This is a genomic window from Methanosarcina sp. 2.H.A.1B.4 (assembly GCF_000979385.1).
Lineage (GTDB): Archaea > Halobacteriota > Methanosarcinia > Methanosarcinales > Methanosarcinaceae > Methanosarcina.
This window is the reverse complement of record NZ_JJOV01000006.1, coordinates 1-57,671: the sequence shown is the minus strand read 5'-3', so window position 1 is coordinate 57,671 and position 57,671 is coordinate 1. Positions and strand designations below refer to the sequence as shown.

Here is a 57,671-nt window from a genome sequence, read left to right as displayed (position 1 = left end):
AGGTGCGAGAGACTTTTCATTATAGTCAAGGATGGCGTTCAAAGAAGACTGAGAGGTGTTCATAGCTCCTTCTTCTGTGCAGTTGAGCTCCTCAAAAAGCACTGCATACACTGTCATTCCTTCTTCATGAGCCATTTTTACAAAACGCTCATACTGCCAGACATCTTCACCGTTCATGCTCAGGAAGATGGTATCGATTCTAGAGGAATCAAAATCTTTTGCAAGTGCAGGGAAATCAAGCTCGTATGGAGAAGAGAGCTTAACTCCTGAAACATCGACACTGTACCTGGGGAACAGGGTTTCCGGGACTTTGGTCTCATTTCCACTCTGGTTTTCCTGTATCTGTACTGGTGTTTCAGAGGTTTCTTCAGTAACTGAAACCTCAGGAACAGGAGCTTCAGTCTCAGGGGTGGTTTCGGATTCGGAAATAGAATCAGGTTCGGAAATAATATTTTCTGTGGAGGTTTCAGCTTCGATCTGATCCGAAGCGAACTTGACAGATGGCTCGGATTCTACAAATTTGCGGACGAAAGCATAGTCTACAGCCATATAGCCCGTATTCTTCGAGGCATCGGAATAAGAAGCTGCATAAAGATAAACATGCATTGGGAGGTTTGTAATATAATCATTTGAAGCGTAATCCATTCTTGAATCCCGGACTCCGTTCTTAAACCAGGCTATCTTGCGGTTGTCGTTTTCTTCGTACCAGGCGATTCCCGACGTATACCATTCTCCTTCAGGAACACGGACATCGGTCCGGTCAAAAGTGTTAAACCTCTCCTTCCTGTAAGATGTCTCCCAGCGCACACGGCTCTCATTGGCAAATTCAGTCTCGTGCTTGATCTCGTTTTTCCTGTTGCTTATCTGATCTATGAAACCCTGTCTCAGCAGAGGCCCTCTCTCATCAGTTCCTGTGGTAACCTTCATTCTTTTGACCACGAACATGGAATTAATTCCAAAACTGTCTTTGCTGTAGATCAGAGAGGAATCATAAGCATGAACCTTGGGAGCTGACACATTACACATGCCATTTTTGACTTCAACCAGGCCTCCGCCTGCACTTTCAGCGTTCCATTCAAGCCCCTGGAGTTTATCCCCCTCAAAGCCGTCGAAAAATTCGAAGGTTTTTTCTCCGTTACTCACTGCCTCAGCCACCGGATTTCCGCACTTCAGAAGAAGCGTGGTGCTCCTGTTCGCAGGTAGGAAGGGGATCTTGACCCAGATAAGAGCTTTTTCAGCTTCCGGGTCCCAGGTTTCAATCCAGTAACTGAGTGTTCGTCCTCCGGAAAAGAAACGAAGGTCAGAACCGTCTGTTTTTGCCTGTGAGAAATTAAAGTTAAAAGAATTCAGGTTGATAGGAACCTGATAACCTGTTAGATTTTTTCCTGAATGTTCAGTAATTACGATCTCCTGAGAATATTCTTTCATATCATTTATTGTAGATGAAGCCAGATCATTCGCTGTAGCCAATGCAAAACCTGTCATCAAAACCAGGAGAAAAATAGAAATAATCCCACACGTGATCAGTTTCTTTTTCATTTTTAGCAGCCTCTTTTAAGCCATTTTATTAAACATCATAAAAAATACTATCCAGACATTATCAAGACCATAACAGATATTATTTATTTTACATACTTATTAACCCAAAAACAATAAACCTTTTCATAAGTACTTGCACAGAATAATAACTAAAATAATAATAGTTAAAATAATAATAGTACTTCGTATAAAAATAGAGTGAGGAGAGAAGATAGAGAGTCCGAAACGATAATAAAGAATCTTTACAATTACAGTTTCCAATGACGCTTCTATCCAGCAATGAACTGAAAAAACTTATACAGGCAAATCCCCCTTTACTTGAAAACGCAGTTGATATCGAAACCCAGATCCAGCCAAACGGGCTTGAGCTGACCCTGAAAGAGATAAAAACAATAGAAGGTGCGGGAGCTGTCGACTTTGACAACTCTGAAAGAAAAGTTCCCGACGCAAAACCCCTGGAATTCGGGAGCGATGGGTGGATTCACCTTCCGAAGGGGATATATAAAGTACTCTTTAACGAGATCGTAAATATTCCCATGAACCTGGCTGCAATTGCAAAGCCAAGGTCAAGTCTTATTCGCTGCGGAGCAACCCTTGAAACCGCGGTATGGGATGCGGGTTACAGGGGACGCAGCGAATCTATGCTTGTAGTTTATAACTCAGCAGGCTTCAGGCTTAAGAAAAACGCCAGGATTATGCAGCTCCTTTTCTATACCCTTAACAGCGAAGTAGAAGAAGGATATTCCGGAGTCTACCAGAACGAAAATACAAAATGAGCTTTCTGAGAAGAGCAACAGTGCTTTGAAGCCCTGAGAAGCATCTTTTGAAAATATATAGATAAAGTATATATTATTAGATCGGTATATCACAACCTATGAGTACTATAGGGAAATCCGTAAGGATGGAGCGTATTTTCAACCGAACTACAGGTAATGCCATTATCATTCCCATGGACCATGGAGTTGGTGCTGGCCCCATTTCAGGGCTTACAAACCTTCAGGACGCTGTAAATAAGGTTGCCGAAGGGGGAGCTAATGCCGTACTCGGGCACATGGGACTTGCCAAACACGGGCACAGAGGATACGGGCACGATGTGGGTTTGATAATCCACCTCTCAGCCTCAACCTCCCTTGCTCTTGATCCGAACCATAAAGTTCTTGTAACGACTGTAGAAGAAGCCATAAAAGTCGGAGCTGACTCAGTATCTGTTCATATTAACATAGGGGCTGAAGACGAATATGAAATGCTGCAGGGGCTCGGCTATGTTGCAGGAAAATGTGATGAATGGGGAATCCCTCTTCTTGCAATGATGTATCCTCGCGGGAAAAAGGTCAGATCCGAATACGACGTGGATGTAGTAAAACATGCGGCCAGAATCGGGGCTGAGCTCGGGGCAGACATTGTCAAAACAAACTACACCGGAAGCCCTGAAACTTTCAAAGAGGTTGTCGAGGGATGCCCCGTACCTGTGATTATTGCAGGTGGTCCCAAGATGGGGTCAGAAAAGGAACTGCTGGAAATGATCGAGGGTTCCCTTGAAGCAGGTGGACGTGGTGTTGCAATAGGAAGAAACGTCTTCCAGGCAGAAGACCCCACAGGTCTTGTGCGGAGAATTGCAAAAATCGTCCATGGAGATATGACTGCAGAAGAAGTGATAAAACTGGGCAGCAATGTCTGAAACCCAGACGCTTAAAGGAAGTAAGTAAATTAATAAATAATCAAAGTAAGGAACTTAATTAAGATTTTGATTTTATAGATACAGGAGCGGGAAATTTACCTTTCAGGAAATTTCTCGTTATTTCTTTCAGAAAAAAAATAAGAATGAGCTATTTTTCAGGAAAAAATTATCCTTCAGATACATAACAAACAAAAATGAAGAACTTACATCAGGACTTCAACTCAGCTACAGAAAAAACAAATAATACTTAACCAGGATTTTAAGTTCAAGCTCAAGACCCACTCAGGTGTTCTGAACTGAAGAAGTAGTTTCCAGTGCTTTTTCGCTGTTTTGTTCTGTAAAATTACTGTTTTTGAGTGAATACATCCTGGACTATGTTGGAGACATACCCGGAACCATATTAGAGACATACTCGGGACCATATTGACCTTGTTAGAAATCTCAATCAAAATCGGTAGATGCGAGACTCCCAACAAAGGGAACTTTTTTTTAAAATGGACTTTCCATTCATTGAAAGATTGTCAGATAAGAGCCCTGTTCCTGTATAGACCAGGAAAAGAACATTCTGTTCACCCATAGATTCCAGTGGAAATAAGGGGCTTTGCAGAATTCTGCCGGAAAGAACAAAAACATGAGATTGATGGGATTGATATCTCTCGAGAGAGTTAGAGAGAATAGCATCGGGATGAATTAAAGAAACAAGCAGAGGATAATGATGTTCATATAGAAAGAAGGATGCCCGGAGAAAATAAATCGATAAAAAGGAGAGACATATACCCCTATCAGGCAACAATAATGGCATAAAACGGGGAAGTAGCTCAGGGTAAAGGTACAAAAACAAAGCAACCCCATAGAAAGGAAAAAGAAGCTTCCTCCCCTGAAAACAAAATCCGAAAAATAATTGAAAAATATATCGAAAACGATAAAAATAAATAGATCCGGAAGAAATACAAATCGTAAAAAAAGTTAATCTGTAGAAGGTTCCAGTGGAAACTGGGGGATCCCTATTTGGAGAAGAGTAAGAGAGTGAAAAATTCTTAAAAAATTTGGAAATCATAAGGAGTTAAAGAATCCTCAAACAGCAAAAAATTAAAAACCCGGGTCCGGACCTCAGAGAGGATTGTTGCTCCGGACCAAAAATGCCTTCTGTGAAATTATGCCTGAATCAGAAATTATGCCTGAATCAGAAGTCTACGAAGGGCACAAGGTCACAACCTGTGCATTTCAGGCACATTGTCGTTGCTAGCCCGGGATCGAGCCCATACATCTTCAGGACTTCAGCCTCCATTTGCGCAAGCTTTAAAAGGCGCTCAGGAGACGGACGTTCGGTAAAACAGTCTCCGGACCTGAGGGGATGAGGGTTTACCGGACGAAGGATGGGAATTACTCCTATCTTTGCAAGGGTCTCGACTCCTTCCCGGACAGAAGCGTCGCTCTCACCAAGCCCGATTATAAAGTTGCTAAATACCCTGTTTTTTCCGAAAATTTCTACAGCTTCTTTAAGCCTGTCAAGAATGTAGTCAATGGAAAGGTCTCCACAAACTTTTTGGAAAATCTCTCTGTCCATGGTTTCAACATTGTATTTTACTTCGGCAACTCCGGCATCATAGAATTTGCGGGAACAGCCCTCTGTCGGATACACCGAAACTCCTATGGGAACATTATATTTTTTGAGGGCAGGGAGCAGTTTGAGCACCCGCTCAACTTCCCCTTCGACTGAGGTTTCGACTCCTGAAGTCAGAGAGATGGCCTTAAGGGTTCCTGCCCTCATGACCTCATCCACTATGCTCAGGACTTCCTCTTCGCTCTTGACGTGCCCCTGAAGTTTGGGCACAGGACAGTATTTGCAGTCAAAGATGCACATCTCGCAGAGCGTAATGAAAGCCTGCTCAGGACAGTGGGCAGGGGCAGGCTCAAGTTTTCCCCTGAGAAGTTCATTTCCTTCATGTAAAAGCGCTACTGTTCCGTCATCTCCTGCTGCTTCAATGGAAAGCGGAGAGTTCTGATTTACGCTGAGCCTGACTCGCTTTTTCCCTGACCTGAAAAAGACGGAGCTGGTGCCTGCCCCTGGACCTGCAGTAGAACCTCGCGCTCTGGGAATAAGCGAAGGGTCCACAGAAACGGAACCTATTGAAATAAGAAAAGCTTTAATTTCCGGCGTAATTTGTGTGCCTTGCATTTAGATGTTCCTCAAAATAACTATTTCTTCCTGTAGTTCCGGCTTTTTTCATCTTTACCAGATAGTATATAAATTCTTCTGAAAATATAATTTAAACAGTCTGGGGCCAGCTTCGAAATAAGGAAAATTCTTTTCTTTGGACATTAATTTATATATTCTGGATTGAAAAAAAGCCGCTTATTCCAGAGAAAATCGAAATCAGCATATATAAATAAAATAAATGCGATTTAAAATTTGAAATTAATCGAGGAGGAATTGGAGTTTTGTTGAAGAAGTGGTTTGCAGTACTTGTAATACTCATATGTGCCATTTTTGCTGCGTCCTCAGGGTGCAGTGAAAACAACGCAGAGGACACGAATGTTCCTGAAGAGTCGGTTGAACTCAGCAACGAAGAGAATTCTGCTGAGGATGCAGGAGAAGAGGAAGTTGAAGTGGAAATGGTATCCACCGGAGATTCCAGCTGGTGTTCTGTAGGTTCTTCCTGGAAGTCAACAAACCCCCAGACAGGCGAAGAAGTTACAATGAAAATCACCGGGATCGAGACCGTTGATGGAGTCCCGATGTGCAAAGCCGTTTATGAGACAAACCTTGAAGATGAGGACTTCTCCAAAGTTGAATACTTATGGTCCGAAGATGAAGAAACCTTTTTCTGGACTGCTTATGACAAGTCAGGAGAAATAGTTTCCGAAATGAGTATGAAAGACGGCAAAATGAAAATTGTTGATGAAGAAGGCAATGTAATAGAATCTTCTCAGGGACAATAAAATAAGAGACCGTCAATTCTGCTGGATTTTCCAGCATATTCTTTTTTTCATGAAATTTCGGACCTTATTAACTTATTCTGTACCTGCCAGGTTTCAGAGTATCTGTGAACTACCACTCAGCTAAAGACTGAGTGGCTTCTTGGTTCATTCCTCCCTCTATTGAGGGCAAGTCCCCAAGCTCTTCCCCGCGTTCCGCAGGTGAAAATATGTACTTGAGCTTCCTTTCGGATTCCAGTTTTCGCTGGCGCAGTCTCTAGCCCTTAGAGAGTGTGATCGTGAAGTTTGCCCTGTTATCCAACTTGCTTTCGCATTGTGGTGACAGCAAAATACCTCAGTCCTTGCTTGGTTTTCGCTTCGGAAATCAGCATGGAATGAGAGACTTCAAAATAGAAAGAAGTTTGCAGAATCAATAACAGCAGAACGTGAGGAAGTTGACGCTTATATCCCACGAAGCTGAAGACTTCGGGGTTTTACGTTCCTTCCCATAAAAGATTTTCGACCTCCTTACACTTAACAGGTAATTTGCATCCTTACCTGCTGAGGATCTGCATTTTAAACCGAATTTTATAATACATTTTCAACGCCTATTTCGCAGGACGAAAAAAACTGCGTTCATGTCCGAACATCCTTAAACTCAGGTACAAATATGGAATAAACTCAGATGCAAATATGAGAAAAAGAGAGCGTAAGATTCTGATTTATCCAGGGGCTTTAGCGAGATAATAATGGTTCTATAATATTAGGCCTGTGGGTTAAAGATATAATGAAGCAATAAGGATACAAAGATAAAATAACATTATGTGTTACATAAAGATACAAAGGTGTTATATACATGAAGTGCATAGTATAATTTGCGTTCTCGTCCCTTCAACAACCCACAACAGTAAAAGGTCTACTCCACAAGTAGAGGGATAAAGAAACCTAAACTAAAAAACTCACAACCCGTGAGTCCAGTACCTCAATATCTCTTCCCAGACAAAAATAAAAGCATCTCTTAAAGCCGTTCAGAACTTCCAGGTTTTAGGATGGGAACGCAAACCTCATTTTAGAAGAATGTTACAACAGAAAGTAGTTTTTTGTGCTCTCTGTAATTATTCATATTGTTACCAAATTATGGTAAACATTATTTTCGTGATTTTGTTACCAAATTACGGTAAACATTATTTTCGTGATTTCTTTCCACGCCCTGCGCGACACCTGGGCCTGCCTGCGTACAGTGAAATAAAAAATGAAAGTTTATCAATCTGCATATCGGGCCCGATTATTCACTGGTTTTCATCTGCTGCAAAAAACATCTCTTTTAAGGGTTTCCTTTTCGGTATTGGAAGAAATGGCATATTTCCATGATACACGAACCCTGGTAAACCTATCAAACGAAAGCCTATCGAACCACCGCTCCTGAGAGGGAAAAATTCATTCAGGAAAGATCCATGAAACAAATCCCGGATAAAAGGCTTTGCCAATTTTATATATAGGAGTAAATATATTATATTTGTCAGCCCGACACAGAATCTTTTTTCAGGATAATAAGGACAGGAAAAACATGAAAGTCATGATCATAGGGGGTTTTCTCGGAAGCGGGAAAACAACCGCAATTCAGAAAATCAGCAGGCAGCTTAGCGATGCCGGGAAACGGACTGCGATTATCGTAAATGAAATCGGAGAAATAGGGCTTGACGGAGAGACACTCAACCGCCCAGGAATTATAACTGAAGAATTGACAAGCGGCTGCATCTGCTGCACACTCAGAATCAGTATGCAATACACGCTTCAGACTCTTGAAGAAGAGTTCAGGCCCGATATTGTGATAATCGAACCAACAGGAATTGCTTTTCCCGGACAGATCAGGGAAGAAATCGAAATGATGGGACTCTCAGAACTGTCCTTTGCTCCGGTTGTGACCATAGTAGACCCCGGGCGTTTCGGCACTGAGGCAAAAGAAATTCCAAGGTTTATCGAGACCCAGGTAAAGGAAGCTGAAATCCTCGGGATAAACAAGGTAGACGTAGCGCCTGCAGAAATCGTCATGGCAACAGAACAGATGCTTACCGAATTGAACCCTGAAGCCAGGATCCTGAAATTTTCGGCAAAATTAGGAGATGAACAGTTTGAAAACCTGCTCATCCATCTTGCAGTCCCCGGGATTGGGAAGCCTTCTCAGGAAAAGAAAAATTCAATTGAACTTTCGGAAGTCTCGGCTCACTCGGTTCTCTATACCCTTGGGTCCTGCAATCTTAACCCTGAAAAAGGCAAGCTCCTTATCGAAGAGAGCCTTCAAACCATAAGGGACAGAGTGAAGGAAATTAACTCTGATTTTGTAGGGCATGTTAAACTTTCCCTGAAACTCCCGGACTTCATGGTCAAGGGCAGTGTGACTTCCTCAGAAGAATCTCCGCAGGTGGAATTTATACCCCGCAAAAATGAAAAGCTCGAACTCAGGCTGCTTTCTGCAATTACAAAGGTCCCGAAGGATAAGCTCACAGGAATAGTAGAGAGCACACTTGAAGAGAAGCTGAGGGAGTCAAACACCTCTTTTGAGAAAAAGGAACAGCATCGCGGTACGCTTACGAACATAAACGGGGTCAGAAAAAAGACGTGAGCATGAGGACAAATATTGGCAAAAGCGTGAAAGAAAGTGAATACCAATAAAGATCAAAGTTTAACTGCATTTACACTCAATCAATAGAAAAAACCCCAAAAACCTATTTCGTTATTATTTCGGATATTTTTAAAAATCCGGTTTCAATCAGTAAAGAAAAATCAAATATTAGAAAAACTGAGATATTAAAGGATAAGAAGTGGAGTTTCAATATGCATGATGAAATCGACGAACTTGATGCTTATTTCTCCTCTAAGGGAGAAACTACAGAAGGCGAAGCTGTCAAGCTGGAACATATGATGATGGAAAAGGTTTCCGTAAACCCTGCAAGAAGGAAACTTCTCCGAACAGTTGGTATCTTTGGGAAACCTGAAAACCAGCTGAAGGAAGAATCAGGGTTAAACGATTTCTTCTTTAAGTTTCATATGGATTTCCTGCTCAAAGAAGGATTCCTCAAGTTTGAAGAAGGGATGTACCGCCTTACGGATTCAGGAATTGCAATGCATGATTCTGTATGTTAAAAAGCATATTTTCCCATATTCCTTCTTCTTTTATTCCCTCTTCTTTTAGTCCTTTTTCTTTTATTAACTTTTCTTTTAGTCATTCTTTAGTTATTCCACATTCATTTATTCCTTCTTTAGTTATTCAACCTTCATTTATTCCTTCTTTAGTTATTCAACCTTCATTTATTCCTTCTTCGTATATTCTTTCTTTATTTATTCCCCCGTCATTTATTCCTTCTTCGTTTATTCCGCCTTCGTATATTCCGTCTTCATTTATTCCGTCTTCTTTTTACGGACTTTCAAAAACAGAAATTTTGGGAGCTTGAGCCTTAGCTCATTCCGATTCCTAGAAATTGCTTTTTGCTAAAAAGCGATAAGTTTTTATGTTTATCTGAGTAATGGCGTTATGACCAAATTTTTCGATATTCTATGGAAGTTTCAAAAACGTACCTATCTAATTTCCAGGTACATATCGAGCAAATCAATAGGAGTGTGAAAAAATATGCCAGCATTAGTTAATGCAGATGAATGTTCAGGATGCGGAACCTGTATCGATGAATGCCCCTCTGAAGCAATTACCCTCGATGAAGAAAAGGGACTTGCAGTAGTCGACCAGGACGAATGTGTAGAGTGCGGTGCATGTGAAGAAGCATGCCCAAACCAGGCAATCAAAGTACAAGAGTAAAAACAGACAGCATGGAATAAATTATTTATTCCATTTTTCTTTTTCCTTTTTATCAGATTATTTTTTATCTCTACGGAGGTAGCTTTTTAAATGGTAGCAGTTAAAGCGGGTATTTTGGGCGCCACAGGCGCTGTCGGGCAGAGATTTGTAGAAGCACTTGCAAACCATCCCTGGTTTGAGATTACAGCCCTTGCAGCGTCCGAAAGAAGCGCTGGCAAAACGTATAGAGAAGCGGCAGGCTGGAGGCTGGATACAGCCATGCCAGAAAGTGTCGAAAACATAGAGGTTGTTCCTGTAGACCCAAAAGCCATTGATGCGGATGTGGTCTTTTCGGCTCTTCCAGCAGACCTCGCCCTTAAAGTGGAGCCCGAGTTTGCAAAAGCCGGGTTTGCAGTTGCGAGCAATGCATCATCCTACAGGATGGAAAAGGATATCCCTCTGGTAATTCCGGAAGTAAACCCCGAACACCTGGGACTCATCGAGGTCCAGCAGGACACAAGGGGCTGGGACGGATACATTATTACAAACCCTAACTGCTCCACAATTGTCATGACAGTTACCTTAAAGCCCCTGATGAAGTTCGGGCTAGAAACCGTACAGGTAGCAACAATGCAGGCGATTTCCGGAGCAGGTTTTTCCGGAGTTTCAGCCATGGCAATCTATGACAATGTTATCCCCTATATAGGAAGCGAAGAGACGAAAATGGAGACTGAAACCTTAAAGCTCCTCGGGGAATTTAATGGATCCGAAATCGTGCCTGCAGATATGAAGGTCAGTGCTTCCTGTCACAGGGTCCCTGTAATCGATGGGCACACGGAAGCTATCTGGGCAGGTATGAGGGATGAACCCACCCCTGAAGAAGTAAGGGAAGCTTTCCTCAAATTCGACCCGAAACTTGGAGAACTCCCATCAGAGCCGCGTAAAGCCCTTATAGTTCGAGACGAAGCCGACAGACCTCAGCCGCGCCTTGACCGCAATATGGGAAAAGGCATGAGTGTTTCTGTGGGCAGAATCAGAGAAGGAATCCGCTATATCGCGATGGGGCACAATACAATCCGCGGAGCTGCAGGTGCAAGTGTCCTTAATGCAGAACTCCTGCACTCGATAGGCAAACTCTGAGTTAAAACAAACACTTCAGCAACGATAAACAGCAGGATTAGAAGCGTAAAACCACGATTGGAATCGTGAAATACAGTAAAAAAATAGTAAAGAATGAGAATGAGAAGTAAAATGCCTGAATGTCCGGACTTTTACTTTTCTTCAAAATTTCTTATTTTACTTCTTATTCTAAATCGGTCTCAATTCTATCTGTCTTCTTTTGCCAAACCTTTCTTCTCTTCCTGAAGCTTTCGTCGTAATTCAGCAGTATTCAGGAAAAGAGTATTCTTGCAACCTCTTCTGCCCTGCGCATGACCTCTCGAACAGGAATTCCGCTGGCTTTAGCAATCTTTTTGCAATCTTCAAATTCCGCAGAGATATTGAGCAAGACACCTTCCGAGTCCCTGGCAATCTTGACTGCGGTTTCAAACTCCTGCCCTTCGAGCTCTATTTTTATCCTTTCGATGTTTCGGGCAGCCATGAGCCTGTGCCGTGCAGGCATAACCCTGACTCCAAGAGACCCTGTTTCAATAATGATCTTCCGGGCGAGTTTTGCGCTGTCTTCAGGCTTTGAAATGACCTTGATAATATGGGCAGGCCTTCCTTTTTTCATGGTTGCGGGCATAATCGCAACATCCCTGGCTCCCATCGAGAGCAGTTCCTCAAAAAGGTTGCCCAGGACTTCCCCGCTTACATCGTCGGCATTGGTCTCAAGAACCTCAATTATATCCTGAATCAGGTGGGCGTCAGGTTCAAGAAGCACCCCCTGGAGCACATTGGGTCCCGGAAGCTCGGCGTCTCCTGCCCCATATCCGATGGCAATCGCCCTGCCCTGAGGAAAAGACTCAACGGGCTTTGCAAAATGTGAGAGAATAGCAGCCCCCGTAGGGGTCAGCAGTTCCCGATTCACATTTCCCCCTCTGAAATAGAGTTTCCCCTTTCTGAGAATCTCAAGGGTTGCAGGAGCTGGCACAGGAAGAGTCCCGTGGGCACATTCTATTGTTCCGCTGCCCACGTTGATAGGGGTGCAGTAAACCGAGTTACAGTTAAGGGAATGGATGGCTGCAGAAGAGCCTATGACATCGGCAAGGGCATCGCTCTGCCCCACTTCATGAAAATGGAGTTTTTCAAGATCAGACTGCCCATGGACTGCGGCTTCGGCTTCGGCCATTTTCAAAAAGATGTTAAGAGCACTTGCTTCCACCTTATGAGGCAGTTTTGCAGCCTTTACGAGATCCACGATTTCCGGGTATGTCCGGACAGGCTCTTTTTCAGGCACGTTTATGCGAACATCCAGGGCTCTAATTCCCTTTTTCATCACTTCCCTTATATCCATGGATACGGGCGCTGAAGCTTCAACCAGTTCCTTTACCGCTTTTCTGTCAGCTCCGAGGTCAAGAGTACATGCCAGAATCATATCCCCGGCTGCCCCTGAAAAAGGATTAAAGACCAGTGTTTTCATAAAGTTCCTCCCTGAATTTTACTTTGGACTTATCTACAGTTATTTTTCTCCCTGTTCTTCATCCTGCTCCGCAGGGTCAGGTTTTCCTCTTGTTCCGGCCGCTGCAGCAATCATATTTGCGATCCTGGCTGCATAAGCCCCTGCAACAAATCCCGCATCAATATTTACCACTGCAAGGACCGAGCATGACTGGAGCATTGACAATAAGGCTGCTTTTCCTCCGCCGCCTGCCCCGTAACCGGTGGATACGGGAAGCCCTATTACCGGCACATCGACAAGCCCGGAAACTATGGTTGGAAGCGTCCCCTCTCTTCCGGCTGCAACAACGATTGCTCCGGGGTTCCTGAGTTGGAGTTTATGGAGTTCAGGGATCAGCCGGTGTATACCTGCAACCCCAACATCGTACACAGCAACGGTTTCACAGCCCATTTCGGAAGCAATAACCCTGGCTTCTTCTGCAGCAGGGATATCTGCCGTGCCTGCCGATATGACACCTACGACCCCTCCGGTACTTGGGGCAGGAGTGCCGTCGTGAATAACCACCGTGCGCGCCCTGCTGTTCCATTCGAGTTTATCCGGGCCAAAAGCCTTCATTAAGGCTTCCAGATGGGGAGCAGAAACACGGGTAATCAGAGCCCTGTTACTTTCTCCTGCCATTATCCTGGCAATCTCCACAACATCTTCAGGTTCCTTGCAATCGGCAAGAATAGCTTCGATTACTCCGGTCCTGCTTTTCCTGTGGGAATCAAGTTTTGCAATGTTAGAATAGGAAACAAAACCCAGACTGCAAACCTGCTGTTCTGCAGTTTCAAGGTCGATTGCCCCTTCTTTTACAGCCTTCAATATATTAGTGAGATCCATGCGCCACCCAAGTTATACCTGACATTTTATATATCCAGGAATAAGCATCTTTAATAGTAAGTGCCCTATCAGTAGTTTATTGGTCTGGGAGGTCTTTAGGATTTCTCGTTATTTGGGGTTTTTGGTAACCTACGATGAAAATATCAGCGATACATTTAAAAATCCGAATTGTTAATGTGAAGAGATCATCATGCTCATAGTACTCTCATTAGGCGGTTCAATTCTCGCAAAAGATCTTGATTCGGATCGTTTTTTAAAATACGCAACAGTCCTGCGGGACATCTCAAAAAAGCATACGCTACTTGTAATAACTGGCGGCGGAGAAGCTGCAAGGAACTACATAGGTGCTGCGCGGGCTATGGGGGCAGATGAAGTAACCTGCGACTACATAGGCATTGAGATCACCCGTCTGAACGCAAGACTGCTTATTGCAGCTCTCGGACCCGATGGATACCCTGAAGTTCCTTTAAACTATCTTGAGGCCTCAAAGGCTATGAACTCGGGAAAAGTCGTGGTAATGGGAGGGGTTACGCCCGGCCAGACCACTGATGCTGTGGCTGCAATCCTTGCAGAATATCTGCGGGCAGACCTGCTGACAATTGCAACCTCAATTGACGGAGTTTATTCCTCAGACCCCAACTGTGACCCGAGTGCAGTAAAATATGAAACAATCTCACCTGAAAAACTCATAAGCATAATTATGGCAATCGAGATGAAGGCAGGCTCCAAATCCCCTGTGGACCCTGTAGCCGCAAAGATCATCGAACGCTGCAAGCTCGATGCCCTTGTTATGGATGCCCGAGACCCTGCCCTGCTTGGAGAAATTCTGGGTGGAGAGGCAGCCAAAAAATCTCCGGTATCCTGCGGGACCTGGATTACAGTGAGAAAATAAAAAGCTTGAGTCCCAGGGCTTTTGAGCCCTTCTCCGGTGTATCAAACAAAATACAAAGTATACATCAAAAACACAAAGTATACATCAAAACTTAAACATAGAGGTTCCTGCATATATTCATATTGCAGAGAGCCAGATAGGTTACCTAATCTGGTTCCCGGCAGCTTTTGAAAAGAAGGAGGAACCTGGCTTGAGTCTGCCGGAAAAAAAGAACTGTTTAAACCTGAGAGAGTTTACTTTTCGTTTATTTTTCTTAATTGTATTCCTGACTTTCTTCTGTGTTCAGGCGGGTCCTGTTTCAGGGGCAATGACCGGGACAATTGCCGGAGAAGAAAGTCCCTTTATTATTGATTTTTTCTCAGACCATGACCTGAGCGATGCAACGGTCAGATTTGAACAGCCTCTTGAAAACGTTTCTCTTGTTTTTACCCTGAGCTCGGGAAAAGAAATTCTGAAATCAGAGACCTTCCACCTGGGCTCCGTAAATGAGGAGCAGGAAATTACAAAAGTCCTTTTCTGGGGGCTTGAAGAGGACTTTGGAAAAGACAGGGACTCCTATACAGCACAGCTTTCTGTAAAGGACGGAAGCAAAACTCTTGACTCCCGGAAGCTTTCTTTTTCTTACAAAAACCAGTATCTTTCAACCCTCAAAATTGTGGATTTCTCTGCAGACTCGGAAAAAGCTTCCGTTCTGATAACCCTTACGAGCTCCGCAAATCTTGGATTAATTCAGATGCCTGAACCCGGCATTGCAGATCTGGACCTTAAACTCCTTTCCGGCACGGACATCATATACTCCGAAAGCCTGGAAAACGTCCCTGTAACGGACGCATACTATAAAGCAATGAATTGGCCTTTCCTTCTCGAAAAAGACCGAAATTACACGGCTATCCTGAAGGTTCATTCCCATTCCCCTGCCCTTACTACAGCCTATACATCGGAATTCAAGGCAGAAGAAAAAGTAGAAATCCTTGATACGGATATCGATGTGGATGAATACGGAGCAAGCGTTACGGTCGTCGGAAAATCCCAGGTGCCCTTTGATGGAATTATCAGGGTTGTACTGACTCCTGAAGAAGGGGATGTACAGGTCTTTGAAGAAACCGCAGATATCCTGACCGCAGGAAAAGAAGATACCGTAGGAATTATCTGGCAGGGGGTTTCCAGGGGCGATTATAACGTAAAGATCTATGTACTGAGTCTGGAAGGCGAAGTCATGGACAGCCATGAAACAGTCCTGCGGGTTTTTGAGCCCGTAGCCGAAATAACACCCTCTGAGGAATCTCCTGCTTTCAGCGTTCAGGCAGCGCTTGGGATTTTCCTGTGCTTTGCGGTTTTTCAGGGAAGAAAAAGGAAAGGGAAAAAAGAAGGGCGCTAAGTATCCATCCATATGCGGGACCATTATGTTTGACCTGATCATCCGAAACATAACGAACAGGAAAGTCCGGAGCGCACTGACAATCTGCGGGATAGCCCTCGGGATTTTTGCAGTTATAGTTATGGGCGCCATGTCTGAAAATTTCCACCAGACTTTTGAGCGTTCCATGAGTGTAACCAGCGACAAGATCCGGGTTTTTGCGGAAAGCGGGGTCTTTGGCGGAGGGCTCACGGACGATAAGGTAAGCGATGTGCTTCGCGTAGCCGGGGTAAAAGACGCCTATGGGCTTTTGATGACCACCTTTGATGAAGACAAGATGGGAATGACAGGAAAACAAATCCTTGGCGTCCCTCCCGAAAAGTCCAGCGTTGCCCTTTACCCTGTGGAGCTGAAAGCAGGCCGCTTCCTCAATCCGGGGGATTCCTACAGTGTGGTCGTCGGAAACAACATCAAAAGAGAATACGGACTTCAGACAGGCAGCAAATTTGAAATCCATGACAAATATTTCACCGTTGTCGGAATCCTTGATTATACCGGCTCGATCTTTGATAATGCCGTAATCATTCCCCTTGAGACTGCCCAGGACCTGTATAACGTGGGAGATTCGGTGTCCTATATCTTTGCCGTGCCTGACGAGAGGGTGGATGCTGAGATGCTCTCAAAACGCATCGAATTAAGCGTAAAAGGCACAAGCACCCTTTCTCCGGGAGAACTTGAAGTGCAGGCAAAGCAGTCCTTCATGATTTTCAGCGTAATCACGATCAGCTCAGGGCTCCTTGCAGCAATCATAGGCGGGCTGTGCGTGATGAATACGATGCTCATGTCCGTTGCAGAAAGGACACGGGAATTCGGAATTTTGAAAGCCATAGGCGCAGAAACGCGGGACATCCTGCTCCTGACGCTCGGAGAGGCTTCATTCATGGGCTTCTTAGGCGGAATTCTTGGAATCCTGGTTGGTGTTGGGGCTGTCTATGTCATGAACGCCTGGCTTGCAACGACAAGGATCGTCCTTTTCCTGATAACTCCGAGACTTCTTATAATTGCCATGCTTTTTGCTCTGCTGATTGGCGCTCTTTCCGGGCTTTATCCAGCTTACCGGGCATCAAAAATGAGCCCTATGGAGGCTTTGAAGCATGCCTGAAGAAAAAACGGAGAGCCTGATGTCGGAAGAAAAATCTGGAAAAAAAGAGGTACGGAACGAAGAATCTGTGAGAGAAAAATCCGGTAACGACAAACAGAAAGTTATCATGCAGGTTGAAAACCTCTCCAAGACCTATATCCAGGGTAAAATTCCTGTCCATGCCCTTCGCTGCGCCTGTATAACCGTACGAAAAGGAGAACTCCTTGCCATAATGGGACCCTCGGGTTCAGGAAAATCAACTCTTCTGGCTCTCATAGGCACGCTTGAAAAAGCCACTTACGGAAAGATCATCCTTGACGGGACAGACCTTACTTCAGTTCCGGAAAAACTGCTTCCCGGCGTAAGAAGAGAGAAAATAGGTTTTATTTTCCAGCACTACAACCTGATTCCGACCCTTTCAGCCCTTGAAAACGTGGAACTTGCCATGCGCTTTTCCAGAGTGCCAAAAAAAGAGAGGGAGGAAAGAGCAAAAGCCCTGCTTGAGGACCTGGGCCTGGGAGACCGCCTCAATCATAGACCCTCGGAGCTGTCCGGAGGAGAGCAGCAGCGGGTGTCTATTGCCAGGGCACTTGCGAACAGGCCTGCCCTGATTCTTGCAGATGAGCCAACCGGGGAGGTGGACAGTAAAACCCGTGATTCCATTGTCCGTACATTCAAGGAGTTGAGCAAAAAGGGGCAGACAATTCTTGTGGTTACCCACGACCCCGAGGTTGCAAAAGAGTGTTCAAGGGTGCTCAGGATCACGGACGGGACGATTAAAGATAATTAAAGGCGATAAGGAAGAGAAAAGAAGAGAAGAGAGAAAAAGGAAAGGAAAGGAAAGGAAAGAATTTAATCCTTCAAATTTCTCCAGGTTCCCAGCCCAGGTGCTCTTTTATGACAGTATATGCCATGGAGGGAGGGATAATTCCAATATCAGTTACGATCATATCAATGTATTCTGCGGGTGTAAAGTCAAAAGCCGGGTTTTTGACCTGCACGTGGGGGAGGTCTGCAATAATTGCAGGATCGACGACTTCGTCTGCAGCCCTTTCTTCGATTTCTATGGGGTTTCCTGCAATGGTGCTCGGGCTGAACTTGAAGGTCTCGGCAGCTACCATAAAACTCTTTCTGGCTTCATGGGCAGCAAGAGCAAGCTGAGAAGTCCCGATCTTGTTTACAAGAGCTCCGTTGGCTGCAATCGCGTCCGCCCCAACGATAACTTTGTCAACATCTTTCATGTAGTAACGCACGGCAGAGTCCACGATAAGAGATGTTGGGATGCCAAAACCATTCAGGTGCCGGATTGTCAATAAGCCCTGACGCCTTGGACGGCTTTCAGTAGCGATTACCGAGATGTCCTTTCCGTCTTCAAATGCCGTGGTGATGATGGAAAGAGCAGCATGGGAGTTGCAGTGGGTCATAATAACATCTCCATCCTGAATTCTTCTTGACCCGATTTTCCCTATTTTTCCAAGCGCGCGGTCTGCTCTTTCAATAAAAAGGTTTGCATTTGTGATGATTTCCTGTCTTGCTTCTTCTACACTCCTCGAAGAATATCTCGAAGCAAGTTTTACAGCATTCGGAAGGGAAACAGCTGTGGGGCGGGTACTGATAAGAAAACTCGAAACTTCCTGAATGCTGGCACTAAACTCCTCCATTGAAGCTGCTTCCAGCCCTGCAGCATAATCCCTGATGGCTTCAGCCGCAGCTTTTGCAATCCTGCCTGCGCCCCGGATTTCCATTGTCCGGATCTTTTCTGCGGTTTCCTTAACTTTATCCATAATATAAAGGATAGTCAGAGCCCGATTTATAGCTATCTTCCGATTGCTCCCGGCCTCGGGGGATAAAGCCCTGAATTCATTTAAATTCAGATCTCAGTTAAATTCAGATCTCAGTTATTTTTTCTGATCTGTCCCTGTAGTAAGCAAAAAGGTCTTCTCCCCACTGAAGAGCAATGGGCTCGAAACACATGACATCCTTTGTATGGTCAAAAATACCGTCCGAAAAAGGAAGACTTAGAGAGAGAAACCTATCAGTAACAACATGAGAAAATTCTATTTTTTCGTCACATACATAGAAACATGCATTCTCAAAATTCAGAAATTCTCGAATTTCAGTTAGATATTCCTCTATTATTCGCTCGTAAACCGGACGGGTTACAAGAAGAGAGATATCCGCTCCTTTTTTTGCGAAAGTAAGAAAAAAAGAAGGGTAAAGGGGGTGGAAAATGGAGGCAATACCATTTATCCGTCTTGATATTGCAAGGTTTCCCACAAATTCCCTGTGAGGTTCAAAGAGGTGGGTCCTGTCAGGAGGTTCGGAGAATGTAAAGTTTTCCAGATCTCCAATTCTGTTCCTTAAAGAGAGGGGTATGCACTCAATTGCATGGTTTGCCCAGTACTCATAGCCATTACCAAAAACGTTTAATAAACTCACCATTGCCTGCATTCTCCCAGCTACCGCTATGCCAAGAGGAGACAGGATGTAAACATCTTCTATCTTGAATACCAGAGAGTCTTCCCTTAGTTTTTTTAGCTGGGGAAGTACAGCTACAGCACTGGCATTCAGACATTTATTTATTTCTCCGATCGTTTTTGGCCCCTCCTGCAAAAATAAAAGAATATCTTTCCTTTTTTCAGAGAGAAAAATTAATTCGAGAAGCTGGCTGTTCATGTTTTTGATATATACGCAAATACTTGTTAAATATCTTACGCATTTTTTAGCAGTTTTTATTCAAAAAGCATTATCAATTAGCATGGGGACAGGGATGTATCTGTAGAATAAAATTTTAATTAACTGTATGAACAGAAAAGTATAAATCCAAATAAATATTACAGAGTGAAAAATCAGTAGAAATGAGGATGTAAGAAATGAGTTTCAAGTCAAAAGAACTTGATTTTGAGGCCGTTAAATAATTTAATGGGAAGTAAATTTCAAGGTCGTTTAGGTTATATACATTTATAACATAAGGAGGAAGTTGACGATTAAGAGTTAAGGGGTTTTTCTCTTGATCGTCGGGGTTGAATCACACAATTGGGAGCCAGATCAGAGGTGGCAAACGGCTCCCAATTCTAACGCCAATATTTTGGAAGAGTTTTAATCCATAAAAAAACTTTCTATTAGATAGTATCCGGATATTTGACTTCTCAATAATTCTTTAATTTTGATCAAATAAAGTTAATCAGTTGGGTCCGAATTGGCGAAATTATGAATTGGGAAGGGACAGATTGGAGAAATTGTAAACCGAAAAACCAGATTTGAACTTTCGGAATTGAAAAAAAAATTAAATAGTAGAGATTCAAGTCCTGAAATAAATATTCAGGAGGAAAATAAAAGGAAAAATAAGGGACTGTTTTTAACGAGTTTGAAATTTTTGATATAAATAAAAAATTTGATCGAGACAAATATTTTGAAGGTAGCTAAAAAAAATAAGAGTCGGGGCAATTTGAATAGCAAACAATATTTCATGTCGTTTATGTTATATAATTAGAAACCATAAAAAATGATAGAGATTGAGGGTTAAAGGGTTTACTCTCAGTCTAAAGGGGTTGGATCATCAGTAGGGACCTTCGGACGGAAAATTACGGTCCCTATTATCCTAATTATAAAATAATCTGAACTTTTTTTACGAAATGAAAAAAAATAATTAATTGCCGGAATAATTTACACCCCTGCTGGTTTTTCGGTGCTTTCACATTTTTGGGTTTTTTGCTCTCATGCCATATTTTATTAAAAAATATCAACAATGTAGAGGCGGACAAATTCAAGAACGGAAAACGGGAGATATATATTAAACAAGAAATAAAAAGGTTGGGTGGAAGCTCGGGTTCCCTGATATCTGCAGAACATTAGGGTAAAAGAGTACAGAGATATTGAGGTACATCACAATAATACAGTTTTTTAAAACAATTCAAGTGATTGATTTGCAATTAATACTTCAGACTTTTTTTGTAATAAGAATTAAATACAGAATTTATAAATAGTAGTCAGAGAATATGAAACGGGTTAATTAAATTAAGTTGATAGATCAGGAAAAATAATAAAAGTAGGAGCTGAAAACCTGGATTTCAATGACGCTAATTTTGATACTGCTGTAAAGTTCCACGGACATGTCTGCCCCGGCCTTTCTATAGGGTACAGAGTGGCTATGCTGGCTGCAGAACGTTTCAAGGACAGGAGCAAAGATGAAGAACTTGTTGCAGTTGTGGAAAACCGATCATGTGCAGTGGACGCGATTCAGGCAATAAACGGCTGTACCTGCGGAAAAGGAAATCTCATCTTTAAAGAGCACGGAAAGCATGTATATACATTTTTCAAAAGAGGGGATAAAAAAGCCCTGAGAATTTCCCTGAAACCCGACGTACTCCCCCAGGACGAAAAGCACACTGCGCTCTTCGCAAAACTGAGAGCAGGCATTGCAAGCCCTGAAGAGGCAAAGGAGTTTAGGGTTTCACACGAAGCAAAAAGCCAGAGAGTTCTGGAAATGCCAGAAGAAGAACTTTTATGGGTCCGTGAAGTGGAAATCGAGCCTCCGGAAAAAGCCATAATCTATCCTACCCTGATATGCAGCAAGTGTGGAGAAGGCTTTATGGAGCCCCTGGGAAGGGTGAAAAACGGAGAAATAGTCTGCATCTCCTGTTTTGAGGCAAAGGATGAATGAAAATACGGAGATAATCCCCAAAAAAGTCGAATTTACCCCTATAGGCTATGTTGAGAATGACTACCTTGAGCCGGAGTATAATGAAGAGATCTACCAGCAGGTTTCAAAAATCATCCTGAAGAAAGACCTGGTAGAGGGGCTTTACAGGATAGAAGACTTTGAAAAACTGTATATCCTCTTTTATTTCAGCAAATCAAAAGGATATAAACTAATCCACCGCCGCCGCTATGACGGGGAAATTTCGGGAGTTTTTGCCAGCAGGAGCCCTTACCGCCCTAACGGTATAGGGCTTACAATTGTAGAGCTTTTAAAAGTAGAAGGTAATATCCTCCATGTAAAAGGCCTTGATGCAATCAACGGGACACCTGTGCTGGATATTAAGCCCTACATAAAAGAGATTGAAGAAAAGAAAGAAGAAACACCAACTGAAAAAGAACAAAAAATCAACGCAGCTAATCAGTAAACAAGAAATAAAAAATCATCAAACTAAAGAATAAAAATTTCGAATTTATCTGAAAAAGAAAAAGGGGATTACCCTTTTTCAGATCTCATTTACATATTCTTCTTCCGCATTCCCAGGTAGATCCCACCGGCTGCTACAAGCACGAAAATGATCCCGAAAGCGTCGGCGCCGGAGAAGGACATGCCTCCCCCATCCTCGTTTTCAACAGACTCTTTCTTCATCTCATAGCCTTCAACATAATCAGAGTCGGGAGAAGCTCTCACCTCGGGTGCAGGTTCAGGAGAATCCACTCCGTAACCGGCATCATTCTCCGCAACAGCTGGATTGATGGCAGGCTCTTCGGTGTTTGATATAGCAGTCTGGTTGAGTTTTTCGGCAACGCTCGTCTGATGCCCTTTGCTGCTGCTGTGTTTTTCAGGTACTTCCTGTTTAAGAGATTCCTGTGTAGCCTGTTCTATTGCTTCACTGAAACCGGGCACAGAAACCAGGCCCGATACGTAGCCATTGAGGAGGGGATTTCCGCAGGTATGGTGGCAACAGGTGACCCCGTCTTCGACCACGGACTCTGCATATTCCGCGGCCAGGCTTTCAAGGGCCTCATCCGAAGCATCCCAGTTGCCCTTGCGAGCAGTCTCCAGCATCCTGGCGGTCATGGACTGGTATGCATAGGGATTATTCTGCCGGGTCCATTCGCGAAGCTCCTGGTCTGCCATATATGTCTGATACACCTGATTCCACATTTCATCGCTGATCAAATCAGGGTTTGTGGCTTCCCAGCCCCAGAGGTTCTCAATGAAGTCTGACATTTCCCTGGCTCCTGCATAGCCGTTCCCCTGCATACCGTCAATCCATTTCGGGTTGAAATAACGGGAATAAGTTTCCCTTGAGAGAAACTGTCCCAGAGTTTCGACCTTCTCATCTCCTCCGGTCAGCATGTTCGTGATAAAAGAATCCGGATACTTTCCTCCCGAAACGGAGCTGACTGCGAGATTCAGGCCTCCCATGTACTGGAAGAAATCATCATTGTCCAGAGTCCCGTAGAGGTTCGTGCTCCGGCTGTGCACTGTGGCTTCAACCCCTGCGAGGTTCTTTTCGAAAAGGCCCCTCAGGTTTTCGCCCCAGACGTTTTCTCCGTAGGCGTTGCACATCTTGCTGATGTAAAGGTCTGCCAGCACATCGTTGCTCTCCCAGGTATCGCTTGCAGCGATCGCATTGGGAAGACCTGTACCGTAGGCTCCGTCCGAAGACCCGAAAATCCTTAACAGGGCCAGGTCCAGGGCATCACTTTCATTAAGGGAACCTTCACTCATCAAAGAGGCTTTCAGAGCTTCAGCATTTTCCCGGACATAGTTGGGAGAATCTTCCTGGGCATAAGCCAGTTTTACGGCTTTGTCCAGCAGGACCACCTTGCCAGGGTACATGTCCCTGTAGAGGCCTGAGATCTGAATCACCACATCAACTCTGGGCCTTCCCAGGGTCTCCATGGGGATAGCTTCCACATCAACTACCCTGCCGCTGTTCCACACAGGTTTGACTCCGAGCAGGTAGAAAATTTCTGCCTCCATAACCCCTTCATGCCTTGTGGTTTCTCCGGCCCAGAGAATGTAAGCTACCTTTTTCGGGTATGTCCCGTGCTCCGCAACATAGGCATCAAGCATCTGGTCAGCCATCTCCTGCCCGAGAGTCCAGGCAGCTTCTGTTGGCACTATCCGCTGGTCAAAAGCATAGAAGTTTCTTCCCGAAGGCAGAGTTTGAGGGTTTCTAACAGGGTCACCTCCCAGGTTTCCGGGGATGAACCTGCCGTCCAGGGCATTGAGGACCTGCTGAATTTCCTCTTCCCCAAGAGCCAGGTTTGCAGCATATTCTTCCGCACTGGCAAGGAAGTTAGTGACGGTTTCACTGCCTGTCCCGAGCACCTGCATCTGAGCATCCGTGGAATTGACCCCCCGGTTCAGGACCAGGTCCAGCAGATAGAGCTGGGCACCTTCGGTTTCATTGAATTCGTGAACAGAATCAGTAAAATCGGCACCGAGCATTGAATTTACCATACCCACAAGCTGCTCCCCTTTAGGGCTTGTGCCCAGGATATGCAGCCCGTAAGGCATTGACTGGCTCTTATAATCATCCAGCAGGGCTTCGAGCCCTTCCAGGAAAGTTGTATTAAAGTAATTCTCGTTGTTTTCAGCCTCTGTCATGTTGAATTCTTCATCCAGGTGAAGGGACCGGGTCAGGTTTAAAACTTCAGACCTGTGGGCTGATTTCAAAGAGTCGTCTGCCACTGCCTGTTCATAGTTCAGGATAGCTGCGCTCAGGTTTGCGTAATCCCCATAACTTCCTGCTGAAATAATCGGGGGGACAAGATGGTCAACGATGACTGCACCTCCTCTGCGCTTTGCCTCATTGCCTTCTCCAAGCCCGTCCATAACGTAAGGATAAATCACGGGCAAATCCCCGATCATAAGGGAAGGCCAGTCATACCGCGAAAGTCCGAACTGTTTGCCAGGCAGCCATTCCTGAGTCCCGTGCCTGCCGAAGTGAACCAGGGCATTACTGCCGAATCCACCTTCTTCCTCGGAATGCTGGAGCCAGAGGTAGAATGCAATGTACTGGTGGTGAGGAGGCAGGTCCTTGTCGTGATAGAGAGCATTATTGTCATCAAGCCAGCCTCTTGAAGGCTGTGGAGCCAGAAGCACATTATCTCCGACCTCGATTCTGGGAATTACGAAATATTTTCCACTTTCATTTTCCCAGACCATGATCTTCCCGGGTGCCGGACCCCACTGGTCAATGACTTCCTGCTGCCTCTCTTGAGGGAGCTCAGAGAACCATCCCTCATAGGTGCTTTCCGGGACGAGAACTATTTTCCCTGTATCAACCAGCTTCTGAAGTTCCCCCGGAGCCCAGGTCCCTATGTTGATACCCTGAGTGAGCATCAGGTCAAGGAGTTCGGTCTCGTTAGGGACCTGGCTTTCATTCAGGTCATATCCGTCGGCAGCCATAGCGCCAAGCATGCTGGATATACTGGGGACGACATCGAGATAGGAAGCCCCTATGTTATCCTTTCCCCCTCCGTGGTTATAATAAATTATAGCAACTTTTTTATCGGATTCCGGAATTTCCCCTAAATTCACCCAGCTTTCGACGCGGTCAACGAGCCAGTCCACCTGGTAGTCTATGGAAACTGAAGTCTCTGTCTCAGTTTCGGGATCTATTTCCGTTGAAGCCATTATTACCGGGTCAATAGCCCCCCAGAGTTCCTGTAAATCGAGTTTCATCATCTTATCTGCAGGAAGCGGATTGCTGCTGGCTTCATACTCGGTCCTGTTCATGTAATTGTTAACAATGCCGTTGATTACAGGCACATCGAGCCCTTCAGCATCAAACTTGTTGCCAAAGTAAGTGAACGAAATAATCGCATCCACAAGGACATCATCCCCCTGCTTGAAAAAGTCTCCAGAGGAAAGGGAATCGGACCCGTAAGTGGCAATAACATTGTAGCCCCTGGCTTCCAGTTCTGAAATCAAAGCATCGATGGGCTCAATCTGGAAGGGGAAATAGCTCTGGTACATGGTAATTGCAACTGTGGGCTTTGCCGGATCATAGACATGCCCCCCGTCGCTTCTGTTAGAGTACCAGGCAAGGTAGGTATCCAGAGAATCGGTAAAGTAACCGGTTATATTAGTGTGGTAGATCGCCCTTTCAGGAAGAGTGTGAGGGTCCTCATACAGGAGGTCAGACCTGCCGCAGCAGTCGTTGGAGATGCAGAATACAAGGTTTTTCAGGTTACTCTGGTCATAAGCTCCGTTAAGCCAGTAATTGTTCAGCTTTTCCCTGTAGCCCTCGATCTGGTCTGCAGAAAGCGGGATGCTCTCATTCAGAAGAGTGTCATCGTCAATAACCACACACCCGTTAGCAATCGCCATATCCACAGTGGGTGTGAGCTTCTGGGCCGTTGAGGGGCTGAGCATGTTGATGTAAATGATGTCCATCCCGCTCAGGTCAACGTTATTTTCCATCACGTAGTCAGCCATAAAACAACTAAGGGAAAGGTTCAGGCCGCTGTTAGTGTTGACTTCCTCTGCAAGGTTCTTGAGTGGAAGCTCATGGCTCCGGTACCCGGTCACAATGGCAATGTCCAGATGCTGGCCTGTACTGAAATTGCCCTGGGGTTCTTTTACCACTTCCCTTAACAAAAGAACGTTTGTGAACCCCAGAGATATAGGGTCGCTTCCCATCTGTTTCTGCCGGGTAAGCCCGCTGATTGCAGCACTTCCTGTCAGGTCAACCCCACTGCCAGACAGGTCAAGAAGAGCCTGGGATTCATTTGCATCGATATCCCTGCTGGAGGTATCAAGATTTACCGAAAGATCCGTGCCCTGCACCTGTATTTGTTCATCGGCACGGCGCCATTTGTCCTCGTTGTAAAGAGCAACAAGCGTATAGTTTCCGTCGGGAATCCCGGAAAGCAGGTAGTTGCCTTCAGCATCACTGGTAGTGTTGGCAACAAGTTCATACTGGATGGCTTCACTTCCTGCCGCCGGAGAAGTAGAAAACAGCATTAAAAGGATTAAAATTATCAATCCGGAAGCTTTAATACTTTTATTTAGAGAGTTTCTTTTTTTATTCAACTGTTCTTTCATAATCCCTACTCCAGAATAATTAAACAGATTACTATGTAAAAAACTTATTAAGATCTTGATTCTGTATGCTGCTTGCAGGAAACTCCTAAATTTCAGCTTTAGATCTCCGCCGGCAGACAAGGCAAATCAGATCTACAGAGAAATAAAAGTACACCGCAAATCAACAACAAAAGTAAACTTTACTAATTAATTTAGAGGAAAACATCATTCAAATATGAGTGTTGAAAGATATTTTAGATAGCGGTCACCTCAATAAATTATTAGCTGTTCACCTCTAAACACAAATATATCAGATCATTTGAACGCAAGTTTACTTTACTTACATAAAAAACTGCGATTTTGGATAATAGTTATTAGCCGTAAAGATAACAAAAATAGAGAAATTAACGATCGCCCACCGTTACATGGCTAATATTTTTGAAAATAGGATTAAATCACAAATACTTTGATCAATGCAACATCATTCGCTTTATCATGTCATTCATGTAATGCCCGATGCAGAAGAGCGGCCTTTCCCGAAAAAGAGTTGAAAAAAGGAAGAGAATAAAAAACGAAGAGAATAAAAAAGGAAGAGAATAAAAAAGGAAGAGAATAAAAAAGAGGGTTAAAAAAGGAAAGGAAAAGAACACAGAATGAAAAGTGCTCTCCTTCCACCGTATTTTACATATTCTTTTTACGGAACCCCAGGTAAATTCCCCCCACTGCTACAATCACGAAGAGAATCCCGAAAATATCAGATCCCGAGAAGGACATGCCTCCATTTTCGGATTCTGCGACCGGATCTTTCTGCATCTCATAGCCTTCAACATAGTCGGAGTCAGAGGCCTTTTGGACATCAGGAACAGGTTCTGGAGAATCAACGCCATACCCTGCATCTGAATCCTGAACAGTCTGATTGCTTTCCGCGGATTCGGAGTTTGCTCTGGTTGTCTGGTTGAGTTTTTCGGCAACGCTCGTCTGATGCCCTTTGCTGCTACTGCTACTGCTCGGGGTATCTTCTATTTCCGGAGTTTCGGCCTGGGTTGCTGCATTCAGTTTTTCAGCGTAGCCAGGGACAGATACCATCCCGCTTACGAATTCGTTAAGCAGAGGGTTTCCGCAGGTATGGTGGCAGCATGAAGCTCCATTTTCAGCCACCGATTCTTCATATTCTTTTGCGAGGTTCTCGATAACCTCATCCGAAGGTTTCCAGTATTCGTGTCTGACAGCTTCGAGCATTCTGGCTGTTATCGACTGGTAAGCATCGGGATTGTTCTGCTTGAACCATTCTTTCATGGATGGGTTATTAACATAGGTCTCATATGTCTGCTCCCAGACGCTGTCATCCACAAGATCAGGATCGCTGACCTCCCAGCCGAAAAGGTTGTTTACGAACTCGGACATCATCCTGCCACCTGAATACCCGGCGCCCTGCATCCCTTCGATCCACTTCTCATTGAAATACCTGGACCTCAGGTTCTTGCTAAGGTACTCCCCCATTCCTGTCATCTGAGCCCTTTCAGGATCTCTGGTATCCGAAACGTACATCTCAGGGGTTCTTCCGTCTCCCCTGACATGCCTTGTTGCCAGGTTCAGGCCACCGAAGTACTGGAAGAAGTCGTCGTTGTCAAGAGTATCGTAGAGGTTTGAAGAGTCAGAATGTACGGAGGCTTCAACGTTTTTCAGGTTGCCTTCAAGGAGTTCCCTGGATTTTATGCCCCAGAAATCTTCACCGTAGGCGTATCCCATCTTGTCCAGGTATACATTTGCAATCGTCGCTTCGTCGTCCCAGCTCCCACTTGCACTGATAGCATTTGAGACCCCTATTTCATAAGTCCCATCCATTACTGCAAAGCAGCGCATTGTGGAGAGCTTTTTTGCGGTTTCATTGTCATATCCTGCCGCAAGCAGGGAATCATATATTGCAAGGGCGCTGTCGTTTACGTAGTTGGGATAGTTTCCGGCAGGAAGTGAACTTGCAAGTTTCACGGCGCGATCTACCATTTTGATCTTATCCGGGAAAGCGTCCCTCATACCAGCGGTTGTATAGACAATGTCAATCCTCGGTCTCCCCGGTTTTGCCGGATCATAGTTAGGAAGCAGCTCCTCTTCAGGGATAGCCTCAACACCTTTTACATACCCGTACTCGTCCCAGACCGGCTGTACCCCGAGCATGTAAAGCACTTCGGCTTCCAGAGTCCCGTGGTCGCGGATAAACTCTACCCCGAACCTTGAGAATGAAACCTTTTCCGGATATTCTCCGTACTTATCGTGATAATCCTCAAGCAGCTGGATTGCAAGGGATTTTCCGAGCTCCCAGGTTGCCTTTGAAGGATAGAGTTTTGAGTTGATACCGTAGAAGTTGCGCCCCGTAGGGACTGCATCCGGGTTCATAACAGGGTCCGTGCCTGGTCCCGGAGGGATGAAGCCCCCGTTTAAGGCTGAAAGAATTCTGGCAATCTCTACGTCACTGTCAAGAAGCCGTTCTCTATACTCCAGCCCCTGTTCAAGATCAAATGTAACAGAACTGTTTGTTACCCCGAAAACGTCAAGCTGAGCCGTTGAAACCTCCGTATTATTGGTTACGACTTTCCAGACAAGCCTGTTAACTTTAGTATCATTTGACGGAATCCCGAGAGGGTAAACGGACTCAGGATAAAAAGCAGCAGTGATATTATCCTCGAAGTCTCCTCCAAGCATGGACCTTACCATTCCGGAAAGTTCGTCTTTTTCAGGATCTGTCAGGTTTGTAGAAGGTACCCGGCCAAGGACATGCATCCCGTAAGGAATGTTTTCTCCTTCCACATCTTCGAGATATTCATGAAGGATATTTTTTACAAAATCCCCAAACTCCACTTCATTGTAATCTCGAAGAGCGGTCGCATTCTCGATTCCGAGATCAACGTCCAGGTTAAGTGCGATTATCTGGTCGATTATGGCTGTCTGGTACCCTGCCTTTGTCTGTGTAGAAAGCCCAGGATCATAATACTGCTCCACACTGATTGAAAGGTTGAGCAATTCTCCATAAAGCCCGCTGCGTTCAAGGGTCGGAGTCAGGTGGTCGATAATCAGGGCATTGCCCCTGTATTCGGCAGTCAGCCCTTCTCCCACGTTTGCAACTATGTAAGGATAGATGTTTGGCAGGTCCTGCAGCAGTAAAGGTGCCCAGTCGGAAGTCCGGTTCATACCGTAAGTAGAACCCGGAAGCCACTCGTGTGTACCGTGAGTCCCCATGTGAATAACTGCATCAGGCTGCCATTCGTGGTTCAGCCAGAGATAGAAAGCTATGTACTGGTGCGGAGGTGGCACAAGGCTGCTGTGGTAAAGGGTGTCGTCGTTTTGCAGGAAACCCCTGGCAGGCTGGGGCATGAGCCAGACATCTCCGAAACGTACGGAAGGGATTACAATATACTGCCCGGTCTCGTTCTCATAGATCATGAGGGTCTTATTCTGGGGAAGATCTTCAGCCCAGGGTTCTCCCCATTCTTTTATTACCTGAGACCTCAGTTCTTCAGGGATTTCCGACTCAAACCATCCTCTGTAGGTCTCCATGGGTATGAGGTGCAGTCCCCATTCAGTCCTGTTTTCGACCATTTCGTTCATGACGCCGGGAGCCCAGGAACCGGCATTGATACCCTGTGCCTGCATCATTTCCAGGAGTTCACTGCTGTTATCCGGAATTCCGGAGACCTCATACCCGGTTTCATTCATCTCATTGAGAAGGTCGAACATGCTTTGAGTAACATTGAGGTAACTTGCCCCGATGTTGTCTTTTCCTGAAGGGTAGTTGTAGTATATTACGGCAACTTTCTTGTCATTCGTGTCCTTTAATTTCAGTTCAGCCCAGTTTATCGACCTGTTTACCATCCAATCGACCTGTGCCGGCAGGGGTTCGTAGCTGCTTTCCCCGGTTTCGGAGTCGTAGTTATCAATCCCTATTACAATGTACTCAAAAATCCCATCAATACTCGGAAGGAGGGTCTTGTACACGACCTCACTGCTGGGAATGCCCCTGTTACGGTCAGCTACATCTATAGAATTAGCAGGATTTGAAACTACCATGCCTCTTAAGACCGGGACGTCAAGGTCTTCAAGCTCCTGTACACCGGCATCAGGATCCTCGTAATTCAAACGGAAACTTTTCAGAGAAATTACGCACTGGACAAGAGGTTCTCCGTTTTCGTCAAAGTAAAACTTGTGGATATCATTGAAAGTCTCAAAACCTGCAATTACGTTGCAGCCCTTCCCTTCAAGGTCACGGATGAGAGCGTCTATGACTTCAAGGTTGTCAGCCGTATAATCAGAAGCGTGGAACCAGATCCCTATGGTGGGTTTGCTCTTATCGTAAATATGTTGTGGCCCACTTGTGCCAGTTGTATTCGAGTACCAATCAAGGTAATCGGTGGTGTTTTCAAACCAGTCAGGTTTGGATTCATTTAAGGAGGAGCGGGCATCAGGGTGATAAAGCGCTGCTTCAGGAAATTCGATCGGGTCCTGATAAACCCAGCTATCCGTAAGCTCTGGTTTGTTTCCATAAGTTTTTGCGAGATAGATAAGGAAATTTTCGGTATTTTCTCGCAGGACTCCTTTCGGACCCATGCTGTAGAAGTACTTTTCTTCAGTGGAATTGTAAGGTTTGGTCCCGGCAAGAATCTTATCATAACTTGAGGTGTTGATGTATGTCGGATCCATCATAGAGGTAATGTCTATGAGTGCAGCCCCATTTTTATGGGCACTTTCGAGGTCATCCCCGATATCTTTGAACTGCGACCAGAGCATATAAGTAAATATTACATCCTGGTTTTCAAAAGTGGTATTAGTAAAGTCGGAATACCCCGAAATATACGTTACATTTATACTTGCATTGTATGGATTGGACTGCTCTGCTGCATTCAAAGCATTTCCATCATAACAGATAAAAGTAATATTTACCTGATTTTCATCAGCCGATACATTCTGTGCAAGCAGTAAAAGGACCACTGCACATAAAACCAGTAACCTACTTTGTGCCGTACGCATCTTATCCCCAGACAATGTATCATGAACCCGTGGAGCGCCCCGGCAGGAAAATAACCAGGATGCCTGGCCCACGAGTCGATTTATAACTAAAGATTTGCGAATATTAGGAACCTACAAGAGGACAGTCGCCGAGTTTTTAAAGTGAACGTGGAAGTTATCGATTATGACTTTGAATCCAACCTTGATACTTCCGAAAAAAACTAGGCAGCCGATTCCGTATTATATCTTCAACATTCGGAGCATTAGGGGAGAAGATACATAAAATACGGTTTTTAGCTCACGATTGTTATCCATTAAGGTAAAATGAAGAGAAGATAGCGTTTTTACTTAATTTAGAATGGAAAACAGACCTTAATTCAAAAAGAGCCAGGAATAAGCCTAATTTAAAAAAATAGGATTTGGAATCAGGTAAAAAGAAAAAAATACGGCGATTTTATTTTACGCCGCATTTCACATACGAATTTAAAACTTCTTTTTCCGGAATCCTGGGTAGGCTCCAGAAATACAGAATCGTTGACAACGAGGTCAAAAACAATAGAACTGAAATCGATATCATTATAGAATATTCTTGCATATTTATCCCCATACAATGTATCATGAACCCTGGAGCACTCTGGGAGAAAAAATAACCAGACCTCCGGGCTCATCAGATAAATTAATTCCAAAAGTTTGCAATTCAACCGAATTTAAAAAATTGGATTCGGAGTCAGATAAAAAAATACGGCGATTTTAATTTACGCCGCGTTTCACATACTAATTTAAAACTTCTTTTTCCGGAATCCCATATAAATTCCACCGATTCAGGCTACAACAAATAAAACTTACGTAAGTCGTTGGAAAAAAAATTAATCTGAAGCGGATGTACCGGTTGAAGCGGGTGTATCGGTTGAAGCAGAGGTACCATTACCCTCCGAATCTTCAGGGACGTAAATCACCCTGCCGTCAGCCAGCTTATATGCCGTCCCCAGAGCTTCCCCTGTGCCTCCACCGATGTTTTCGGTCATATTCAGGACTTCTATGGGCTTCCCCTGATCCTTGATTATTATCTTCATATCCTCAGCTCCGGGATTTTTTACAATTGTAATATCCTCATTCGAGCTCAGAAGCTCAGGAAGATGGTAAGACATTACAAGGGCCACCAGCAAAGCCACGGAAAAGACCATTGCAACGTCAAAGAGATTGGCAACCCCGGTCATGGGGTTTTGCTCATCGGAGTCATTTAAAAGCCCGGTTCGCCTGTACCTTCTGGATTTTCGCATGGTTTTCCTCCTATTAAGAAAGCAATCAATTTCCGCTTTTCTCCTCGAGTATATCCAGAATATAATCGATGTCCGACATATCCTCCCAGTACCAGCGCCTCCTGACCTGGGTAAGCACATAGGCTATTCCGGCAGAAAAGAGCCCTACGACGGTAGTTGCAAAGGCAATCATCAGGTTTTGTGCCAGGGTTTCGAGGTCTCCTTGCGAAAGCCCTATCAGGGCAGGCCCCAGCGGAATCAGCGTCCCCATAAGTCCGAGCATAGGGGCAACCGTTGAACTTATCTTAGTGTTCTCAAGGCGTTTTGCCATTTTAATCTCGTATTCCTCAGAGAGCTTCTCGATTGCAGGAAAATTCCGCTCTTCGAGGTATTTTGCAGCCTCTCTTGCAAAGGACGTGACCATGTAATTTTGTTTTAGACTCTCAAGAGCCCTTGATGCTTCCGAAAAAGCCGAATTCGGAAGACTGTCCCGTATTTTTTTGCAACCGATTTCCAGGGTGTTCCGGTCCCTGTTCCTTTTCGAATATTCAGAAAGGAATTCTCCTAATTGGATAAGTGAAACAAAGACAAGAAGAGTCAGAAGTATCATTACCGGATACAGCAGAGCCGATGAAAATATGTACATCGTCTGTGATAACAAATCCATATTGCTCATTGGTTAGACCTCACATGGCCGAGGAAAAAACCTGCAAGGACTAAGACCCCGAAAGCCAGAAGGGGAACAATGCCTGATTCTCCCGGAGCCATAGGAGCCAGCTGCATCTGTTTTGTTTTCATATATGCAGGGATGAGCAGAGCCCCTAAAAGATAATAAATTCCGAGAAGCATCATGGCGCTTCCCATAGTTTCGGGAGTCTTTCCCAGCCGGGTCTTCCCAAACCTGAAAAGAAAAGAAGAAGCTACCACTGCTGTAAAAAAAGCAATTCCTACAAGAAACCCTATTTTTATCCCGGAAAAGTTGAGACTTTCTGAAAGCAGCATACAGGATACCGCAAGAGCTCCCAGGCAGACCGGACAGGGCATGGATATAGCCAGGAAAGTGTGTCTGGAAACATCTTTTCCTGAATTCCACTTTTTCTGGGTGTAAATCCCGGCCCCTATAAGGAGTAGGGAGACGAGAATATGAACTCCCATACCCATTGCAGAAAGACGCTCAAAGGCATCCAGGCTTATGTGGTCAGCAACGCTTCCGAATAAAAGGGCAAGAAAAAAGTAACTGCCAGCAATTGTAAGAATTTCCCGCGTAGTGATATTTGAAAATCCACAACCTAATCCAGTTTTAATCCCGAAGATAAGGATACCTATTAAAATTCCAATAACAGTCAACGTAGAAGAGTCCATAGTACCTTCTGAGCATCTATAGTGGAATTAAATAAAAACTGGTTTTTGGGTAACGTTCGTAATCCTTTTGGATAACAAGCGCCGATTGATAACATTTTTGAACTAAAGAGAAGATTTAAGGCACTCTGCCGCGAGAGCGGACGATAAATAATTAAAGAAGTGGGGTAATCGTTATGAAAGTGTGTTAATATAAAATCCATTTAAAATAAGGTTGCGCAGATTGAATAACAAATAAAAAGCAGAATTTAACAAAGATTATGCAATAATTCACTCTGTTAACAGAGATATTTTTTTAAATAATAAAAAGTAAGGAACAGTAAATAAAGTAAATTTGTTAAAAAAATAGATAAAAAAAGCAATTAAAAGAGATAGTAATATACATTACTTGTTTTAGATGGGGCAATAATTATAAGTAATGGAGGTAAAATAGAGGACCATCATGGTAGTAAGAATTAGAGGGATTCAGAAATGAACGGCGGCGGAGAAAACCTGCTCAAAGCGATCTCAAGCGACACCCGTCTTTCTATTCTCGAGCTTCTGAGTGAAGGGGATAAGCATATCTCCGGCCTTGCGAGGGAAATAGGGATTTCCGTGCCCGTAGCTGCAAAACATGTAAAAATCCTGGAAAAAGCCGAACTTATAGAAAGAAAAAAGTTCGGGAATACTCATATGATAAGCATAAAACTGAACAATGTATATTCTTTCCTGGACCGCTTTGCAGAAAACAGGAAGCTTGAGGTAGAGGAAGGTACGAGTCTGCTTGAAGCTTTGAAAAACGTAGCCGCTGTCGAAGTAAGGGAAATGGGAGACAGGATAAAAGTTGTCTCTACGGACGGGGAAGAGGGTTTTTATGTATATGAGGTGGACGGCAAATTTTCGGATAAAACTGTAGACGAATATAAGTTTTACGAAGATGCCATCGTCGAGTGGAAGAAGCTAATTCCGGTCACGAAAAAAAGGCTGCTTGTGAATATAAGGAGATGAAGCAGCCAGAGCAGCTTTTATTAAAAATCTCCATGACAATAGCCTCTGTGAAAGTAACTTATACTACCATTCAGAGAATCCTGATCAAGCCAACTACTCGCTAGATCTAAAGATTTAACGGGTTTCCTGCTGAGGGTTTAGAAAAAGAAGCGTAAACCCCCTGGGTTTTAGCCTGGGGACAGTTCACGAATTTCCGAAAAATTCAGCATTCCGGAAGAGCAGGATTCACTCCTTTAACTTTGCCAGAACTCCAAGGTGATCTTCATGGTAAGGCATAAGATCCCTGGCCATCAGGATTTCGAATCTGGGTTCGAAAGCCTGCTCAAGCTTTTTTACTTCTTCCGTGAAGACTTCCTTCGGGTTTGCCGCAGTGTCGATGCTACGAGCCTTGATAGAAAGCAGGAGATGCCCGCCTTCATTCAAAAAGCGTGCAGCATTTCTTGCAGCGATTTCGGCCTGATTGGGCTGAGCAACATCCTGAAAGATCAGGTCTACAGGCTCAACAATATGGGCGTAACTATCCGGTTTTCCCGCATCAGCAAGGAGAGGGAAAATGTTTTTGCGCCGGGAAGCAAGCCCTATGAAGTCGCGCATGCTTCTTGGAGCAAATTCAACAGCATATACTGCCCCTTCAGAGACGATATCAGAGACGTGGCTGACCGTTGTACCTGAAGCTGCCCCCAGGTAGAGCACCTTTGAATCCTCCTTAAGGGGGATATTGAACTTCTTGAGGACCATGGCTCCAAGCTTACTCCGGCGAGGGTCCCAGGTACGGTACTCGACCCCTTCAACCGGAATTAGCTTTTCTCCGTAAACAGTCTTTCCCGGGTCCAGGTTCTTTGTGGCAAGCTGCTTTTTGCCCTTCGTAACCTCAAAAATCCCATCGGAAAGCTTCCTTACGTCAGTCATTTACTTCCTCCTCTTTTTCTTTGGTTTTGCCCCGCTTTCCGGCCTTTTTTGCGGTGGCCTGGGGTTTAAAGCCCGTATTTTCTGGATTTTTTCATCCAGTTTCTCTGGCAAAGAAGGATCTATTTTCCCGGAGTAAAAGTCGATTCGAGCGGCAAGGGAAAGTTTTGCTGCAAGAGCTCTTGCGACTTTTCCCCGCACCCACCATGGAGAGGTATTGACAAGGGGATGGCTGTAGATTATCCCGTGCTTTGGGGACGGAGCCCTTTCCCGGAGGTGTTTGAAAAGAGCCTTGCTGGCCCCGATAACCTGAATTGTACTGGACGGAAAAGCAGCAAGTTTTTCAAGGCTGCCTGCAATGCTTATGAGCCTTGCCCCGAGCATGGGCCCCGCTGTTATGTTCAGGTTGGGTGCAAGGATTTCCATACTGCTCTCGATGTAAGCTTCGATCTGCTTCCGCCGTTCATAGAGACTGCATACGTTCTCTGCAAAACCTTTAAGGAGCACTTCATCTGCAGCTTCGAGTTTTGCACCCATGGAATCCCTGGCTTTTAAGTAAAGAGGATCATCGGGAGCAACATTTTCACGGGAGCCGTATTTTACAATAAAAAGCGCAAGAGCTTCCCCATTGAGCCCGCTTTCGGGGAAATAGCCCCCGTACCACTCAAAAAGCCTTTCCGAAAGGGAGTTGGTGGTTTCATTGATGTCATCCAGGGCTTCTACTGCCTGAACTATGCGCTGGTCAGGGGTAAGAGCTTCTGAGACCTGGTGTTTTGCAGCTTCCAGCGTGACTTCATGTAAAAGGGAATAATATTCAGAAAGGGAATCTACAAACTTGCACTCGATAGCTGCAGCTTTCAGGTCAAAACCTTCGGGAGGAAGATTCTGCCTGCTGTCCCTCAAAGAGAGGGAACGGAGTGCAAGCTCTCTTATATCTTTTGGAAAAGAGTCGGAGGCAAGGACTTCTCCTTTGCTGCCTATCTCAAGGACTCCAAACCAGGTGTTGATTTTCAATTGGAGCCTCCGAAGATGTCCGCGCCCCGATTCTTTGCCTTTGTAAGCAGTACTTCTCCACCAAGTGATTCATCCAGCATACTCTGGACTTCTTTCTGGAGTTTTTTGCCTTCTCCCGGACTCCCGACAATCCCGTAGACTACAGGCCCGAAAGAACTGACTCCTGAACCGCTGGCTCCGTTGTCCTGCATATATTTCATGGCATCGAGTACGGGTCGGGGCTGAAGTTCAACTTCCCGCTTTTTAAAGCCCACAGTCTGGAAATGGTTAACTGCCCTGCCGAAACTTTCCAGATCTTCTTCGATTAGCGCAGGGAGCATCTGCATGAGAATTACATGAGAGAGTTCCTGGACTTCCTTAAGAGGGATAGGACAGACTTTTTTGAAAATATCGACTTCTTCTGCGTCATGGACACCTTTGGTATTGGGAATTGCAAGGACAATATGCCAGTCAGGAAAGTCCCTCCTGAAAAGCACGGGCCCTGGAGGCATACGGCTGGCCGCGGAAGGAGAAAATGCACCTTTATCCCTGAATTTGTGCCCCCCATCCAGGATGAAACCTCCACTTTCGAAAGCAGCAACCCCGATTCCGGACGTCCCGCCTCTACCGACAGCAACTGCGAGTTCCCGGACACTTTTTCCAAGCCCGTAAATTTCATTTACAGCTGCTGCGGCAGAAAGTGCAGCCTGGGTTCCGGAGCCAAGCCCTACATGGTCAGAAAGATCCCTATTAATGTGAATCCTGATGCCTTTCCCTTCAGGAAGCACAGCTTTTGCTGCTTTTAGCATCCTGCCTGCGAGAAGAGAATCCCCCACCACTTCGACAACATCCGCTTCAGCTGCCGAAATTTCCAGGCTTGGTGACTCGAGAGTAATTCCTACCCCCCCATCGACCCTGCCGATCTCTGCATTGAGATCAATAAGGGTAAGATGCAGTCTGGATGGTGACATTACATTAATCATATTCATCTGTATCCTCATTGCTTATTCATAAAGCTTAGGAGTTAACCTTCGAACTACTCCGAAGTTTTTCCTTAACAATCAAATAAGTAAAAGATAAAGTTTTCCCGTTAAATATAAATTTAAGGAATGGAAAAATCAGTGAATATATTTTTATACGGATCTCCGCACTCCCCCGAAAATCCAGCAGTGACTCCATAAACACAGGACATACAGAAAAACTACAGCTCCGGCAGCGGCTGTAAACTGTTCCAAGAAGAGTATGTATAACCCCACAAAGTATCCCTGTATCTGCGGGGTCGGAAAGACCGAAAGTAAGGTCAGCTTTCAGGTTTTTGATTTTTATTGCGTTAAACATATCGGAAAACAGACGTAACAGAGGTTTTCGAAGGGCTTTGTAAGCTTCCAGACCCCAGTGAAGTTTTTCCCGGGTGGTCATTCCTTTCTTTGCCTCTACCTCACCGTCCTTACCAGCTCTTTTTTTCCTTCTTATCCGGGCAAATATCCCTCTTTTCTCTTTGCCCTCAGTTTTTTCTTTAATCGGAATTTTCTCTTTGCCCTCAGCCCATTCTTCAACCGCAATTTTCTCTTTGCCCTCAGCCTGTTCTTTAATTTCAATTTTCTCTTTACCCTCAATAATTACTGTTTCCTCTTCAGGTTTCTGTTCTCCAGGCTCCCTATCTTTTTCCATCTGCATTTTGAGTTCTGCTTTTAGATCGTCTTCTTTTCTGCTTTCAGCTTGTTCAGGCCTTTTTTTACCCTGTGGAGTTCCGGTTTCCACTCCAATTCCTTTTTTCATTTCCTCTTCAGCCGGCTCTTCAGGAAGGAATTTTTTTTCCTTAGGCTCTTGGATTGAAAAAGTATGGGAAAAAAACAGCCATTTTACAGTAAATATTCCTCCCAGCTCTTTCTTTTCTTCCACACTCAGAACCTTGAGCTTGAAAGTGAGGCCTATCGCGGTAAAAAGTATGAATAAAACGAGCAGAAAAATCAGAAGGAAGAGGTAGATAACAAGCATGCTAAACAAGTTGAGGGAAAAAGATAGTCCTGGCTATCTTAAATACCCTGACCTTTAGTTCTGGTTCATGGAAAATCCCATAAAGAGGTTTAACCCGGAGGGATTTACTGGGAACTGCCCTCTTTCTCTTCGGGTTCCATATGCTCTTTAACTTCCGTTTTGCCGACTTCCGGACCCTCTTCTTTTTTATGTTTGCCGGTCATGCCTTTGAACTTATCCAAAATTTCAGGCACGACTTCCTGAAGCGAACTGAGGAGTGACCCTACATCGTTTTTCTCAGAAATCCGGAAGATTTTTGCCTCATCTTCGGAGAGCATAATAAAAGCAACAGGCTCGATCTTCGCACCTGCGCCTCCGCCTCCTCCGTACCCTGACTCGTTATCTTTTTTGCCTTCCCCGCCTCCAGCTCCGAACCCCATGGTAAGTTTGGAAACAGGAATGATTGTTTTTCCGGCAGCTGTAATAGGATCTCCTACGACAGTTTTAGTAGTTGCAATTTTTTCAAGTTCGCCTGCAATTTCTTTAATGGTATCTTCTACGCCCATAGTTTTATCCCCCGGTGTGTATTGTATGATTTGTTTAGATGGATAATAAATGTTGTCTATCTTCTTTTAGATTTCCAGCCGACTTTCATTAAATATTGACTTCATCATATTTGAGTTAATCCTGTATTCACAGTTTCAAGCGTAATTCGCGGCTCAAAATGCAATTTTTCGAGCGAGAATACAGTTCCTTTTTCATGACCCCTCAGAGTCTATGTCATTCTCATCCTCTTATTTCAAGTTAATATCCGGATTACTATTTAATCTCCTGACGACTTTCGAAATGAGGGGTTACTTATGAAATTATATTATAATTTTTAGTAAGAAACATAGACAGTAAGAAAAAATAGAGAAAACTATTGATATAATATAAGAAAAATTAGTTAATATTATATAACAGTACTAATTCTGTAAAACTAATACATATTAAAAATCAAAAGTAAGACGGAAAGCTTTGTTTATATACTATAAAACCAACGCCACCGCCAAACAGGAGCATATTACAATAATCAGAATTGAGAATTCGTAATATAAATTAAAATGAAACGCAAAAATATATTTTGAGGGGTTTATTGTGTGGAAAACAAAAAGAAATGGTATCCTTTTATTTGTAGTAGTCCTTGCACTTTATCTGTCTGCAGGAGGAAGTGCATCAGCTGCAACAATTTATGTGGACGATGACGGATCCGCAGACTATGAGACAATACAGGCTGCATTAAACGACGCAGTTGACGGAGACACTATAATAGTAAATCCAGGAACTTATCCGGATGAACTAATACAAGTAAACACATCTGTAATAATAAAAGGAGCTTCGGGATATCCCTCGGTTGGCGGCTTTGATATATACAGGCAGTCACGTATAGAAGGACTGACGATCACGAAGGGAGTAGGCTTTGACCAGGGTGGCATAGAGTGCACAATAAGGAATAACAGATTTGAAGGCTGTGGTGTAAGTATAGGTAACAGCTACCTGTATGGAAATCAGACGATAATGAATAACCTCTTTACAGGGAGCTCGGTAGGAGTGCACACTTATGACAGCTGGAATAATAAAATTACAGGAAATACATTTCAAAAATGTGATGCCGGTATCGAGTTTACGTGGGGTGGTGGCGGCCACGTAGTCACAGAGAATACATTCAAAAACTGTGGTATCGGGATCCACATAATCGACGAACAGGCAACTATTTACAACAACTATTTCTCAAATAACGTGAACCTGCAGGTAGACGAATTATATGACAGTAGTGGCCCCCAATTAAACACTAAAAAAACCACAGGTGAAAACATCATAGATGGTCCTTATATAGCTGGGAACTACTGGGCAACACCTGCTGGAGATGGTTTCTCTCAGACCCACCCGGACACTAACGGCGATGGGATAGCTGAAGAAGCATACCAGATAGCAGATGGTGTTATTGACTACCTTCCCCTGGTAACCCCAGGGACCGGGCCTGACCCTGTCCTCCCTGCTGCAAATTTCAAGGCAAATACGACCAGCGGAAATGCCCCTCTTTCTGTCCTCTTTACTGACCGGTCACAAAATGCAACATCGAGGAGCTGGGATGTTAACAATGACGGAACCGAGGACTCAAAAGAAGCAAGCTTTGTTTATGAGTATACTAGCGCAGGGACTTATACCGCTAAGCTGACAGTAAGCAATCAGAACGGCGCAGTTTCAAAAACTGCTTCAATAACTGTACTGGAAAAGAGCGGCTCCAGTGGGAGTAACAACTCTGAGGGAATTAACAGTTCCAGTGGGAATAACAGCCCCGATGAAATTAACAGTTCCAGTGGGAGTAACAGCCCTGAGGGAATTAACAGTTCCAGTGGGAGTAACAGCCCCGATGAAATTAACAGTTCCAGTGGGAATAACAGCCCCGATGGGATTTACAGCTCCAGCGGGAGTAGCAGCTCCAGTAGAGGAAGTAGCAGCGGCAGCGGAGGTTCCCCTGAACCTGCAAGAAACGTTGAAACCAAAGAACTTTCACAGGTATTCATTACAAACGGAAAAGCTGTAAAATTTGATTTCACGAAGGATGCAACCTGTGTTGTTTATGTGAGCTTCGATGCAAAAAAGACAGCTGGAAAAACCACAACGATTGTTGAGGAGCTGAAAGGAAAATCTGTCCTGGTTTCCGAACTGCCTGTCGGCGAGGTCTACAGATCCTTTAATGTCTGGGTAGGAAACAGCGGGTTTGCAACCTCAAACAACATCGAAAACCCGGTCATCTGTTTTAAGGTTGAAAAATCCTGGATCCAGGATAAAAAGATCGATAAGGATTCGATTATTCTCAACAGGTACAATGACGAAAAGTGGGAACGTCTGCCAGTCAGTCTGTTGAAGGAAGACAACAAATTCCTGTACTTCACAGCCGAAACTCCGGCATTTTCTTCGTTCGTAATAACAGGTAAGGCAAAAAGCCTCTCCGAAGAAGACTCAACAGAAACGGAGCCTGAAAAGGAAACTCGCGCCGCAGAAGAAGATATGAAAAGTATAGGGGAAGAAGTTGAACCGAACTCCGGGCAGGGAGAAGACACAAAGGCCCCCGGATTCGAAATAGGATATGGGATAATATGCATGTCCGCTATTTTCCTGCATAAAAGGAAGCAAAAAAGCTAAAAGAATACAAAAGAAAGGCAGTCAAATCAAAAGTTAAGTATCAGGTTTTGATACAGAAAAATGATTGATGAAGGTTTTCATTCCTTCATCTTGTTTTTCTACATTTTCAGTTTCTGCCAATCTTTTATCCTCATTTTATCTAATCCTCATTTTATCTGACCCTCAGTTTATCTCGAAAATCTTTTATTCGGATTTCTCAAGACTTAGACCTCTCCTGAGGTTGTAAAGGAAGCTGCTTAATTGAGTAAAATAGACTGACTATAGTCTTACAATTCGAATATTCTTTGCTCTTCTGTAAACATTCTTTTTTATATCTATTTAAAAGTATTAATCCAAATCAGTATATTTATATTGTTTCACGCGTTTTCCAATTTAATAAAAATGTTTAATATAAAGAATCCGGTGTGTACATAATTAATTCAGTTACAAAATATTTATTGTTAAATTTTTACATTGATAAATTTTTAAGGAGATTTAAGTTAATTGTTGATAGATGGAATTTCATCCATATTTCACCCCTAACTTTCTTGAATGGACGGAGGAATTCGAAATTCGAAATAAATTAACCGTTTTACTAATTGCTTTTCTAATTTTGATACAATGTGTTGGAATCGGAACTGCAGCTGAGATAATTGTCCAGTCAGGCGATTCAATACAGGTTGCCGTAAACAATGCAAGTTCAGGTGATATAATCACCATAAAACCCGGAACCTATACTGAAAATATCAAAATATCTACAGGTGGTCTCACTATCAGGTCTGAGTCCGGAAACCCTGATAATACAATAATTAAAGCTAAAAGTTCAACAGTAAATGTAATTTCCGTACAGGCAGAGAATGTAAAAATTAGCGGAATTCAAGCTAGTAGAGCTAGCGGGTCCAGCTACTCAGGAATCTATCTTAAAGGATGCAAGAACTGTATAATTGAGAACAACAAGCTCATGAGCAACGGGCGTGGGATTTATCTAGAGAGTTCTAAAGGATGCACCATCTCGAGAAATACAGTTACAAATAACGGGGTGTATGGAATTGTATTTGGGAGCTCCAGCGGCAATACCATTTCCGGAAATACGGTGTCTAACGACATCCGCGGCATCCATGTTGGTTCCTCTGACGGCAATACCCTTTCAGGCAACACTGTTACTTCGAACAGTGCTTACGGCATGTATGTTTGCGGCCTGAGCGACAATAACCGCATTTATAACAACTACTTCAATAACACCGATATGATCATTAAAAGCGGAACCGGAAACTCTTATAATACCGCAAAAACCCCAGGCAAAAATATCATTGATGGACCTTATATCGGTGGGAACTACTGGGGAAAACCTGATGGGGAGGGTTTTTCCGATAAAGCCGTGGATAAAGATGGGGATGGAATTTCCGATTCCGCGTACAGTATACCGGGCAGCATATATTCAGATGACCTGCCTCTTACACATGCTTCGAACTTGCCTGAGCCTGTACCCCCTGTTGCAGACTTTAGCAGCAATGTTAACTCTGGGAATGCACCACTTGATGTCATTTTTACTGACAAAAGCACAGGAACTCCCACTAAATGGGACTGGAATTTCGGAGACGGAACGAATTCAGCAGACCAGAACCCTGCACACACATACTCCTCAGCAGGAACTTACACGGTAACACTTACAGTAAGCAATTCAAACGGTAAGACTTCAAAAACCGGTGCAATAACTGTTATTCAAACCTCTGAGCCTGTACCTGAGCCTTTACCCCCTGTTGCAGACTTTAGCAGCAATGTTAACTCTGGGAATGCACCACTTGATGTCATTTTTACTGACAAAAGCACAGGAACTCCCACAGCATGGAACTGGAATTTCGGAGACGGAACGAATTCAGCAGACAAGAACCCTGTACACACATACTCCTCAGCAGGAACTTACACGGTAACACTTACAGTAAGCAATTCAAACGGTAAGACTTCAAAAACCGGTGCAATAACTGTTATTCAAAACTCTGAACCTGTACCTGAACCAGTACTTCCTGTTGCAGATTTCGGCACCAATGCGATTCAGGGCCCTGCTCCTCTTACTGTCCAGTTTACCGATCTTTCACAAAATACAGTTTCGTGGAACTGGGATTTTGACAACAACGGACAGCCCGACTCCACCGACCAGAGTCCGGTTTATGTGTATGAAGTTCCGGGAGACTATACCGTTAACCTGACGGTAAACAACGAAAACGGTGCAGATTCAAAAACTGTCGAAATAAAAGTGCTGGAGGCAGAAGAGGATAAAGGTCTTCCTGTTGCAGACTTCAGTGCGAATGTTACGAGCGGCTATGCTCCCCTTAAGGTCCTCTTTACAGACCTCTCAAAAAAAGCAACTGAGGTCGGGTGGGATTTTAACAATGATGGAGTGGCTGACGTGAGCTCCAGTACCGTAGTTTATGTGTACACAGCCCCGGGAACCTATACAGTAAATCTGCTCGCAACCAATGAAAATGGCACGGTTTCAAAAACTCTCGAAATAGAGGTGTTGAAAGAGAGCAGTTCCGGAGGAAGCAGCCACAGCAGCGGAGGAAGCAGCGGTGGTGGCGGTGGTTCCCCTGAACCTGCAAGAAACGTTGAAACCAAAGAGCTTTCACAGGTTTACATAACAAATGACAAGGCCGTAAAGTTTGATTTCACAAAGAACGCAACCTGTGTTGTATATGTGAGCTTTGATGCAAAAAAGACAGCTGGCAAGACCACAACGATTACCGAGGAATTAAAAAATAAGTCTGCACTTGTTTCCAAACTGCCTGAAGGAGAGGTCTACAAGTCCTTTAACGTCTGGGTAGGAAACAGCGGGTATGCAACCTCAAAGAATATAGAAAACCCTGTCATCTGTTTCAAGGTTGAAAAGACCTGGATGGAGGATAAAAGGATAGATAAGGCTTCAATTGCCCTGAACAGGTACGAAGACAAAGCCTGGGTGCAGCTGCCAGTTACCCTCTCAGGGGAAGACGAGAAATTCCTGTACTTCACTGCCGAGGTCCCGGGCTTCTCTTCCTTTGCAATAACAGGTAAGGCAAAAAGCCTCTCAGAAGAAGCTACAGCAGAAACAGAGCCTGGACAGGAAATTCGCTCCATTGAGAGAGAAGATATGAAAAGTATAGGAGAGGAAGTTGAACAGAGCTCTCCACAGGGAGAAGATACAAAGGCTCCAGGATTTGAAATCGTCTACGGGATAGCCTGCGTGCTTGCAGTTTTCCTGTATAAAAGGAAGTAGAAAAGCTAAAAGAATACAAAAGAAAGGAAATCAAATCAAATCAAATCAAATCAAATCAAATCAAATCAAATCAAATCAAAGCTAAATGTCAAGCTTTGATACAGAAAAGCGATTGATGAGGGGTTTATCCCTTCATCTCATTTTCTACAAATCTCATTTTCTACATATTCAGTTTTCTCAGCATTTTAACTTGAGTTCTTAATTTCTGAATCCATATCGTTTCTTAATCCAGATAGATACATAGAGCCCCGGTTTCCTCATAAATAATAATTTTTGAATAGCAACCCATCAAGAGCATATTATTGTCTGTTTTGAAAGAGACGGACTACTAATAATAAAAAAGAGAAGGATGTAATAAGGATAGCTGTTTAACGAAGTTAAAATACTAATTCTTGCCTTACAACTGAACTATTACTTTACTGAGCAGCATGCTGTTTTATATTTGTATATAAGTATTAGATTAAATCAGTATATTTATATTTATTTATATACATTCCCGCTTAGTTAAATTGATTGACACAGGGATTTTACTCTGGATTTTAGACAAATTCAGCGCAAACGCAGAGCTTTACATTTGTACATTCATTGGACATTGAGTGCATGTTTTTATGAATTACTAATAATACAATTTTCGCCCCTGATACAGATTTCACCCCTAACTTTCTTGAATGGATGGAGGAATTGGAAATTAGAAATAAATTAATCACATTATTAGGAATTTTTATCATATTCTCATTAATTTCAGGTATTGGAGCAGCGGCAGAGATAATTGTCCAGCCAGGAAGTTCAATACAGACTGCCGTAAACAATGCAGCTTCAGGTGATGTAATTACCATAAAACCCGGGACCTATACTGAAAATATAAAAATATCTACAGGTGGTCTCACTATCAGGTCTGAGTCCGGAAACCCTGATAATACAATAATTAAAGCTAAAAGTTCAACTATAAATGTACTTTCCGTACAGGCAGATAATGTAAAAATTAGCGGGATTAAAGCTATTGGAGCAAGCGGGTCCAGCTATTCAGGAATCTATCTGTCCGGATGCAATAACTGTATAATTGAGAATAACAAGCTCATGAGCAACGGGCGTGGAATTTATCTCGTGAGTTCTAAAGGATGCGCCGTCTCGAAAAATACAGTTACAAATAACGGGGTGTATGGAATTGTGCTTGGGAGCTCCAGCGGCAATACCATTTCCGGAAATACGGCTTCTAACGACGCCCGCGGCATCCATGTTGGTTCCTCTGACGACAATACCCTTTCAGGCAACACGGTTACTTCGAACAGTGCTTACGGCATGTATGTTTGCGGCCTGAGCGATAGAAACCTCATTTATAACAACTACTTCAATAACACCATTATGACTATTAAAAGCGGAACCGGAAACGCTTATAATACCGCAAAAACCCCAGGAAAAAATATTGTCCGTGGGACATATATTGGCGGGAATTTCTGGGGAAAACCCGATGGTTCAGGCTTTTCCAATACCGCAGTTGATGCGGATGGAGATGGAATTTCCGATTCCGCGTACAGTATACCAAACAGCATATACTCAGATTACCTACCTCTTGTAACCCCTTCCAACCCTGCAGCCCCTGATGCGGACTTCGGCAGCAATGTTACCTCAGGAAACGCGCCGTTGAATGTTTTATTTACTGATGCAAGCACAGGAACGTCCACTGCATGGAACTGGAGTTTTGGAGACGGGACATATTCAACCCAGAAAAATCCAGTTCATACCTATTCAGCAGCCGGAAGTTACACAGTAACACTTACAGCAAGCAATGCGGCTGGAAACGACACGAAAACAAAAGCGGATTATATAAAAGTAACAGCCCCGCAAAAACCAGTCGTAAATTACTGGGGCTCTCCGAGATCAGGAGATGCGCCACTGACTGTAACCTTTAAGGACATTACTACAGGATCCCCCACAGCATGGAACTGGGATTTCGGAGACGGGACTAATTCAACGGAACAGAACCCAAAACACACATATTCAGCAGCAGGCCGTTACACGATAAAGCTGACAGCAACCAATGCAGCCGGCGGTAATACGCTAACAAAGTACTATTACATAACAGTGACAGGAACCTCTTTACAAACTCCTATTGCAAGCTTCAACAGCAATGTTACTTCAGGAAACGCGCCACTTAATGTCCTATTTACGGACACAAGTACAGGAACTCCCACAGCATGGAAGTGGAATTTCGGAGATGGGACTAATTCAGCAGTCCAGAACCCCGTACACACATACTCTGCAGCCGGAAATTATCCAGTTGAACTTACAGTAACCAATGCAGCAGGCAGCAACACGGTGACAAAATCCAATTATATAAGTGTAGGGACCGCAGCGGCGCAAACGCCAGTTGCTGCGTTTTCGGTATCCCCTACTTCCGGAAATGCACCTCTGGATGTGACCTTTACTGACAGCAGTACAGGAACTCCCACAGCATGGAGCTGGAATTTCGGAGACGGGACTACTTCAACAGATCAGAACCCAAAACACACATATTCAACAGCAGGAACCTACACAGTAACGCTTACAGTAACTAATGCTGCAGGCAGCAATACGGCAACAAAGTCCAGTTATATAACTGCAGGGACAACGGAACAGAAGCCAGTCGTAAACTTCTGGGGCTCTCCGCGATCAGGAGATGCGCCGTTGAGTGTGGCCTTTAAGGACATTACCACAGGATCGCCTACTGCGTGGAACTGGGATTTCGGAGACGGAACTAATTCAACGGAACAGAACCCAAACCACACATATTCAGCAGCAGGACGTTACACGATTAAACTGACAGCAACCAATGCGGCAGGCAGTAATACGCTAACAAAGTATTATTACACAACAGTGACAGGAACAGCTGCACAAACTCCTGTTGCTGCGTTTTCGGCATCTCCGACTTCCGGAAATGCACCTCTGGATGTGACCTTTACTGACACAAGCACAGGTACACCCACAGCATGGAGCTGGAATTTCGGAGACGGAACAAGTTCAACTCAGAAGAGTCCAACACATACATATTCGACAGCAGGAACCTACACAGTAACGCTTACGGCAACTAATGCTGCAGGCAGCAATACGGTGACAAAGTCCAGTTATATAACCGCAATAACTGGAGGGACAACGGCACAAAAACCAGTCGTAAACTTCTGGGGTACCCCAAGATCAGGAAATGCGCCGCTGACTGTAACCTTTAAAGACATTACTACAGGAACACCTACTGCGTGGAACTGGGATTTCGGAGACGGAACAAGTTCAACAGACCAGAACCCAAAACACACATATTCAACAGCAGGAAATTACGTGATAAAGCTGACAGCAACCAATGCGGCAGGCAGTACTACAATGACAAAGTACAATTATATTGTAGTGACAGGAACAGCTGCACAAACACCGATTGCTGCGTTTTCGGCATCTCCAACTTCCGGAAATACACCCCTGAATGTGGCTTTCACTGACAGCAGTACAGGTACACCCACAGCATGGAGCTGGAATTTCGGAGACGGAACAAGTTCAACTCAGAAGAGCCCAACACATACATATTCAACAGCAGGAACCTACACCGTAACGCTTACAGTAACTAATGCTGCAGGCAGCAATACGGCAACAAAATCCAGCTATATAACTGCAGGGACAACGGATACAGGAACAACGACACAAAAACCAGTAATAAACTGCTGGGGCTCTCCAAGAACGGGAACTGCACCTCTGAATGTGTACTTTAAGGACAGTAGCACAGGTTCGCCTACTGCATGGAACTGGAGTTTCGGAGACGGAACGTACTCAACCCTCCAGAATCCGAAGCACACATATTCAGCAGCAGGAAGTTACACGATAAAACTGACAGTAACCAATGCAGCAGGTAGCACTACTACAACAAAAAACAATTATATAGTAGTGGCAAAGACCTGAAAAAAATAAGATTTGAAGAACTGGAAGCTGGAGTAATCGGGCTATGTCCTTTTCAGAGCTTTTCTGCAAGGCTCCCGAACTCCAGTCGACTTGAAGCCGGAGATTCCGGCTCCTTTTTTTCAGGGGAATAGGGCACTACATTTGCAAAAAACTCTTTTACCAGGCTTCCCACGTCCCTTGGAGCTACATCGAGAAACTCTCTACTCTCTTCAGGAGGGAAGTATCCGAATACCGAAAATTTGCCCAGCTTACGCATCTGGGAACCCTGGTAGCGGGCATCAAGGAGGATCCTTACCCCGAAATCACCCGGAGAGCGGACAACTCTTCCCATTGCCTGTCTTACCTTCCTGGTCGTTGGCACCTGGACTGCAAACTCCCAGCCATCGCCACAGTTGAAAACCGTATCATATGCCGACTCTACAGCTTTGATCCTGTCATTCAGAGCCGGGTATCCTACACCTACGACGATCACGGTTCTGCCGCGGGAGTCTCTGAAATCAACACCTTCACTCAATGTTCCCCAGAGATAGGTTATGAGCAAAGCTTTTCCTCCCTGCTCCCCTATTTTGAAAAACTCCTGTCTAATCTCCTGGGCTGAGACCCCGACCTCATCAAGGAAAATAGGGATCGAAAGTTCGGGCTCAAGGAGTTTTTTATAGCGGAGGGCTTCCGCATAGCTCTGGAAATAAACGACCACATTCCCGGGCGATGCAGCAGTGGCAGCAAGAAGCGCTTCTTTCAAACTTTCCAGGGTTTCAGGGCGGTCCCTATTTTTTGCAAAGAGGGGAGGGACTGAAACTGCAAGAGTAAGCCTTCTTTCCGGTGGAAAGGTGGTCCCATAGGTGATTTCTTCCACTTCCCGGGTAATGCCCAGTGTGGATTTGACCATCTCGAAAGGTCGAAGGGTAGCCGACATCAGCACTGCCGAATAAACGGAATCAAGCAACGGTTGGGTCACATTTTTGGGAATGCAGGTGAAAAGTTCAAGCCTGCCGACTACCCTGTCGCTTTTAAAGTCCCTGCGCATGTTCAGGATCGGATAATAGTTCTGTCGATCCGAAAGCACAAGATAGGAAGAAAGAAAATCTGCAACATAACGGATCTGGGAACGCTTGGGAACGGAAAGAAGCCCTTTTTTGTAGTTTTCAGCATAAATCTCTTCCAGCCTGCCTCCGAACTCCCCGATTTCCCGCAGCCGGGTCAGCACCTTTTCTTCGTCTGCAAACCCTTCTTTCTTTGCATCCCGCAAAAAACGAACTTTCAGGACGTCGAGGCGCTCATAAGGATCGCTAATCTGAATGTCCTGCCAGTGTTTTCCAAGCCTGTTCCTCTCCCCGAACTTCAACTTTGAGTCATAAGTATCCCTGATAGAGGTAAGCAAACAGGAAAAAAGCTTTTTTGCATAGATCCGGGAGGCATAGTCCTCGTCAAGAGGAATCCCGAGACCCGATCCGAAGCCACCCCCGAATGCAGGAGAATTGTCAGGCTCAGGAATCTCCCCTACCTCAGAAAGGGCTTTTTCAATGGATATTTCGGAAAGCATTACGGAGGAATGGGAACGGGCTGAAGCCTCAATGTTGTGAGCTTCGTCAAAGATCAGAATGATGTCTTCAGGGTCTCGCTCAAGCCATTTAAGGAGAGTCATGAAGATGTCAGCACTGAGCACATGATGGAAATTGCAGATCAGAAGTTCTGTGTTTTTGAGTTCCTTTTTAAGCAGCTCATACCCGCACATGTCCCGGTCTTCCGCATATTCCATGACCTCTTCGGGGCTTCTTACATCAGAAAAGAGCCAGGAGGAAAATTCATTTCCTTCGTACTTAAGGACCTCATAAAGCTTTGGGCAGGAGTGGTTTCTCAAAGACTGAGCCTTTTTTCGGGCTTCCTCGATTTCTTTTTCAAGCTCGTTCCTGAGAGCGTAGAGAGAAGGGTCTTTTGTCCGTTTGTGTTTTTCGGAGGCATCTTTGAGTTCTTTTTCCTTCGAAGAAACTTCCCTCTCAAACTCAAGTAAGTCGTAGGTGTTTTCCCCTTTTAGTTTGCACTCTTCATAGTCGAGGTTCTCGGGACACATGGAAGTCTTGCCCTTGAAAACAATTGTTTTTATGCTGTTGTCCCTGTTGATATCCCTGGTCTCATGGATAAACTGGACCATCTGCTGGTGGACATTCGTGACTATGATTACGACCTTGTTGAGCTTCTTACCCACGTGAAGGGCAGGAGCAAGTGAACTTAGAGTCTTGCCTGTCCCGCACGCCCCCTCAAAAAGCACTATTTTCTCATGCAGGAGGGCAGAGTGAATCTTCTCCATGGCTTCTGCCTGATTTGGGTAGCAACTTTGTTTTGTAAAATATCGCATGTATCCGTTCTTTTGCATCATACGCTTAACCCTGATACCTCTCCGGTTTCCTGAACCCCGAACAGTCCATCGGAATTTATCCATTTTGAAAATTTATTAATTTATTTAGTATACTGGAGAACATACAGTTTCTCTTAGGAACATATAGTTTCTCTTAATATATTTCTGAGAACTGTCATAAACCATTTAAGAACCGTAATTAACTATCTTCAACAACAGTAAATAAATATTTTGAAACACGTTTTGATAGTTATTTGTGAGGCCTATTTTCGGAGAACTATTTTTCCGAGAATCATTGAATCATTTATACTGTCCACCGGATAAACCAGATAAAAATGAATTCCTGGTACTATACCAACACAGAGGGAGAGGATTTATTTTTACTTGTTGAGTGAGGTGTTATTGCTTGACCAGTTATCCGAAGACAGACGAAAGATAGATGAAAGACAGAAGAAAGACAGCCAGATAAAGTTTTTTTCCTGCCTGATCTTCAGACTTCATGGTATAAACCATAAAGCCGATAAGACTATATTCAATTAACTGTTCTTGTAAGTTTCATACTTTAATATAAAAAACAATTCGAATTAATATGCGGAAACAGTTCAGAGGAATTAAAGGATGGATGAAAGAAGCCGGATGCTGGCAGACGAAAAAATCGGAAAACTTCTTTTTAAAATGTCAGTACCCGCAACCATAGGAATGCTGATGCAGGCCTTCTACAACCTTGTGGATACGGTATTCGTAGGTAGGGCCTATGGGGCCGAAAGCATCCAGGCAATCGGAGGAATTGCAGTTGCATTCCCAATCCAGATGATCGGAATGGCTGTAAGCCTTGCTATCGGCATCGGGGGTGCGTCCATCATATCTCGCCGCCTTGGGGAGAGAGAGCCGAAAAAAGCCGAAAAAATATTTGCAAACCTGATCTTCCTTTCCCTGTTTTCGAGCTTCCTGATAACAGGAGCAGGGCTTATCTATATCGTACCGCTACTGAAAATTTTCGGGGCGACTGATACTATTCTTCCTTATGCTCTTGAATACCTGGAAGTAATCCTTTACGGCACTGTCCTTTTTTCTCTTGCAATGGTAACAAACTCTGTGATCCGTTCCGAAGGAAACGCAAAAGTCGCCATGAACTCCATGCTCATCTCCGGCGGCCTCAATGTTGTGCTTGATCCAATCTTTATTTTTAGCTTCGGGATGGGAATAAGGGGAGCTGCCATTGCAACCGTACTGGCACAGGCAATAGGAGTGCTTTATGTTATCCGTTACTTCCTGAGCGGAAAAAGTACACTCAGACTCCACCCTGCTGACCTCAAACCGGACAGCAAAATCATAAAAGAAGTCCTTGCCATAGGGGTGTCCCCTTTTGCCAGAAACTTTTCAGGGAGTTTCATGGTAATAATCCTGAACAACCTCCTTGCCTTCTACGGGGGAGACATAGCCATTGCCGTGTTCGGGATAATCAACAGGCTCCTGATGTTTACACTCATGCCCATGTTCGGAATTATCCAGGGACTTCAGCCGATAGTGGGCTTCAATTACGGGGCAAAAAACTTTGAACGCGTCAGGGAAACTGTAAAACTTGCCATCCTCACTACCACAGTTATGTCTGTTGCAGGGTTCCTGATACTTTACCTGTTTCCGGAGCAGCTTTTCGGGATTTTCAGCAGGAACCTGCAGTTGATAGCCGAGGGAAAAAGTGCTGTGAGGATAGTGGTGCTTGCAACCCCGCTTATTGGATTCCAGGTAGTTGGAGCAGCACTCTATCAGGCTCTGGGCAAAGCAAAACCGTCTCTTTTCCTGTCCATGTGCAGGCAGATACTTTTCCTGATTCCCCTGGTGCTTGTACTCCCTAAATACCTGGACCTCTTCGGTGTCTGGGCAGCCTTCCCGCTTGCAGATTTCCTGGCTTTTACGGTAACCCTGATTATGGTTATCCGGGAGTTCAAGCTGCTTGCTAAAGCAGGAGAAAATATGAAAATTGACCCTATGAAAATTGACCCGACTGCAGGGAATTGACCTGCTTGCAGGAATTGACCGCTCCTAAAGAACAGTTACTGCGAAAGTTACTGCGAAAGTTGCTGCGAAACCACATCAGCGATTTTTACGCCCTCTTTTTTATCAAGAATGCACTCCCTGCCGAGGTACCCATTTCCCCATTCACAGAGCGCATCCAGAACCGGAAGCACAGTTTTTCCAAATTCCGTCAGAGAGTATTCAACACGGGGCGGGATTTCAGGATAAACCTCCCTGAGGAGAAGCCCATCTTCTTCGAGTTCCCTAAGCTGTTTTGTGAGCATTTTGGGAGAAATCCCCTGCATGCTTTGCTGGAGCCCTGAAAACCGCCGTTTCTCTGCTCTCAACTGCCAGAGGATAAGGGGTTTCCATTTGCCGCCTATTACGTCCAGAGTTGCTTCAACAGGACAATTATAGTGTTTATTATTTTTTGCCTCAATAACCATAAGCTTTCAGACTATCCTTTTTGTTACTAAGTATCCGGATTGCATGTATGGTATATAAGTATAGTTGCTGTAAATTAAATATCAGCAAATACACGTTACTGATAGAAGAGACTCTATTTTGTTAAAAGAGGCTTAAATTAACAGATAAAAGGTGTAAAAATGAAAGTTATAGGTATTGTTGGAAGTCCCCGAAAGAATGGAAATACAAATGTCCTTGTCCAGCAGGTCCTCAAAGGCGCAGCAGAAGCAGGTGCCGAAACCCGGACCTTCTTCCTCAATGAGATGAACTACAGAGGCTGCCAGGGCTGCAACTATTGCAAGGCCCACGAAGAATGCAAGCTTGAAGACGACCTTGTGGAAGTATTCAATGAGATTGCAGCAGCTGACGGCGTTGTATTTGGCTCCCCGATTTACTTTGCCCAGTTTACAGGCCAGATGCGGCTCTTCCTTGACCGCTGCTATTCCCTTATAAACGCTGATTTCTCCCCCCGCCTCCCTGCCGGGAAAAAGGCTGTGATTATAGGAACTCAGGGAGCGCCTGAACCCGCGGCTTTCAAAAGTGTATATGAAGAGTTCGGAGGGCAAATTTCCGGTGTCATGGGCATGGAAATAAAGGATACCCTTGTGGGGGTGGGATATCACGCTCCCGGAGAAGTAAAGGACAATTTAGAACTTATGGAAAAAGCGAAAAACACAGGCCTTAACCTGTTCAAATAAAGAAAAATAATACAGGAAAGAAAACAAAACAGGGTGAGAGAAACCTGAAGAGACATTTCCTCACCCGGCTCTTTTAGAGCTATTTCAGGAATAAATAAGGAGTCAGAATATGGAAACTCTTGAAGCAATCCACACTCGCCGAAGCATTCGAAAATACACCGACAGGCCAGTTCCGAGAGAGCTTGTTACCGAACTGCTGAGAGCTGCAATGAGTGCTCCGTCTGCAGTTAATGCCCAGCCCTGGATCTTTATTGTTATCGATGACCGGAAAATCCTCGATGAAATTCCCACGTTCAGCCCCTATGCCGGTATGTGCAGGGAAGCTCCTCTCGCAATCCTGATCTGCGGGGATACGACTCTGGAAAAAGCCCCCGGGTACTGGGTACAGGACTGCTCGGCAGCCACTCAGAACCTCCTGCTTGCAGCTCACGATTTCGGGCTTGGGGCAGTCTGGACAGGGATTTATCCGATGAAGGACAGGGTCGATGGTTTTCGTAAAGCTTTTGGGCTGCCTGACCATGTGTTTCCTCTTGGTCTTGTGCCTATCGGCTACCCTGCCCAGAAACCCGCACTTCAGGACCGATACACTGAGGATAAAGTTTACCACAACAGGTACGGCCAGAAAAAAGAATGATTCTGTGATTGATGCTGTTCAATACTGGCAGAATAAAAAATCTGTACAAACTGGTGATTTTATTGACTATAAGAGTTGTTGCAAAAAATCAGATCAAAACTGACAAAATTCAAGAATATATAGATTTGTGTAAAAATCTTGTTGAAGAATCGTTAAAAGAAGAAGGCTGCATAGAATATGGGTTGTATCAGGAATTAGAGAATCCGGGAATCCTGACGATATTAGAAGAATGGAAAGATAAAAGCAGCCTGGATGAACACTTAAACTCCAATCATTTTAGAGAAATATGCCCTTTACTTTTAGAATATCTTGAGAAAGAAACGGAAATTAATGTATACAAAAAAAAGCTGTGATTTATCTTTTTCATTCCCCAAATTCTACTCCCATGCGTTTTTTGAAGAAATGGCATCAAACTCGATATGAGAAATGAAACTTAAGAAGAATGAGTAATGAATAATCGGAGGATACAAACAGTGAAAATCGTCGCATTTAATGGAAGTCCACGGAAGGGCGGCAATACAGCCTCTCTCATAGAACACGTTTTTTCAGAACTTGAAAAAGAAGGCATTGAAACCGAAATGTTGCAGCTTGGAGGAAAAAGCATTCACGGCTGCATAGCCTGTATGAAATGCTTCGAAAATAAGGACAAAAAATGCATCATTGACAAGGACATCGTCAACGACTGCATCGCGAAAATGGCTGAAGCCGACGGTATAATCCTTGCTTCACCTACATATTTTGCAGACCTGACGCCTGAGCTCAAAGCCCTCATAGACAGGGCAGGAATGGTCGCAATAGCAAATGACAACCTTTTCAAGAGGAAAGTGGGAGCAGCCGTCGTTGCAGTAAGAAGGGCCGGCTCAATCCATGCCTTTGACTCCATAAACCATTTTTTCACCATCTCCCAGATGATAATTCCTGGTTCCAGCTACTGGAACATGGGAATCGGGTTTGGAGAAGGAGACGTGGAAAAGGATGAAGAAGGCGTCCAGACAATGGAGACCCTGGGCCAGAACATGGCGTGGTTGCTGAAAAAGATCAATGCGTGAAAGACAAGTGACGGCCCCAGATACACTATTAGCCGAACCAGCCGAACCCGAGGGATCTGAATCATTTTTCTGGCCTCCTGCCTATTTTTGATTTGCGTATTCGAACACTTAATTCGGGTTCCCGCCCCGATCGTGCTTTCACGACCGGCCTTTCCTTAAAAATGCGAGAAAGCGTGATTTCCGGACTTGAATTTCAGGCTTCAAGCATTGGTAGTTATTTTGGAAAAAGCCGGCTTTCTCTGTCGGCTGCAATGTTCTTTTATACCCTCAGGAGAATCTGTATTGGGGGATATGATGAAAATTCATTACATTTACGCACACCAGGAACCGAAGTCATTTAACGCTGCCCTGAAAGACACAGCTCTCTCTTCCCTGAAGGAAAAGGGTCACGAAGTCAAACTCTCAGACCTTTACGCAATGAACTTCAATCCCGTGCTCACTGAGGGGGATTTCACGGACCGGAAAAAGCCGGATATTTTCAAGCCTTTCTTTGAAGCAATCCACGCCTCAAAAACCGGGGCATTTGCTCCCGACATCAAAGCCGAGATGGAAAAAGTAAAATGGGCCGACATCCTGGTCTTCCAGTTTCCGATCTACTTCACGTCCATGCCTGCGATCATGAAAGGCTGGATTGACCGGGTCCTGGCTCCGGGTTTTAGCTTTAACCCGATTACAAAAAACACCTACGAAACCGGGCTCCTGAAAGGAAAATCAGCAATGATTGTCACCACCACCGGGACTCCGCAGGCATTGTATGTAGAAGGGGGGGTACACGGGGACATGAACAGGCACCTGGAATCCGTAACCCACTGCATCTTTGAGTTCATGGGGATGAAAGTGCTGCCTTCTTACATCATCTATGAAGTGAGCAGCTTTTCAAAGGAAAAAGGGGCAGAAGAACTCGAGAAATATAGAAAGAGAATTTTGGAAATTTAAATAGAGAAGAAAACATCTGTATTTATTTTTTTGAGAATCCAGGACTGGAGCGTAGCCTGCACCTTGTGCCACTTTTTAATAATATATAAATACACTATTTTTGGGCTCTGTAGAAATCCTTAATTTTATGCAAATTATTTCTACAACTTTTTTGTTTATGTTATACACTATCAGTTTAATTTTTATTTCTTTGATC

At 44.3% G+C, this 57,671-nt stretch carries 41 protein-coding genes (1 of these 41 running past the window's edge); 23 read left to right on the top strand and 18 right to left on the bottom strand.

Annotation, left to right across the window (positions count from 1 at the left end):
* Positions 1–1,539, bottom strand: partial view of a DUF2341 domain-containing protein gene (locus EO92_RS01645; protein WP_048168861.1) — the 5' portion only. 552 nt of this gene lie to the left of the window's left edge; 1,539 of the gene's 2,091 nt are visible here — the first part of the coding sequence; its start codon is at positions 1,537–1,539; its stop codon lies beyond the left edge, outside the window.
* A 260-nt stretch (positions 1,540–1,799) separates the two neighbouring features.
* Between EO92_RS01645 and EO92_RS01640 the strand changes: the two genes are divergently transcribed.
* Together EO92_RS01640 and EO92_RS01635 are read left to right on the top strand one after the other, a co-directional pair.
* Positions 1,800–2,315 carry a deoxyuridine 5'-triphosphate nucleotidohydrolase gene (locus EO92_RS01640; RefSeq protein WP_048168860.1) on the top strand — a complete coding sequence of 172 codons (516 nt, stop codon included), beginning with the start codon at positions 1,800–1,802 and terminating at the stop codon, positions 2,313–2,315.
* Between the two features lie 98 nt (positions 2,316–2,413).
* Positions 2,414–3,217 carry a 2-amino-3,7-dideoxy-D-threo-hept-6-ulosonate synthase gene (locus EO92_RS01635; protein WP_048168859.1) on the top strand — a complete coding sequence of 268 codons (804 nt, stop codon included), beginning with the start codon at positions 2,414–2,416 and terminating at the stop codon, positions 3,215–3,217.
* A gap of 1,183 nt (positions 3,218–4,400) precedes the next feature.
* Here EO92_RS01635 and EO92_RS01630 read toward each other — a convergent pair.
* Positions 4,401–5,396: a radical SAM protein gene (locus EO92_RS01630; RefSeq protein WP_048132689.1), complete on the bottom strand. Its 996-nt coding sequence runs from the start codon at positions 5,394–5,396 to the stop codon at positions 4,401–4,403.
* A gap of 266 nt (positions 5,397–5,662) precedes the next feature.
* Here EO92_RS01630 and EO92_RS01625 point away from each other — a divergent pair, with 266 nt between their 5' ends.
* From EO92_RS01625 to asd, 5 genes are all read left to right on the top strand, one after another.
* Entirely contained in the window at positions 5,663–6,160 is a 498-nt protein-coding gene (locus EO92_RS01625; protein WP_235283116.1) for a hypothetical protein, read from the top strand.
* A gap of 1,543 nt (positions 6,161–7,703) precedes the next feature.
* Positions 7,704–8,759, top strand: coding sequence for a GTP-binding protein (locus tag EO92_RS01620; protein WP_048168858.1), 1,056 nt, complete (start codon positions 7,704–7,706; stop codon positions 8,757–8,759).
* 212 nt (positions 8,760–8,971) lie between these two features.
* Positions 8,972–9,280: a hypothetical protein gene (locus EO92_RS01615; RefSeq protein ID WP_048132686.1), complete on the top strand. Its 309-nt coding sequence runs from the start codon at positions 8,972–8,974 to the stop codon at positions 9,278–9,280.
* Positions 9,281–9,764: 484 nt separating this feature from the next.
* The gene (locus EO92_RS01610) at positions 9,765–9,947 is read left to right on the top strand and encodes a 4Fe-4S binding protein (RefSeq protein ID WP_048168857.1); all 183 of its coding nucleotides are present in this window, start codon (positions 9,765–9,767) and stop codon (positions 9,945–9,947) included.
* A gap of 90 nt (positions 9,948–10,037) precedes the next feature.
* Positions 10,038–11,066, top strand: a complete 1,029-nt coding sequence (asd, locus tag EO92_RS01605; RefSeq protein ID WP_048168856.1) for an aspartate-semialdehyde dehydrogenase — start codon at positions 10,038–10,040, stop codon at positions 11,064–11,066.
* 250 nt (positions 11,067–11,316) lie between these two features.
* On the opposite strand, the gene larC is transcribed toward asd, so the two are convergent.
* Both larC and larB read right to left on the bottom strand, forming a co-directional pair.
* The gene (larC, locus tag EO92_RS01600; protein WP_048168855.1) at positions 11,317–12,507 is read right to left on the bottom strand and encodes a nickel pincer cofactor biosynthesis protein LarC; all 1,191 of its coding nucleotides are present in this window, start codon (positions 12,505–12,507) and stop codon (positions 11,317–11,319) included.
* Between the two features lie 39 nt (positions 12,508–12,546).
* Positions 12,547–13,368, bottom strand: coding sequence for a nickel pincer cofactor biosynthesis protein LarB (gene larB / locus EO92_RS01595; protein WP_048168854.1), 822 nt, complete (start codon positions 13,366–13,368; stop codon positions 12,547–12,549).
* A gap of 190 nt (positions 13,369–13,558) precedes the next feature.
* On the opposite strand from larB, the gene pyrH reads away from it, so the two are divergent.
* The 4 genes from pyrH to EO92_RS01575 all read left to right on the top strand — a co-directional run bounded on the left by pyrH (position 13,559) and on the right by EO92_RS01575 (position 17,548).
* Entirely contained in the window at positions 13,559–14,260 is a 702-nt protein-coding gene (gene pyrH / locus EO92_RS01590) for a UMP kinase (protein WP_048168853.1), read from the top strand.
* Between the two features lie 190 nt (positions 14,261–14,450).
* The gene (locus EO92_RS01585) at positions 14,451–15,638 is read left to right on the top strand and encodes a hypothetical protein (RefSeq protein ID WP_048168852.1); all 1,188 of its coding nucleotides are present in this window, start codon (positions 14,451–14,453) and stop codon (positions 15,636–15,638) included.
* Positions 15,639–15,663: 25 nt separating this feature from the next.
* A complete protein-coding gene (locus tag EO92_RS01580; RefSeq protein WP_048168865.1) occupies positions 15,664–16,779 on the top strand; it encodes an ABC transporter permease in 1,116 nt (371 codons plus the stop codon).
* A gap of 106 nt (positions 16,780–16,885) precedes the next feature.
* On the top strand, positions 16,886–17,548 hold the full coding sequence (locus EO92_RS01575) for an ABC transporter ATP-binding protein (protein ID WP_082107910.1): 663 nt from the start codon (positions 16,886–16,888) through the stop codon (positions 17,546–17,548).
* A gap of 70 nt (positions 17,549–17,618) precedes the next feature.
* Here EO92_RS01575 and EO92_RS01570 read toward each other — a convergent pair whose 3' ends face one another.
* Positions 17,619–18,542 carry a ribose 1,5-bisphosphate isomerase gene (locus tag EO92_RS01570; protein ID WP_048168851.1) on the bottom strand — a complete coding sequence of 308 codons (924 nt, stop codon included), beginning with the start codon at positions 18,540–18,542 and terminating at the stop codon, positions 17,619–17,621.
* Positions 18,543–18,645: 103 nt separating this feature from the next.
* The gene (locus tag EO92_RS01565; RefSeq protein ID WP_048168850.1) at positions 18,646–19,434 is read right to left on the bottom strand and encodes a winged helix-turn-helix domain-containing protein; all 789 of its coding nucleotides are present in this window, start codon (positions 19,432–19,434) and stop codon (positions 18,646–18,648) included.
* Positions 19,435–20,797: 1,363 nt separating this feature from the next.
* Here EO92_RS01565 and EO92_RS01560 point away from each other — a divergent pair.
* Both EO92_RS01560 and tsaA read left to right on the top strand, forming a co-directional pair.
* Complete coding sequence (locus EO92_RS01560; protein ID WP_369793104.1) at positions 20,798–21,421, top strand: FmdE family protein; 624 nt, start codon at positions 20,798–20,800, stop codon at positions 21,419–21,421.
* Positions 21,414–21,884: a tRNA (N6-threonylcarbamoyladenosine(37)-N6)-methyltransferase TrmO gene (gene tsaA / locus EO92_RS01555; protein ID WP_048168848.1), complete on the top strand. Its 471-nt coding sequence runs from the start codon at positions 21,414–21,416 to the stop codon at positions 21,882–21,884. The genes EO92_RS01560 and tsaA overlap by 8 nt, the downstream gene beginning before the upstream one ends.
* A gap of 89 nt (positions 21,885–21,973) precedes the next feature.
* Here the strand turns inward: tsaA and cobN are convergent, their stop codons facing one another.
* The 5 genes from cobN to EO92_RS01525 all read right to left on the bottom strand — a co-directional run bounded on the left by cobN (position 21,974) and on the right by EO92_RS01525 (position 34,122).
* The gene (gene cobN / locus EO92_RS01550; protein ID WP_235283115.1) at positions 21,974–26,443 is read right to left on the bottom strand and encodes a cobaltochelatase subunit CobN; all 4,470 of its coding nucleotides are present in this window, start codon (positions 26,441–26,443) and stop codon (positions 21,974–21,976) included.
* Between the two features lie 741 nt (positions 26,444–27,184).
* Positions 27,185–31,522 (bottom strand): cobaltochelatase subunit CobN, encoded by a 4,338-nt coding sequence (locus EO92_RS01545; RefSeq protein ID WP_048168846.1) that lies wholly within the window; start codon positions 31,520–31,522, stop codon positions 27,185–27,187.
* 845 nt (positions 31,523–32,367) lie between these two features.
* Positions 32,368–32,781: a DUF2149 domain-containing protein gene (locus EO92_RS01535; protein WP_048168844.1), complete on the bottom strand. Its 414-nt coding sequence runs from the start codon at positions 32,779–32,781 to the stop codon at positions 32,368–32,370.
* A gap of 25 nt (positions 32,782–32,806) precedes the next feature.
* The gene (locus EO92_RS01530; protein ID WP_048168843.1) at positions 32,807–33,436 is read right to left on the bottom strand and encodes a MotA/TolQ/ExbB proton channel family protein; all 630 of its coding nucleotides are present in this window, start codon (positions 33,434–33,436) and stop codon (positions 32,807–32,809) included.
* Entirely contained in the window at positions 33,433–34,122 is a 690-nt protein-coding gene (locus tag EO92_RS01525) for a DUF2162 domain-containing protein (protein WP_048168842.1), read from the bottom strand. The genes EO92_RS01530 and EO92_RS01525 overlap by 4 nt, the downstream gene beginning before the upstream one ends.
* Positions 34,123–34,590: 468 nt before the next feature.
* Between EO92_RS01525 and EO92_RS01520 the strand changes: the two genes are divergently transcribed.
* The gene (locus EO92_RS01520; RefSeq protein WP_048168841.1) at positions 34,591–35,106 is read left to right on the top strand and encodes a winged helix-turn-helix domain-containing protein; all 516 of its coding nucleotides are present in this window, start codon (positions 34,591–34,593) and stop codon (positions 35,104–35,106) included.
* Between the two features lie 225 nt (positions 35,107–35,331).
* Here the strand turns inward: EO92_RS01520 and EO92_RS01515 are convergent, their stop codons facing one another.
* The 5 genes from EO92_RS01515 to EO92_RS01495 form a co-directional block, all read right to left on the bottom strand.
* Positions 35,332–36,015: a fibrillarin-like rRNA/tRNA 2'-O-methyltransferase gene (locus EO92_RS01515; RefSeq protein ID WP_048132651.1), complete on the bottom strand. Its 684-nt coding sequence runs from the start codon at positions 36,013–36,015 to the stop codon at positions 35,332–35,334.
* Positions 36,016–37,026 carry an NOP5/NOP56 family protein gene (locus EO92_RS01510; RefSeq protein WP_048168840.1) on the bottom strand — a complete coding sequence of 337 codons (1,011 nt, stop codon included), beginning with the start codon at positions 37,024–37,026 and terminating at the stop codon, positions 36,016–36,018.
* Complete coding sequence (locus tag EO92_RS01505) at positions 37,023–37,988, bottom strand: beta-ribofuranosylaminobenzene 5'-phosphate synthase (RefSeq protein ID WP_048132751.1); 966 nt, start codon at positions 37,986–37,988, stop codon at positions 37,023–37,025. Before EO92_RS01505 ends, EO92_RS01510 begins: the two co-directional genes overlap by 4 nt.
* 34 nt (positions 37,989–38,022) lie before the next feature.
* Positions 38,023–39,003: a DUF2953 domain-containing protein gene (locus tag EO92_RS01500; RefSeq protein WP_048168839.1), complete on the bottom strand. Its 981-nt coding sequence runs from the start codon at positions 39,001–39,003 to the stop codon at positions 38,023–38,025.
* A gap of 104 nt (positions 39,004–39,107) precedes the next feature.
* A complete protein-coding gene (locus EO92_RS01495) occupies positions 39,108–39,548 on the bottom strand; it encodes a GerW family sporulation protein (RefSeq protein ID WP_048168838.1) in 441 nt (146 codons plus the stop codon).
* A 571-nt stretch (positions 39,549–40,119) separates the two neighbouring features.
* Here EO92_RS01495 and EO92_RS01490 point away from each other — a divergent pair.
* The 3 genes from EO92_RS01490 (at position 40,120) to EO92_RS18875 (ending at position 49,321) form a co-directional block, all read left to right on the top strand.
* Positions 40,120–42,171 carry a PGF-pre-PGF domain-containing protein gene (locus tag EO92_RS01490; protein ID WP_048168837.1) on the top strand — a complete coding sequence of 684 codons (2,052 nt, stop codon included), beginning with the start codon at positions 40,120–40,122 and terminating at the stop codon, positions 42,169–42,171.
* 493 nt (positions 42,172–42,664) lie between these two features.
* A complete protein-coding gene (locus tag EO92_RS18880) occupies positions 42,665–45,403 on the top strand; it encodes a PKD domain-containing protein (RefSeq protein WP_052734236.1) in 2,739 nt (912 codons plus the stop codon).
* 672 nt (positions 45,404–46,075) lie between these two features.
* Positions 46,076–49,321: a PKD domain-containing protein gene (locus tag EO92_RS18875; RefSeq protein WP_048168836.1), complete on the top strand. Its 3,246-nt coding sequence runs from the start codon at positions 46,076–46,078 to the stop codon at positions 49,319–49,321.
* 52 nt (positions 49,322–49,373) lie between these two features.
* On the opposite strand, the gene EO92_RS01475 is transcribed toward EO92_RS18875, so the two are convergent.
* Positions 49,374–51,698 carry an ATP-dependent DNA helicase gene (locus EO92_RS01475; RefSeq protein WP_048168835.1) on the bottom strand — a complete coding sequence of 775 codons (2,325 nt, stop codon included), beginning with the start codon at positions 51,696–51,698 and terminating at the stop codon, positions 49,374–49,376.
* Between the two features lie 597 nt (positions 51,699–52,295).
* On the opposite strand from EO92_RS01475, the gene EO92_RS01470 reads away from it, so the two are divergent.
* Positions 52,296–53,696, top strand: a complete 1,401-nt coding sequence (locus tag EO92_RS01470; RefSeq protein ID WP_048168834.1) for an MATE family efflux transporter — start codon at positions 52,296–52,298, stop codon at positions 53,694–53,696.
* Positions 53,697–53,743: 47 nt separating this feature from the next.
* Here the strand turns inward: EO92_RS01470 and EO92_RS01465 are convergent, their stop codons facing one another.
* Positions 53,744–54,139, bottom strand: coding sequence for a helix-turn-helix domain-containing protein (locus EO92_RS01465; RefSeq protein WP_048168833.1), 396 nt, complete (start codon positions 54,137–54,139; stop codon positions 53,744–53,746).
* A 159-nt stretch (positions 54,140–54,298) separates the two neighbouring features.
* Here EO92_RS01465 and EO92_RS01460 point away from each other — a divergent pair, with 159 nt between their 5' ends.
* The 5 genes from EO92_RS01460 (at position 54,299) to EO92_RS01440 (ending at position 57,475) form a co-directional block, all read left to right on the top strand.
* Positions 54,299–54,856 carry a flavodoxin family protein gene (locus EO92_RS01460; protein WP_048168832.1) on the top strand — a complete coding sequence of 186 codons (558 nt, stop codon included), beginning with the start codon at positions 54,299–54,301 and terminating at the stop codon, positions 54,854–54,856.
* Positions 54,857–54,965: 109 nt separating this feature from the next.
* Complete coding sequence (locus EO92_RS01455; RefSeq protein WP_048168831.1) at positions 54,966–55,490, top strand: nitroreductase family protein; 525 nt, start codon at positions 54,966–54,968, stop codon at positions 55,488–55,490.
* A gap of 62 nt (positions 55,491–55,552) precedes the next feature.
* Positions 55,553–55,843, top strand: a complete 291-nt coding sequence (locus EO92_RS01450) for a putative quinol monooxygenase (protein ID WP_235283114.1) — start codon at positions 55,553–55,555, stop codon at positions 55,841–55,843.
* A gap of 120 nt (positions 55,844–55,963) precedes the next feature.
* Complete coding sequence (locus EO92_RS01445) at positions 55,964–56,539, top strand: flavodoxin family protein (RefSeq protein ID WP_048168829.1); 576 nt, start codon at positions 55,964–55,966, stop codon at positions 56,537–56,539.
* A gap of 294 nt (positions 56,540–56,833) precedes the next feature.
* Positions 56,834–57,475 (top strand): NAD(P)H-dependent oxidoreductase, encoded by a 642-nt coding sequence (locus tag EO92_RS01440; RefSeq protein WP_048168862.1) that lies wholly within the window; start codon positions 56,834–56,836, stop codon positions 57,473–57,475.
* Positions 57,476–57,671: the final 196 nt, after the last annotated feature.

Coding starts and splice junctions, on each gene's coding strand:
- EO92_RS01640 (WP_048168860.1), top strand. CDS start 1,800: ATGACGCTTCTATCCAGCAATGAACTGAAAAAACTTATACAGGCAAAT.
- EO92_RS01635 (WP_048168859.1), top strand. CDS start 2,414: ATGAGTACTATAGGGAAATCCGTAAGGATGGAGCGTATTTTCAACCGA.
- EO92_RS01630 (WP_048132689.1), bottom strand. CDS start 5,396: ATGCAAGGCACACAAATTACGCCGGAAATTAAAGCTTTTCTTATTTCA.
- EO92_RS01620 (WP_048168858.1), top strand. CDS start 7,704: ATGAAAGTCATGATCATAGGGGGTTTTCTCGGAAGCGGGAAAACAACC.
- EO92_RS01615 (WP_048132686.1), top strand. CDS start 8,972: ATGCATGATGAAATCGACGAACTTGATGCTTATTTCTCCTCTAAGGGA.
- EO92_RS01610 (WP_048168857.1), top strand. CDS start 9,765: ATGCCAGCATTAGTTAATGCAGATGAATGTTCAGGATGCGGAACCTGT.
- asd (WP_048168856.1), top strand. CDS start 10,038: ATGGTAGCAGTTAAAGCGGGTATTTTGGGCGCCACAGGCGCTGTCGGG.
- larC (WP_048168855.1), bottom strand. CDS start 12,507: ATGAAAACACTGGTCTTTAATCCTTTTTCAGGGGCAGCCGGGGATATG.
- larB (WP_048168854.1), bottom strand. CDS start 13,368: ATGGATCTCACTAATATATTGAAGGCTGTAAAAGAAGGGGCAATCGAC.
- pyrH (WP_048168853.1), top strand. CDS start 13,559: ATGCTCATAGTACTCTCATTAGGCGGTTCAATTCTCGCAAAAGATCTT.
- EO92_RS01580 (WP_048168865.1), top strand. CDS start 15,664: ATGTTTGACCTGATCATCCGAAACATAACGAACAGGAAAGTCCGGAGC.
- EO92_RS01575 (WP_082107910.1), top strand. CDS start 16,886: ATGCAGGTTGAAAACCTCTCCAAGACCTATATCCAGGGTAAAATTCCT.
- EO92_RS01570 (WP_048168851.1), bottom strand. CDS start 18,542: ATGGATAAAGTTAAGGAAACCGCAGAAAAGATCCGGACAATGGAAATC.
- EO92_RS01565 (WP_048168850.1), bottom strand. CDS start 19,434: ATGAACAGCCAGCTTCTCGAATTAATTTTTCTCTCTGAAAAAAGGAAA.
- tsaA (WP_048168848.1), top strand. CDS start 21,414: ATGAATGAAAATACGGAGATAATCCCCAAAAAAGTCGAATTTACCCCT.
- cobN (WP_235283115.1), bottom strand. CDS start 26,443: ATGCTGTTTTCTACTTCTCCGGCGGCAGGAAGTGAAGCCATCCAGTAT.
- EO92_RS01545 (WP_048168846.1), bottom strand. CDS start 31,522: ATGCGTACGGCACAAAGTAGGTTACTGGTTTTATGTGCAGTGGTCCTT.
- EO92_RS01535 (WP_048168844.1), bottom strand. CDS start 32,781: ATGCGAAAATCCAGAAGGTACAGGCGAACCGGGCTTTTAAATGACTCC.
- EO92_RS01530 (WP_048168843.1), bottom strand. CDS start 33,436: ATGAGCAATATGGATTTGTTATCACAGACGATGTACATATTTTCATCG.
- EO92_RS01525 (WP_048168842.1), bottom strand. CDS start 34,122: ATGGACTCTTCTACGTTGACTGTTATTGGAATTTTAATAGGTATCCTT.
- EO92_RS01520 (WP_048168841.1), top strand. CDS start 34,591: ATGAACGGCGGCGGAGAAAACCTGCTCAAAGCGATCTCAAGCGACACC.
- EO92_RS01515 (WP_048132651.1), bottom strand. CDS start 36,015: ATGACTGACGTAAGGAAGCTTTCCGATGGGATTTTTGAGGTTACGAAG.
- EO92_RS01505 (WP_048132751.1), bottom strand. CDS start 37,988: ATGATTAATGTAATGTCACCATCCAGACTGCATCTTACCCTTATTGAT.
- EO92_RS01500 (WP_048168839.1), bottom strand. CDS start 39,003: ATGCTTGTTATCTACCTCTTCCTTCTGATTTTTCTGCTCGTTTTATTC.
- EO92_RS01495 (WP_048168838.1), bottom strand. CDS start 39,548: ATGGGCGTAGAAGATACCATTAAAGAAATTGCAGGCGAACTTGAAAAA.
- EO92_RS18880 (WP_052734236.1), top strand. CDS start 42,665: ATGGAATTTCATCCATATTTCACCCCTAACTTTCTTGAATGGACGGAG.
- EO92_RS18875 (WP_048168836.1), top strand. CDS start 46,076: ATGGAGGAATTGGAAATTAGAAATAAATTAATCACATTATTAGGAATT.
- EO92_RS01475 (WP_048168835.1), bottom strand. CDS start 51,698: ATGATGCAAAAGAACGGATACATGCGATATTTTACAAAACAAAGTTGC.
- EO92_RS01470 (WP_048168834.1), top strand. CDS start 52,296: ATGGATGAAAGAAGCCGGATGCTGGCAGACGAAAAAATCGGAAAACTT.
- EO92_RS01465 (WP_048168833.1), bottom strand. CDS start 54,139: ATGGTTATTGAGGCAAAAAATAATAAACACTATAATTGTCCTGTTGAA.
- EO92_RS01460 (WP_048168832.1), top strand. CDS start 54,299: ATGAAAGTTATAGGTATTGTTGGAAGTCCCCGAAAGAATGGAAATACA.
- EO92_RS01455 (WP_048168831.1), top strand. CDS start 54,966: ATGGAAACTCTTGAAGCAATCCACACTCGCCGAAGCATTCGAAAATAC.
- EO92_RS01440 (WP_048168862.1), top strand. CDS start 56,834: ATGAAAATTCATTACATTTACGCACACCAGGAACCGAAGTCATTTAAC.